Below are 55261 nucleotides of genomic sequence, written 5' to 3'. Positions count from 1 at the left end.
TCAGCGTTGGAACATTTCGTTCCGAGTGAGCCGCTCATCTTACATCATCTTTCCAGTCCGTCAACACCTTCAGCGAAAATCTTTTTGCTTCGGTGTTTTCTGCTGGACCCCTTCGAGGATGAACATCTCGTCGGGGCAGGAGGGAAATAATAGCGTGGCCTCCCGGATCTGGGAAGGGGTCAACACGATTTTTTTTCACATCCGTGACAATTCGGCGCCGCACATCGGCCGCAGGCCGCATGGTTGTCACGATTCGGGCGCATGGCCCCGTGATGATCGACTTCGCCTAGCCGCTCGAACGACCAACGCAGGCGTGTGTCGTCGCGTCATCGCCCATATATATAGCTATGGCGCGAAAGCTCCATCTTTGGATGGGACGCGGGCCCGGCTGCCCGCACCGCTGCGGATTCAGCGTCGCGCCGCGGTTGCCACGAGTGGCTGGCGTATCGGCGTGACAAGGGAAGTGGCGCCAGAGGGTGCTGCAAGCGGCGCACCGGGCATGGCCGCGGCAAGATCGTGGCGGCATGGGACGCCGACGTGATACGGGACGAGCATTTCGGGACGCAGCTGTTCCAGGGCGTCCCAGTCGTCTTCGAACGGAATGAACTGTTGCATGGTGCTGCTCCTGCAGGTCGCAAACCCCGGGGTCGGGCTTGCAGGAGCTATCTAAACAAACGGCCCGGTCCGTACGATGACGGAATCGGGCCGTTTCGAGGCAAGCAGGAGCGGTTCAGTCGATTTCGATCATCTCGAAATCTTCCTTGGTCGCGCCGCAGTCCGGGCAGGTCCAGGTATCGGGGACGTCAGCCCAGCGGGTGCCCGGCTCGATGCCCTCATCGGGCAGGCCTGCCGCTTCGTCATAGATGAAGCCGCAAACGACACACATCCATTTGCGCAGGGTGCCGGTTTCGTTGGAGCTCTGATTCATCGCTGGACTGCTTGATGTGGAAAATAAGAAGTCATTCTCGCAACTCCCCCGCCGATGCGAAAGCGTATGGCGCTCGTTTTCAGGATGGAACCCGATGCATGCACGACTGAAGGGCCGCGGCCTGTACGTAATCACCGATGGCCCGCGCCGCAACCTGCTGGAAGTGGTGGCGCTGGCCCTGGCCGGCGGTGCCAGGCTACTGCAATACCGCGACAAGACCACCGATCATGCCCGCCGCCTGACCGAGGCCCGGGCGATCCGTGCGCTGTGCGTTGCCCGCAAGGTGCCGATGATCGTCAATGACGACGTGGCGCTGGCCATGGCCGCCGGCGCCGATGGCGTACATCTGGGCGAGGAGGATGGCGACATCGCCGCCGCGCGGGCGCAGCTCGGACCCGAGGCCATCATAGGGGTGTCCTGCTACGACTCGGCCGAGCGCGCCTTCCAGCTGGCCGCGGCGGGCGCGGATTACCTGGCGTTCGGGGCGTTCTTCCCCTCCCCCACCAAGCCGCATGCACGCCGTGCATCGTTCGACCTGCTGCGACAGACCGCCGCGCTGGGACTGCCTCGGGTGGCGATCGGTGGCATCACGCCGGACAATGGCGGCCCCCTGATCGATGCCGGCGCCGACTACCTGGCGGTGATCTCCGCCGTCTTCGGCGACCCGGACGTGCGCGGTGCCGCCGCACGTTTCGCCCAACTCTTCCATTCGCACTGAGATTGCCCACGATGACCACCAACCATGAGCTTTTCCAACGCGCACTGCAGCTGATGCCGGGCGGCGTGAATTCGCCGGTGCGCGCTTTCAAGTCGGTGGGCGGCGAGCCGTTCTTCACGGCGCGCGCCGATGGCGCCTATCTGTGGGATGTCGAAGGCAAGCGCTATATCGATTATGTGGGCTCGTGGGGCCCGATGATCGTCGGCCACAACCATCCGCACGTTCGCGAGGCGGTGGAGCGCGCGGTGAAGAACGGCCTCTCCTACGGCACGCCCTGCCCGGCCGAGGTGACCATGGCCGAGATCATCACGCGGCTGATCCCGTCGATCGACATGGTGCGCATGGTCAATTCGGGTACCGAGGCCACCATGTCGGCGATCCGCCTGGCGCGCGGCGCCACCGGTCGCAACCTGATCGTGAAGTTCGAAGGCTGCTACCACGGGCATGGCGACAGTTTCCTGGTAAAGGCCGGTTCGGGCGCGCTGACCTTTGGCGTGCCGACTTCGCCGGGCGTACCCAAGGCGAGTGCCGACCTCACGCTGACCCTGACCTACAACGACCTGGATGCCGCGGTGCAACTGTTCGAGGAGCATGGCCACGACATCGCCGGCCTGATCATCGAGCCGGTGGCCGGCAACATGAACTGCATTCCGCCGAAGGACGGCTACCTGCAGGGCCTGCGCGAGCTGTGCACCCGGCACGGCGCGCTGCTGATCTTCGACGAGGTCATGACCGGTTTCCGCGTGGCCCTCGGCGGTGCGCAAGCCTATTACGGCGTGACGCCGGACCTCACCACCTTCGGCAAGATCATCGGTGGCGGCATGCCGGTGGGCGCCTATGGCGGTCGCCGCGAGCTGATGCAGCAGGTGGCTCCGGCGGGCCCGATCTACCAGGCCGGCACGCTGTCGGGCAATCCGGTGGCCATGGCCGCGGGCCTGGCCATGCTCGAGCTGATCCAGGCGCCGGGCTTCTATGAAGCGCTGGCCGCGCGCACGCGCCTGCTCACCGATGGCCTGCAGGCGATCGCCGATGGCGAAGGCGTGGCGTTCACCACCAACCGCGTGGGCGGCATGTTCGGCCTGTTCTTCACCGGCGGGAAGGTGGACAGCTACGCCCAGGCCACCGCGGCGGACGCAGCGATGTTCAACCGCTTCTTCCACGGCATGCTGGAGCGTGGCGTGTACCTGGCACCGTCTGCCTTCGAGGCGGGCTTCGTCTCCAGCGCGCACAGCGAGGATGACATCGCCCAGACGCTCGACGCCGCACGCGGCGCGCTGCGGGCTGCCCGCGCCGGATGAGCACGGCGTTGCACTGCGTCCTGTTCGACCTGGACGACGTGCTGGCCGATTACGATCGCAGCGTGCGCGTGCGCACGCTGGCCGAAGCCCTGGGTCGCAGCCCGCAAGCGGTGCAGGCGGCGATCTACGAATCGGGCATCGAGGACGCGGGCGACAGCGGCGCGCTGGACGCCGGCGCCTACCTCGCCGCACTGGGTGCGTGGCTCGAATGCAGCATCAGCGAGGAAGCATGGACGGCGGCACGACGTGCCGCCACGCGCATCCGCCCCGAGGTGCTGGCATTGGCCGAGAGGCTCGGCAGGCACCTCACCGTGGCCCTGCTCACCAACAACGGCGTGCTGATGGCACGACAGCTGCCATACATCGCGCCACCGCTGTTTCCCCTGTTCGAAGGGCGCGCGTTCGCGTCCGCGCAGTTCGGGGCGCGCAAGCCCGACGCGCGGGTCTATCTCGACTGTCTGGATGCGCTGGGCATGGCCCCTGCGACGACGCTGTTCGTCGACGACAACATCGCCAATGTGGAAGGCGCGCGGCGAGCCGGCTTGCACGCCCATCATTTCGTCGACCTGGCCGGACTGCACGCAGCACTCCGGCCATTCGGCCTGCCCTGATCGAGGGCAGGTGATGCCATGGCAGGAGCGCAACGCTCCTGCCGGGCCAGGAGGATCAGGCCGCGAGGTAGGCGCGCAGCGCGGCTTCCAGGCGTGCGAGGCCTTCGGCCACGTCCGCGTCTGAAATGTTCAACGGCGGCACGAAACGCAGCACATCGGGGCCTGCCTGCAGCACCAGCAGGCCATGGCCGGCGGCGAAATCGAGGATGCTGCCGGCCTTGCCCTTGTGGGCGTCCTTGAGCACGGCGCCCAGCATCAGGCCACGGCCACGCACTTCTTCGAACAGGTCCAGCTCTTCGTTGATGCGGGCCAGACCATCACGCAGCGCCTGCGACTGGCGTCCTACGTTGGCCAGCGTCTCCGGTGAGGAAAGCTTGCGCAGCGCCACGCGGGCGACGGCGGCAGCCAGCGGATTGCCGCCGAAGGTGGTGCCGTGCGCGCCGAACTGCATGGTTTCGGCGACCTTGGGACCGGCCAGCAGCGCGCCGATCGGGAAGCCGCAACCAAGGGCCTTGGCCAGGGTCACGATGTCCGGACGCACACCGTCCTGCACGTAGGCGAACAGGGTGCCGGTACGGCCCATGCCGCACTGGATCTCGTCCAGCACCAGCAGCGCGTCGTGCTGGTCGCACAATTCGCGCACACGCTTGAGGAAGCCCGGCGCGGCCGGCAGCACGCCGCCCTCGCCCTGCACCGGCTCGAGCATCACCGCGGCCACGTCACCGTGGGCGAACGCGGCTTCGAGTTGGGCGACGTCGTTGAAGTCGAGGTAACGGAAACCACCCGGCAGCGGCTCGTAGCCTTCCTGGTACTTGGGCTGCGCGGTGGCGGTGACCGCCGCCAGCGTGCGGCCGTGGAAGGAGCCGCGGAAGGTGACGATCACGCGCTTGGCGGCATCGCGCCCCTGGGACGCGGCCCACTTGCGCACCAGCTTGATCGCGGCCTCGTTGGCCTCGGTGCCGGAGTTGCACAGAAACACGCGCTCGGCAAAGCCCGAGGCGGCCACCAGTTCCTCCGCCAGCCGCAGCGGCGGCTCGCTGTAGAACACGTTGCTGGTGTGCCACAGCTTGTGCGCCTGCGTGGTCAGCGCGGCGAGCAGGTCCGGGTCCTGGTGGCCCAGCGCGTTCACCGCGATGCCGGCGCCCAGGTCCACGTACTCGCGACCCTGGGTGTCCCACACGCGCGAGCCCTTGCCGTGGTCCAGCACCACGTCGCGCGGTCGATAGACCGGCAGCCAGTAGCGCTTGCCGAGATCGATCAGGGACTGGGCGGAAGGGTCTTGCGCGTGCATGTCGAGACTCCGGGCCTGCCGGGAAAGGCGGCGCCTTGGGGTTATATGGGGTCGAAGTGGGGAAGCGCACCGCCTGACGCGGCGCGTCATGCATCCTAAGCCCTGGGCCCGGCGATTGCACGGCGGGCGCCCGCGGCAGCTGGGGTGTCAACTTCGATGGCGCCGTGTGTCCCACCCGTTACCCCCGCCTCAAAGCGCATAACCACGCCATTTCTCGGGCATTTGCCCGCCCGGCGGGGCCGCCGGCTGTAACGCCGCCAAGACGCCCGCTCGCCCGCCTGACCGACACTGGCAGCCGGCAAACCGCGCCACTGCGCCATTCGTGGCATCTGGCACAGCACTTGCTGCACTGACACCGTACAGGCGGGAAGGGGGAAGGGCCAGCTGCGACAACGCACCGAACACCGTGGCAGGGATATCCACGGCGGCGGACTGGCGATGCCCTTGGATGGTCCAGGGCAAGGTCGGCGCGGACATCGCAGCTGGCAACGGGAACCTTCTTTGGCGCACCCACCATCGCGTGGGCAGGCAGTTCCAGCAGTCTTCCGCCGCGAGGCGGCAACGAGGGCGGTAACCCGGCAACCCCTGTGGCCGGGGCACCAATGGAAGCCCCCGGCCCGACCCCTGCGGGCCGGGGGCCTTCCTTTCCAGCCCGCTGCAAGGCGAGTGCGTGGAACGGAGTGAGTGGCGGGTGCTTGCAGCAACGTGGCTGGGTAGGCGCCCAACCAGCCACAACTGGGCGAGCATCCGCCACTCACTCCGGTCGCGCCGACTCCCCCGCCATAGCAAAACGGCCGCGACCCAACGGCCGCGACCGTCTGCAGGGACTCCCCTTCAACGCAGTTCGTCGAGCGCGAGCTGGTGCTTCTTGCACAGGCGATAGATGGTGACGCGCGAGACCTTCAGGCGCCGCGCGCATTCGCTCACGTTGAAGCGGCTCTCGCGCAGGCATGCGATCACCGCATCACGTTCGGCAGCCACGCGGGTGCTGCCGAGGCTGGAACGTGCGGCCTGGCGGGTGAGCACGTCGGAGAGATCCAGGTCTTCCACGCTGATCAAGGGATCCTCCGCCACCACCGCGGCGCGCTGCACGCGATTGAGCAGTTCGCGCACGTTGCCGGGCCAGGCGAACTCCAGCATCGCGCGGCGCGCGCCGGCACTGAAACCGCGTGCACGGCTGGCGTGCTGTTCGCGGAAGGCGTCGAGGAAGCGCTGCGCGAGCAGCAGCACGTCGTCCTCGCGTTCGCGCAGCGCCGGCATGCGCAGGCGCAGCACGTTGAGGCGGTAATACAGGTCTTCGCGGAAACGGCCCTGCTCGACCGCCTTCTCCAGGTCCACATGGGTGGCCGCCAGCACGCGCACGTCCAGCTTGATCAGCTGGCTGCTGCCCACGCGCTCCAGCGTGCCTTCCTGCAGGAAGCGCAACAGGCTGGTCTGCGCATCCAGCGGCAGGTCGCCCACTTCGTCAAGGAACACGGTGCCGCCGGCGGCGGTTTCGAAATGGCCGATGCGGCGCGCGTTGGCGCCGGTGAAGGCGCCGCGCTCATGGCCGAACAGTTCGGACTGCACCAGGTTCGGTGGCAGTGCGCCGCAGTTGATGGCCGCGAACGGCCGCTCAGCGCGCGCCGAAAGCCCGTGCAGGGCACGCGCGGCCACTTCCTTGCCGGTACCTGTTTCGCCGGTGATCAACACCGGCAGCTCCACCGGCGCGTACTTGCGGATGCTGGCCACCACCAGGCCGATCGCGGCGCTGCGCCCGGTGACGCCGATATCGCCCGGTTCCGGGGTGGCCGGCTGGTTGCCGCCGATGCGCGCCAGCGTTTCGACCAGACGGTCGACATTCACCGGCGTGCTGAAGTATTCGATGCTGGCCTCGAGCACGCGGTCGATCAGCGGCTCGTGCACCGGCATGTCCGGCGCGATCAGCGCCACCCAAGGCAGCCACGGGTGGTCGGCCATCAGCTGGGCCATGGCGTAGGTGGATGCGAGGTCGCCGTGCCTGAGGTCGGCCAGCGCCACCACCGTATCGTTGTTACGCATGCCAACACCGCTCTGGGTACTGGCATCGGCCACGCGGATGATCCAGCCCGCGTTGGACAGCCCGGCCCGCTCTTCCTCGGCGGGCTGTCCGAACCAGACGACGCAGCGTCTGGCTTCCTCCCTCATAACAGCCATGGCTCCCTCCCCTTCCCCTGATAAGGGTCACAGGTTTCGGCCGGTCGCAGCCAACCCATGCTGGCCACCCCCCGGTTACCACGCCCGTCGCGACAACCTACCCCGCGAACGCTGCATAAATGTGATATGCATCACACAATATACAACTCTGCGCGTGACGGTTACCCCACAAATGGGCCAGATCCGTCGAACAGAAGCGGGGGTAGCGGCGGCCGCCTAACACCAATGGCCTAGTGACGGACTCTTGCGAAACCAGGCCACAAGGCGCTGCGGAGTCTCGCAAGATCCATCGCGGCTGCCGGAAATCACCACACGCCGGTGTTGGGCATCGACGCCCAGGGCTCCTGGGGCGGCAGCTGGCCGTCCTGCAGCAGCTCCACCGAGATCAGGTCAGGTGAGCGCACGAAGGCCATGTGGCCGTCCCGGGGCGGCCGGTTGATGGTGTAGCCCATCGCCTGCAGGCGGGCGCAGGTGGCGTAGATGTCATCCACACGGAACGCCAGGTGGCCGAAATTGCGGGCGGTGCCGTAGTCCTCGGTGGAATCCCAGTTGTAGGTCAGCTCGATCTCGGCCTCCGGCGACCCCGCGGCGGCGAGGAAGATCAGGGTGAACTTGCCGCCCGGGTTTTCCATCCGCCGCTTTTCCACGAGACCCAGCCCCTCGCAGTAAAAACGCAGGCTGGCGTCGACATCGCGGATGCGGACCATGGTGTGCAGGTATTTCATGGGGGTACTCCGTGGCGCCGGGGATGCGCCGTCAGGGGGAAAAGACCTCGCGGATGCGCGCGGCCAGTTGCTCCAGCGCGTCGCGCGGGGTGGCTGCCGGCAGGCCGTGCGGGTAGACGCGCAACAGCCCGTCGGCCACGCGCCGTGGCTGCACGTGCAGGTGGAAGTGCCCCACCTCCTGCCCCGCAGCGGCCCCGTTGGATTGCCACAGGTTGATCCCGGGTGGATGCAGCAGCCGGCCCAGCGCCTGGGCCACGCGCACGCCCAGCTGCATCACATCGCCCGCCAGCTCGGGGTCGATGGCGTGGATGTCCGCCACGTGCTGGCGCGGGATCACCAGCACGTGGCCAGGCACGGCCTGGCGCAGGTCGAGAAAGGCCAGCGAGTGCTCGCTCTGCGCGACCACGCTGGCTTCCAGCCGGCCGGCGACGATCTCGCAGAACGGACAGCTCACGGCGCTCAGTCCAGGAACAGGTCGGGCAACAGCGGCTGGGCGGGATCCATCGCGTACGCGGCCAGGTCGGTGATGCCGGCTTCGCGCAGCACGTCCTCGTCGATGAGGAAATGCCCGGCAAAGCCCTTGGCCGGACGCGTCAGCACGGCGTGCGCCGCATCGGCCACGATGGTCGGCTTGCGGCAGCGCTCGATCGCCACGCCCGGAATCATGTTGAGCGCATCGGTGGCGATGATGGTGCGCGGCCACAGCGCGTTCACTGCCACGCCCTTGGGGCCGAACTCGCCAGCCAGGCCCAGCGTCACGAAGCTCATGCCCATCTTGGCCAGCGTGTAGCCGGTGTGCGGCGCCCACCACTTGGGATCGAGCGACGGCGGCGGCGCCAGCGTGAGGATATGCGGGTTGGCCGACTTGAGCAGATGCGGCAGGCAGGCCTGCGCGCAGAGGAAGCTGCCGCGCGCATTGACCTGCTGCATCAGGTCGAAGCGCTTCATCGGCGTGTCCAGCGCGCCGGCCAGCCAGATCGCGCTGGCGTTGTTGACCAGGATGTCGATGCCGCCGAAGCGCTCGACCGTGGCGGCGACCGCGGCCTGCACCTCGTCTTCCTCGCGGATGTCGCACTTGATCGGCAGGGCCTTGCCGCCCGCGGCCTCGATCTCGGCGGCGGCACTGTGGATGGTGCCTGGCAGCCGGGGATTGGGCACGCTGCTCTTGGCGGCGATGGCGATGTTGGCGCCGTCGCGCGCGGCGCGCAGTGCGATCGCCAGGCCGATGCCGCGCGAGGCACCGGTGATGAACAGGGTCTTGCCTGCGAGGCTAGCCATGCGTGGTTCCGCCGTAGTCGGGAAACCCCCAGTGTAGGAGCGCACCCTGTGTGCGAAAAGCCTGCGGCGCGTTACGGCGCCGCCACCGGGTGCGCTGCTGCGCGTGCGGTATCAGGCGCGCTGGAATCGCGGGAGGATGTCGCGCAGTTCGGCCAGGCGGCGCAGCGGATCGGTGAGTTCGAGCATGCGCTGCTGCTCATCCGCATGCAGCGGCAACAGCTCGGCAAGGCGAAAACCCACCCAGCCCGCATCATCGTAGAGATGCCTGGGCGCATGCCGCCACTGCGGCGCCATGTTCTCGACCAGCCGTTCGAGGATGGACGGCAGCAGCGACAACTCCACCGGCACCGTCTGGCCCGGCTCCTCGGCCCACACCTCCACGTCGCCGCGCACCAGTCCGTCCGAACGCACCCGCGTACGTGCCACGCGGAACCGCGCGCCGCCTTCGACCAGGATGCCGAGCAGGCCATCCTCGCGATTGTGGAAATCGATGATGCTCGCCAGCGTGCCCACCGCGGCCGGCGTAGCCGGCTCGCCGGCCTCCTGGCCTTCCAGGATCAGGCACACCCCGAACGGGCTGCCGGTGCGTGCGCATTCGCGCACCATGTCCAGGTAGCGCTGCTCGAAGATGCGCAGCGGCATCTGCCCGCCCGGATAAAGCACGGCGGACAGCGGAAACAGGGGCAGGTCGCGGGTGGGAGATTTGGCTGCCATGCCGCCCAGTCTAGCCTGTCCACCCCGTCCCCTCGTGCAGCGTCACGGTGCGGCGACACGTGCCGTTCGCGCACAGGGTGCGCTCCCGCGGGGGGACGGACGGATCAGGCCTTGAGGGCTGCCGCAAAGCGCCGGGGCGCGCCTTCGAAACCGCCGTTGGACATGAACACCACGTGGTCGCCGGGCTGCACCTGCGAACGCAACGCGGCGATCAACGCATCCACGCTGGGCACGGTGCTGCCGCGGCCTTCGAGCGCGCCGGTGACGCGGCTGGCATCCCACGGCAGTTCAGGGCGATGCAGGAACACCACGGCATCCGCATCGGCCAGCGACGGCGCCAGTGCGTCGGCGTGCGCGCCCAGACGCATGGAATTCGAACGCGGCTCCAGCGCCACCACGATGCGCGCCTTGCCCACCTTGGCGCGCAGGCCCGCCAGCGTGGTGGCAATGGCGGTGGGGTGATGGGCGAAATCGTCGTACACGCGCACGCCCTGGACCTCGCCCACTACTTCCATGCGTCGCTTGACGCTCTGGAAGCCGGCGAAGGCCGGCAGCAAGGCGCGCGGGTCGGCGCCCGCCGCCGTGGCCGCCGCCAGCGCGGCGAGCGCATTCATCACGCTGTGGTTGCCCAGCAGCGACCAGTGGATTTCGCCCAGGCGTTCGCCGGCACGGTGCACCACGAAGGCACTGCCGTCGGCTTCCAGCAATTGCGCCTGCCAGTCGCCCTGGCCGATGCCGAAGGTTTCCACCGGCGTCCAGCACCCCATGGCGAGCACCTTGGCCAGATGGGCGTCGTGCGCGTTGACGATCAGCCGGCCGTTGGCCGGCACCGTGCGCACCAGGTGATGGAACTGCCGCTCGATCGCTTCCACGTCGGGGAAGATGTCCGCGTGGTCGTATTCGAGGTTGTTGAGGATGGCGACGCGCGGGCGGTAGTGCACGAACTTCGAGCGCTTGTCGAAGAACGCGCTGTCGTACTCATCGGCCTCGATCACGAACGGCTTGCCCGAACCCACCCGCGCCGACACGTCGAAGTTGCCCGGCACGCCGCCGATCAGGAAGCCCGGCGCCAGCCCGGCGCTTTCCAGCAGGTGCGCCAGCAGGCTGGTGGTGGTGGTCTTGCCGTGCGTGCCGGCCACCGCCAGCACTTCGCGCCCCGGCAGCAGCGTCTCGCCCAGCCACTGTGGGCCGGAGATGTAGCGCAGCTGCTCGTTGAGCATGTATTCCACCGCGGGGTTGCCGCGCACCATGGCATTGCCCACCACCACCAGGTCCGGCGCCGGCTGCAGGTGCGCGGCCGCATAGCCTTCCATCAGGTGGATGCCGAGCGACTCCAGCTGGGTGCTCATGGGCGGATAGACGTTGGCATCGGAACCTTCCACGGCGAGGCCAAGCTCGCGCGCCAGCGCGGCGACGCCGCCCATGAAGGTGCCGCAGATGCCCAGGATATGCAGACGCATCGGTAACCCGTTCGATGAAGCCAGGGCCGCCACGCAGGGCCAGCCCCCGGAAAACAGCGGGCCGCCTTGCGGCGGCCCGGGGATATCAGCCGTTGGCGGCGGCCGATTCGGCCGAGAGTGCACGCTTGATGCGCGCAGTGACCTCGTTGAGTTCACCCACGCCGTCCACCACCTGCAGCTTGCCGCGGCGGGCGAAGAACTCCGCCACCGGCGCGGTCTGCTCGGCGTAGACCTTCAGGCGGTCGCGCACCACCGCCGGATCGTCGTCCTTGCGGTGCTCGGCGGCAAAGCGGATCTCGCAGCGGGCGATGATCGCCTCGTTGGGCACGTCCAGCTTGACCACGGCGTCCAGCGGCTGGCCGATCTTGGCCAGCAGGTGATCCAGCGCATCGGCCTGGGCCAGGTTGCGCGGGTAGCCGTCGAGGATGAAGCCGCCCTTGACGTCGTCCTGCGAGAGGCGCTCTTCCAGCATCGCCAGCAGGATGTCGTCGGACACCAGCTGGCCGGCATCCATCACCGCCTTCGCCTTCAGGCCGGTGGGCGTACCCGCGGCCACCGCCGCGCGCAGCATGTCGCCGGTGGAAATGTGCGGCACGCCGAGTTCCACCTTCAGGCGCGTGGCCTGGGTGCCTTTGCCCGAACCGGGCGGACCAAGTAGGACGAGTCGCATAGTGCTCCAAGGTGTCCCCGGGTCACCGCACGCTGCGGGCCCGCGGAGTGCAGGAAAATTGGCGTCCAAGTTAGCTTCTGCGGCCCATGACGTCAAACCACGCGACGCTCACGGCGACGCCAAGCCATTGTTGTGAAAAGATTTAGTGATGACACGCGTTTGTCACGCATGCGGCGCGGCGTCGCGGGTTTAAGCTCCAGGGCTTCCCTGGCGGAAGGAATCGACCATGACGGCACCCCGGATCCACATCGTCACCCTCGGCGTGGGCGACCTCGCGCGCTCCCGGCGCTTCTACGAAACCCTGGGCTGGCACGCCTCCTCGGTGAGCAACGAGAACATCATCTTCCTCAAGGGCGGGGGCAGCGTACTGGCGCTGTACGGTCGCGAGGCGCTGGCCGAGGACGCGCTGGCCGAGGACCTGCCCACCGGCTTCGCCGCCGTGACCCTGGCCCGCAATGCGGTCTCCCGCGACGAGGTCGATGCCTGGTTCGCGGCGGCCGTCGCGGCCGGGGCGCGACCGATGAAGACGCCCGAGGAGGCCTTCTGGGGCGGTTACTCCGGCTACATCGCCGACCCGGACGGTCATCTGTGGGAGTTCGCATTCAACCCGTACTTCGTGTTTGATGAGCACGGCTACCTCGCCCTGCCGGATGGAACCCCATGAAGTCGACCTCCAAGCCCAAAGGCCGCCTGCTCTATGCCCAGTCGGGCGGCGTCACCGCCGTGATCAACGCGACCGCGGCAGGCGTGATCGACGCGGCCCGCGCCAAGGGCGTGCCGGTCTATGCCGCGCACAACGGCATCCTCGGTGCACTGCGCGAGGAGTTGATCGATACCACCCGGGAATCGAAGGCCGCCATCGCCGCACTGCGCCACACGCCGGGCGGTGCCTTCGGCTCGTGCCGCTACAAGCTCAAGTCGCTGGAGGCGAACCGCGCCGAATACGAACGCCTGATCGAAGTGTTCCGCGCGCACGACATCCGCTGGTTCCTCTACAACGGCGGCAACGACTCGGCCGATACCGCGCTGAAGATCTCGCAGCTGGGCAAGGCGCTGAACTACGACATCCGCTGCATCGGCGTGCCCAAGACGGTGGACAACGACCTGGCCGTCACCGACTGCTGCCCCGGCTTTGGCTCGGTGGCCAAGTACACCGCCGTCTCCACGCTGGAGGCGAGCCTGGATGTCGCCTCGATGGCCGACACCTCGACCAAGGTGTTCATCCTCGAAGTGATGGGCCGCCATGCTGGCTGGATCGCCGCGGCCTCGGGCCTGGCCGGCGAAGGCGCCGATGCGCCGCCGCACCTCATCCTGTTCCCCGAGCGCGTGTTCGACGAGGCGGCGTTCCTGGCCAAGGTGAAGGCCACGGTGGAACGCGTGGGCTGGTGCACCGTGGTGGCTTCCGAAGGCATCCGCAACGCCGAGGGACAGTTCCTCGCCGAAGCCGGCACGCGCGATGCGTTCGGCCATGCGCAGCTGGGCGGCGTGGCGCCGGTGCTCGCTGCGCTGGTGAAGGAAAAGCTTGGCTACAAGTACCACTGGGCCTTGCCCGATTATCTGCAGCGCTCGGCACGCCATCTCGCTTCGGCCACCGATGCCGCGCAGGCCTACGCCGTGGGCACCGCGGCGGTGGACTACGCCTTGAAGGGCATGAATGCGGTGATGCCGGTGATCGTGCGCAGCAGCGATGCGCCGTACCGCTGGAAGATCGAGCCTGCGCCGCTGTCGAAAATCGCCAACCGCGAAAAGAAGATGCCCGCCGGCTTCCTCACCCGCGATGGCTTCGGCATCACCGCCGCCGCGAGGCGCTACCTGGCCCCGCTGATCCAGGGCGAGGCACCGCTGCCCTACGGCAAGGACGGCCTGCCCCGCTACGTGAACCTCAAGAATACGCTGGTGGCACCGCGACTGGCGCCGTTCGCGCGCTGATCCTCACTGCAGGAAGCGCGACAGGGCTACGCGGTAATCCGCGTAGTCCTGCACGGTGTTGTGCCCCGCATCGGCCACCACCTGCTCCAGCGGTGATTGCGGGAAGGCCTGGATCAGCGCGGCCGTGCGCACCGCGGAAATGATCTCGTCCTGCTCGGCACGGATCACCAGCACCGGGCAGCGGAGGGCCGACGCATAACGCCACGACTCGTAGCGCTCACGCATCAGGGCATTCACCGGCAACCACGGAAAGTACCCCGAGGCCACCCGTACCAGGCTGTCGAACGGCGTCACCAGCACCAGCCGCTCCACCGGACGCCGCGCCGCCAGCTGCACGGCCACACCGCTGCCCAGGCTGCGCCCCAGCACGGCCACGGTGGAGTGGCGTGGCGCCACCCGGTCGAACAGCGCCACCGCATCGTCCACCAGCGCCGCTTCGCTGGGCGTGCCGTCGCTGGCCGCATACCCTCGATAGGCCAGCAGATAGATGGTGCGGTCGGGCAACCAGCGCGAGAGATCGCCGCGCGCGTCCTCCACGCGCTCCCCATTGCCACCGAAGTAAAGCAGCGCCTTGGCATGGCCCGGGTTCACCACCCAGCCCCGCAGGTGGACGCTATTGCGATCCAGCTCGAAGTCCGGCGCCTGCTGCACCCGCCAGGTGGGCTCGGGGTGATACACCTGCTGGCGCTGGCCCAGCACCATGAAGAGGCATATGCCGCCGTAAGCCACCAGCGCCAGCGACAGAAGCACCAGCAAGACCCTCACGGCCATCCCTATCCTCCTTGCTGACTGACCGGTTCACCTGCATGAGCCACGCCTGAAAGCTCGCATGGATGCCGCAGGAAATCACCCTCGACGTTCAGACGCAGATTCCTACGATACCGCTGCCTGACCAACGCCCGGGGCGGCGGCAGTGCCACCGAGGAGACCGCGATGAAGATGCTTTCCAGCGCATGGATTGCCCTGGGTTTGCTGGTTGGTAACAACGCCGCCCTGGCTGACCCATGGCATGACCACGGCCGCAATGATCGCGGCGGCTGGCATGACCGCGACGATGGGCGCCGTGACCGAGACGGTCACGGCCACTGGGAGCATCGTTACTACAGCGATCGCCGTTACGAAGGCCGCCCTCGCTGGGGGCGCGGCAATCGCTATGACGGTCCCTTGCTGATCGTCAACGACTACAGCCATTACCGTCTGGCGCCGCCGCCGTATGGCTACCGTTGGGTGCGCGACGGCGGCAGCTATCTGCTGGTGTCGATGGGCGACAACGTGATCCTGGACATGATCATCCGCTGACGCCGGGGCGCGGGCGGTTGCGACCGCCACCCTTAGAACGCCACGCATGCCCGCTCGCCGGGCACACTGGCTGCCAGCCGCAGGCAATGACGGTTCCGGCGGGCTTCCATGGAGCCCGATTCCAGCGCCGCCCATGCGCTTTGCGCTTCCTGCCATTGCCTGAGCACGTGCGATGGCAACACGGCACCCGCGCGCCAGGCCTGCTCGGCATACAGGCAACCGCGCCGGTGATCGCCCGCACGCAAGCCACTCTCCGCCAGCAACTGCAGCGACAGTGCATCGCTGGAATCGACCACCACCTCCAGGCACCTAGCGTACACCACGCGCTCCTTTTCTTCGCCGAGCGCAAGCAACGCCGCCAGCATGCAGCGCAATGCATCGATGGCCAAGGTGGGAACGGCGGTCAGTGGCCGAGCCAGTTCCACCGCCTGCTGGTAGCAGCGCAACGCGACCTCGGGGGCGGCTTCCTGGGCGCGGGCCAGCGCAATCCGGCACGCCTGCAGGCGCAGTCCTCGATCGCAATCCACCCATGGGGCCAGCACGGCCTCGGTGTCATCCAGCAAGTTCGTCCGCGCCGCATGCCGCTCGCGCATGGCACGGCTCAAGCCAATGCGCGCGAAGGCCCGCGCGTAGGCGCGTTCATCGCCTTGCACATGCAGGCGTTCAAGCACGATGCCCGCCTCCGCATAGCGATCCGCAGCCATTCTGCCGGTGACCGACTCTGCCATGGCACAGAGCACATCGATCCACGGCACCAGCAACGCAACGGACTCCGGCCGCTGTTCGGGCGCCGCCCAAGCGGCATGCAACTCCCGTAGACGAAGACGGCGTTCGCCCACATGCGGGCTGGCATGCTGCGCATACTGCAGTTCCGCTTGCAGGAGTGCGCCCCGCCATGCCGCATGGCCAGGCGAAAACGCCAAGCCCCCTGCCAACAAGTCGCGCGCCTCCAGCAGCCGCGGCACAACGCGCTTCGGCCCCCATCCAGTCGGCACCACCCGGAGCACGCGCTGAAGCTCCCATACGGACTCGGCATCTGGCCGCGCCTCTTCGCTCACGGCGATGCGCAGCGCCGCCTCCGCCTCGGCCAGGAGGTCATCGTCGACATGCGGTCCGATCAGCGCACGCTGATGACAGGCCTCACCCAGTGCCCGCAGGGCTTTTGCGTCCCGCTCCATGGGCGGGATCTCGCGCAAGGCCTGGATACGTTCGTCGAGCACACTCGCCACCACCCATTCATCCGGTTCTGCTTCCGCTTCGAACGGCGGAGCGTGCACGTCAGCGTCCGGCGCGGGGATGTTGTCCATATACGGCCGGCCATCCACCGCGGGCGCTGGGGTAGCGGCGACGGGGTGCGTCCCTGTCATCGCATCACCAGGCGCTTCAAGCGCGGGGCCAGGCGCATCGAGGCTTCCTGCAAGGCTGCCAGGATCAAGCTGCGCTGGGCGTACCCACGTCGAGCCGGCAGGCTGCCCGAACAACTCCCCCTGCACAGCGGCGACCGGCAGGAACGGTGTCCGCGTGAACAGGCCCTGCGCCGAAGCACGCCGAAGAAGGATCTCCTGCGACAGAACGCCCCCCTGCAGCATGGAGTCATGCGAAACGGCCGAGGGCGGCTGCGCCCTCTCGGGCGATGGTGCATTGCCATGCGGCGAGGCGCTCTCGCCAGCATCGTGTCGGTCCGGCCTCATCGAAGCCTCCATGTTTGGTGTCTTGGGGCGCGCATCCGCAAGCCCGTGGCGCATCACCGAGCCATCCCAGGTCAGGGCAAGTACGACAGGCCGTTGCCGGGACGGTGGCGGCAAGGCCCCGGGTATCGCGATGCGTGCATCGCGCCGGCGGCGAAACCTGGCCAGCCATCCGACGCCCCACAGCGACAGGGCAAGCGCGGGAATCCAGCCATAACGCCCCAGCTGCAACCGTGTCATCACGAGGTTATGACTCGACCCGCCCGCGTTGCCGCAACAGGACGCCGGTGCGACCTCCGCCGCGACATCCGCAGGCGAGACAGCCAGCGACGGCGGGGGAATGGGCCCGGCGCCGGTACCCGGATCCGAGGGTGTGTTGTCCGAGATGGCCCAGGCGGCCATCGGTCCCTCCGCCCATGGCCCGGGACGGCGATAAGGAACCGGTTCGTCCAGCGCGGATCGTCGCGCGACGTCCCGCTGGGCAGCCGCGGGTCGTGAACGGGGCGAGATCGAACGGCCACGTGGCGTGACGTGGTCGGCACGCGTTGATCCAGCCAGCGGCGCAAGCGGAGCCGCGACATGCTCCGCATCGCCGCCTCCCGAGGGCCGACTCGCTCGGGAACACGCCACCTGCGCGCCCGTGCTTGCGAACAGCAGCACCCAGGGAAGCAGGGCGCACCTCGCGATGGAACGGACCTTGGCTGCGCGCATCCCTTGCTCGTCTTCCAGGCTCAGAGTTCGAGCAGGTGTGAGAACACCTCGTCAGCCTCCCTGTGCGTGGCAATCACGTTCTGGCTGACCCAGCCCGGGAAGATGTTCGACGTGCTCCCTGCAAAATTCAGCGCGCTGTGCAGGTAAGGCAGATGCGACCAGCAGCGATAGCCAAGGCCCTTGAGTGCCTTGATCTCCTCCATCGCCTGGTCACTATGGGAAAGGCGGAAATAGATGATGGGGTGGTCATGGCGCAGCGTCGCTTCCGCACCCGCCAGCAACGGCAGCAGGCCACCGGCACGATTGACCTTGACCAGATGCAGCTTGCCGAGCCGCAGCGCATCGAGCGTCATCTGCGTACAGGTTTCCGCCGGCTGGTCATCGGCGGCATCGAGGTACACGGTGGCGCCTTGCTTTTCCCCAAGCGCCGCGTGCAGCGGGTAGACATTGCGGACGCCGTTGAGTGCCAGCGTGGAGCACAGCGCAATATGGTCGAGGCGGCGCGGTTCGACGACATGGACCCTTCCGCCCTGGCCGACGAGCTTCGACAGCCACAGGGTTTGCGCACCGTACTCCGCGCCGTACTGAAGCACGGCCTGCCCCTCGTCGAGCAGGGCGCCGATGGTATCGAGCTCCTGTTCGATCCACTCGCCGTACTCCGACAAGGATCGCGTGACTGGCGTCCTGCACGGCTGGGCCAGGATGAGACCACAGCGCGTCTGCCAGAAGGCGGGCTTGGGGCCGGGCGTCTCCTGCAGCACCGGGGCGAGGCTCTCCGGGGTATCAATGACGGGTGCCGCGACGGCCTCGTCGGGATGCGACTCTTCGTTCATGGCGCTCTCTCAGCATGACAGTACGGGGACAAATCCAAGGGTCGGGAGGGATTCGCCCCGACTGTCCTGGTGAATTCGGCGCGCAGGGAAATGACGGGCGCAGTCCCTCACCTTACAGAGAGCCATCCAACACGCACGAAAGCCTGCGCCGAGCAACGCGTCGTCCTGATCGGACGTGGCCGTAAGAACACCGTGTAGCTGCGATGCGGCGGAATGCTCCAGCGCTGCATCGCACAACACTGATCGTCACTGCAATTGCCTATACTCGCCCAGACCGCCCGCAAGGGCGGCCGCCGTGTCGGGGGTCGCCGATGGCGCTCCCGACGTTGTGGTTACCACCCATGGGGAGGCTCCGATGCTGCAGCAGTATGGCTTGTGGATCGTGCTGGCATGTGCGGTCCTGGCGGTTCTCTACGGCGCACTGTCAGTGCGCTGGGTCTTGGCACAATCGCCGGGCAATGCACGCATGCAAGAGATCGCTTCCGCGATCCAGGAAGGTGCGAAGGCGTATCTCAATCGCCAGTACGCCACGATCGGCGGCGTCGGTGTGGTGCTGTTCCTGATCATCGGCTTTGCGCTGGACTGGGCCACCGCGATCGGCTTTGCGATCGGCGCGGTGCTGTCCGGCGCTACCGGATACATCGGCATGAACGTCTCGGTGCGCGCGAACGTGCGCACCGCCGAGGCGGCCCGTGGCGGCCTGGCCGCGGCGCTGAAAGTGGCGTTCCGCGGCGGCGCGATCACCGGCATGCTGGTAGTGGGCCTGGCCCTGCTTGGCGTCACCGGTTACTACGTGGTGCTCAACCGCATGGGCTTCGAGACCATGCATGCGCTGCACGCACTGGTGGGCCTGGCCTTTGGCTCCTCGCTCATCTCGATCTTCGCCCGCCTGGGCGGCGGCATCTTCACCAAGGGCGCCGATGTGGGTGCCGACCTGGTGGGCAAGGTCGAGGCTGGCATTCCCGAGGATGATCCGCGCAACCCGGCCGTGATCGCCGACAACGTGGGCGACAACGTGGGCGACTGCGCCGGCATGGCAGCCGACCTGTTCGAAACCTATGCGGTGACCCTGATCGCCACCATGCTGCTGGGCGGCGTGATGGCCGAGCAGACCGGCAGCAACGGCGTGCTGTTCCCGCTGCTGCTGGGCGGCGCCTCGATCATCGCCTCGGTGATCGGCACCTTCTTCGTGAAGGCGCGCGGGCCCAAGATCATGAATGCGCTGTATGCGGGCGTGGCGGTATCCGGCGTGCTCGCCGCCATCGCGTTCTGGCCCATCACCAGCCAGCTGATGGCCGATTCCGCCTATGGCGTGGGCCACCTGTACGGCTGCGCCCTGATCGGCCTGGTGCTCACCGGCGCGATGGTGGTGATCACCGAGTACTACACCGCCACCGAGTACAAGCCGGTGCAGCACGTGGCCCGCGCCTCCACCACCGGCCATGCCACCAACATCATCGCCGGCATCGGTGTGTCGATGAAGTCCACCGCCATGCCCGTGCTGGCGGTATGCGCCGCCATCTGGGGCGCCTACCAGCTGGCCGGCCTGTATGGCATCGCCATCGCCGCCACCGCCATGCTCAGCATGACCGGCATGATCGTGGCGCTGGACGCCTACGGCCCGATCACCGACAACGCCGGCGGCATCGCCGAGATGGCCGACCTGCCGCCCGAAGTGCGCGGTGTCACCGACCCGCTCGACGCCGTGGGCAACACCACCAAGGCGGTGACCAAGGGCTATGCGATCGGTTCGGCGGGCCTGGCCGCGCTGGTGCTGTTCGCCGACTACACGCACAACCTCACCAAGCACCTGAACATCGACGACTTCCGTTTCGACCTCTCCAACCCTTACGTGATCATCGGCCTGCTGATCGGCGGCCTGATCCCTTACCTGTTCGGCGCCATGGCCATGGAAGCGGTCGGCCGCGCCGCCGGCGCGGTGGTGGAAGAGGTACGCCGCCAGTTCCGCGAGATCAAGGGCATCATGGAAGGCACCACCAAACCGGACTACTCGCGCGCGGTGGACATGCTGACCCGTTCGGCCATCAAGGAAATGCTGATTCCCTCGCTGCTGCCGGTGCTGGTGCCGGTCGCCGTGGTGTTCGGCTTCAAGTGGCTGGGTGGCCCCGAGGCCGGCGCGCAGGCCCTGGGCGGCGTGCTGATCGGCACCATCGTCACCGGCCTGTTCGTGGCCATCTCGATGACCACCGGCGGTGGCGCCTGGGACAACGCCAAGAAGTACATCGAGGACGATCACTTCGGCGGCAAGGGTTCGGAGGCCCACAAGGCGGCCGTGACCGGCGACACCGTGGGTGACCCTTACAAGGACACCGCGGGCCCGGCGGTGAACCCGCTCATCAAGATCATCAACATCGTGGCCCTTTTGCTGATACCTCTGCTGTAAGCATGGCGCGCCCGATTGCCGGAACGGTGATCGGGCGAACCCGCACGGCACGTTTGCCCCCTCTCCCCTCCAGGGGAGAGGGTTGGGGTGAGGGGCCACGCTGGCTCCGGTTCCAGTCTGGAAGCGATCATCCCGCAAGCACCTGCCCCTCACTGCTTCTCCCGGAAGCAGCAAGGGCCTTTCACCCTCAAGGAAGATCCATGAAGTCCAAGTCTCCGCGCTGGCTCGCCCTGGCACTGGCCGTCACACTAGGCGGCATGACCCATGCAAACGACAACCTCGCTCCCGCCGCCAGCGATCCCAACCTTTGGCTGGAAAACATCGACGGTGCCAGGCAGCTGGACTGGGTGAAGACCCAGAACGCCAAGACCGTGGCTGCCTATGCCCAGAGTGCCGAGTTCAAGCAGCTCGATGCACGCCTGCTGGAAGTGCTCGACTCGACCGACCGCATTCCGATGGTAGCCAAGATCGGCGACCTCTACTACAACTTCTGGCGCGACCAGGACCATCCCAAGGGACTGTGGCGCCGCACCACGCTGGCCGAGTACCGCAAGGACAAGCCGGCATGGGAGACCGTGATCGACCTGGACGCGCTGGCCAAGGCGGAGAACGAGAACTGGGTGTGGCACGGCGCGCAATGCCTCAAGCCCGACTACCAGCGTTGCCTGGTAATGCTCTCGCGCGGCGGCGCCGATGCCGACGTGGTGCGTGAGTTCGACCTGTCGGCGAAGCAATTCGTCAAGGGTGGATTCGAACTGCCCGAAGCCAAGAGCAACGTCGGCTGGAAGGACAAGGACCACCTCTATGTGGCCACCGATTTTGGCCCGGGCTCGATGACCACCTCCAGCTATCCGCGCATCGTCAAGGAGTGGCGACGCGGCACGCCGTTGGCCAGCGCCGTCACCGTGTACGAGGTGAAGGCCAACGACATGAGCGTCTCGGCCTTCCGTGACAACACGCCGGGCTTCGAACGCGACTTCGTCACCCGGCAGATCGCCTTCTACGACAGCGAGAGCTTTTTTCGCGGCAAGGATGGCAAGCTGACCAGGATCGACGTTCCCACCGATGCCCAGACCGACGTGCATCGCGAGTGGCTGCTGATCGAGCCGCGCAGCGACTGGACGGTGGGCGGCAAGACCTACAAGTCCGGCTCGCTGCTCGCGACCCGCTTCGACGACTACATGGCCGGCAAGCGCGAGCTCAACGTGCTGTTCGCTCCTACCGCGACCACCGCGCTGGACGGCTATTCGTGGACGCGTCACCAGCTGATCCTCAACGTGATGGACAACGTGGTGAACAAGCTGGAGGTGCTTACCCCCGGCCCTGGCGAATGGAAGCGGCAGAGCCTCGGTGGCGCGCCGGCGCTGTCCCAGATCGCCGCGGTGGGCGTCGATGACGACACCAGCGACGACTACTTCCTTACCGTCAGCGGTTTCCTGCAGCCCACCACGCTGTATTACGGCACCCTTGGCCAGGGCGAGGCGCAGGCGATCAAGCACAGCCCGAGCTTCTTCGACGCCTCGAAATACGTGGTGAGCCAGCACTTCGCCACCTCCAAGGATGGCACCCGCGTGCCCTACTTCGAGATCGCGCCGAAGGACCTCCAGACGAATGGCGTCAACCCCACCCTGCAGTACGGCTACGGCGGCTTTGAAATCGCGCTGCAACCGGCCTACAGCGGCAGCATCGGGCGCGCATGGCTGGACAAGGGCGGCGTGTACGTCATTGCCAATATCCGCGGCGGTGGCGAATACGGCCCGCGCTGGCACCAGGCGGCCATGAAGGCCAATCGCCTGCGGGCCTATGAGGATTTCGCCGCCGTGTCCGAGGACCTGTTCGCCCGCAAGATCACCTCGCCCGCCCACCTGGGCGCCATGGGCGGCAGCAACGGCGGACTGCTGATGGGCAACATGCTCACGCTGTATCCGCAGCTGTACGGCGCCATCGTCAGCCAGGTAGCCCTGCTCGACATGCAGCGCTACACCCATCTCTCGGCGGGCGCATCGTGGATCGCCGAATACGGCGACCCGGACAAGCCGCAGGAGTGGGCATGGATCAAGACCTTCTCGCCGTACACCAACGCCAAGGCCGGCCAGAACTATCCGCCGGTGCTGTTCACCACCTCCACCCGCGACGACCGCGTGGGCCCGGTGCACGCGCGCAAGATGTACGCCAAGCTCGAAGGGCTCGGCTATGACGCCAGCTTCTACGAGAACATCGAGGGCGGCCACGGCGCCGCGGCCGACAACAAGCAGGCGGCATTCATGAGTGCGCTCGGCTACACCTACCTGTGGGATCACGTGAAGTAAGCATCACCGATGCGTAAGATGGGACGCCGGGCTTCCCGGTGTCCCCATCGATCACGCATGAAAGAGCACACGATCCGCCCCGAACTGCGCGAATGGATCCTTTCCACGGTCCGCTCCGGCTACGGCCCGGGCGACGTGCTGCGCCTGATGAAGGACGCCGGCTACAAGGAAGACCAGAGCCGGCATATCCTCGCCCGCGTGCTCAACATGCCGATGACGACCTTGAGCACCAACATCAAGGAGTCCGGCAAGACCTACCGCACGCGCCATCCGGAGGCTCCACGCCAAGTCGTGGACGGCCACACGGTGCGCGTGGGCCTGAGCACGGAACGCCCGGTCATCCGCCTGCTGGAGGACTTGCTCACCGGCGAGGAGTGCGACGCGCTCATCGGCGAGGCCAGCCCGCGCCTGCAGCGCTCGCTTACCGTGGATGTCGACGGCAAGCACCAGACCGACGAGCGACGCACCAGCCAGGGCATGTTCTTCCGCATCGGCGAGACGCCGCTGGTGCAGCGGATCGAGCAGCGCATCGCACATCTGCTCGACATCCCGGTGAGCCATGGCGAAGGGCTGCAGATCCTGCATTACCTGCCCGGCCAGGAATACGAACCGCACTTCGACTGGTTCGATCCTACCCAGCCGGGCTTCGGCGCGGTCACAGCGCGTGGTGGCCAACGCATCGCCAGCGTGGTGATGTATCTCAACACCCCCGAGGCGGGCGGCGGCACCGGGTTCCCGGCGATCGGCCTTACCGTCACCGCCCAGCGCGGTTCGGCCGTCTATTTCGCCTACGACACCGGCGACCAGGCCTCGCTGCATGCCGGCCTGCCCGTAGTGAAGGGCGAAAAGTGGATTGCCACCAAGTGGTTACGCGAGCGGCCGTACCAGGCCTGAGCACGCCCCGGCGCCACATCGGCGGCTGAACTGGCGGCCATCCGGCTGCTGCGATGCACCACCTTTTGCCGTATCCTTCCAAGTCTTTGCTTTTGACTACGCTGAAGGACACGCCCATGGGTCTGCACCTCGTTCCCGCCGGCCGCAAGGTTCCGGACGAAATCAACGTCATCATCGAAATCCCGAAGGACGCCGAGCCCGTCAAGTACGAGGTGGAGAAGGAAAGCGGCGCGATCTTCGTCGACCGCATCCTGTCCACCCCGATGCGCTACCCCTGCAACTACGGCTACGTGCCGGGCACCCTGGGTGGCGACGGCGACCCGCTGGACGCGCTGGTGATCCTGCCGCTGCCGCTGGTGCCGGCTTCGGTGATCCGCTGCGTGCCGGTGGGCATGCTGAAGATGACCGACGAAGCTGGCAGCGACGAGAAGCTGGTGGTGGTGCCGGTGGAAAAGATCTTCGCCGGTTACGCGCACATCAAGGACATCAAGCAGGTGTCCGGCCACTGGCTGGAGCGCATCGGCCACTTCTTCGAGCACTACAAGGACCTGGAGAAGGGCAAGTGGGTGAAGGTCGAGGGTTGGGTCGGCGCGGATGAGGCCAAGGCGGAAATCATCGCCGGCATCGAGCGCTACCAGGCCGACAAGAAGGCCTGAGTCGCCTGACCAGAACGCGCCACCTCCGGGTGGCGCGTTTTTTTGTGTCTTTCGTCAGCCGGCCGGTTCGCTTTGCTGCGCCGTCTGCATGGCCTGCCCGGCCATGCCGCCGCCCTCGTCGGCCTGGCGCACCCACCACCACATCAGCGCGCTGGCCAACAGCACTCCCACGGCCAGCGTAATCAGCACGGCTCGAAGCACCACATGCCCTTCGCGGGCGCGGCTTGGTGTCGGCATGACACGTCTCCCGATCGCTGCACGTCTCCTTGCTAACGCCGAAGGCGCGACGTGGCTGACCGTGCGGTTCAGCTCTTGGACGGTTTCTTCCTTTGCGGGCCCGGCTTCGCCGGTTCGCCCTTCTTGCCGAGGTTGTCCAGCAGGGTCGCAAGATCCTCCGCATGCTCCTCTTCCATCGCGAGGATCTCCTCCATCAGGCGGCGCGTGGTCGGATCGCTGGCCCCGATGTAGTTGACGATCTCGCGATAGCTGTCGATGGCGATGCGCTCGGCCACCAGGTCTTCCTTGATCATGTCGACCAGGTCGTCGCCTTCCACGTAATCGGCATGGCTGCGCGTAAGCAGGCCTTCCGGCGAAAAGTTCGGCGCGCCATCGAGCTGGGTGATGCGCTGCGCGATCAGGTCGGCATGGCCCTGCTCCTCGTTCGCGTGCTCCAGGAACTCGGCCGCCACGCTCTTGGCGTGGATGCCCTTGGCCATGTAGTAGTGGTACTTGTAGCGCAGCACGCAGACGATCTCGGTGGCGAGCGCCTCGTTGAGCAGCTTGATCACCGTCTTGCGGTCGGCACTGTAACCGGCCGTGATCGCGCCCTGGTCGATATGCTCGCGTGCGCGCTTGCGGATGGTCTCGATGTCGGTGACGAACGGTTTCGATGCCATGGCGTGCCTCCACGGGCTGGCTGGGCAATGCCGGGCACCGTAGGGCGTTTGGTGCGAAACGCAGGTGAAAAATCTCCCTCGCGCTGCATCACGCCGGCCATGCGTACCGAACAGCGAGGGCGTGGGAGGGAGACGGCAATCAAGCTCGTGGCCGTGCGAAGCGCTGATCGCGCACAGGGGGCGCTGCTACAGGTGTAGCTTCCAACTGCAGGAGCGCACCCTGTGCGCGACCATCCCACGAAGCACACCGCTTCGACAGGTCAGCCGCGCACGGGGTGCGCCGGCACAGCAATTACGCCTTGTGGTAGACCTCGGAGCCCTGCTGGCGGAACTCGGCGGCCTTCTCGGCCATGCCTTCCTCCAGCGCTTCGATTTCGCCCGTGCCGTGCTCGGCAGCGTAGTCGCGCACGTCCTGCGTGATCTTCATCGAGCAGAACTTGGGGCCGCACATCGAGCAGAAGTGCGCGCTCTTGTGCGCATCCTTCGGCAGCGTCTCGTCGTGGAATTCCTTCGCCTTCTCCGGATCCAGGCCCAGGTTGAACTGGTCTTCCCAGCGGAATTCGAAGCGCGCCTTGCTCAGCGCGTTGTCGCGTACCTGCGCGCCCGGATGGCCCTTGGCCAGGTCCGCCGCATGCGCGGCGATCTTGTACGCGATGATGCCGTCGCGCACGTCCTGCTTGTTGGGCAGGCCCAGGTGCTCCTTCGGCGTCACGTAGCAGAGCATCGCCGTACCGAACCAGCCGATCATCGCCGCACCGATGGCGGAGGTGATGTGGTCGTAGCCCGGCGCGATGTCAGTGGTCAGCGGCCCCAGCGTGTAGAACGGCGCCTCGTGGCACTTCTCCAGCTGGCGGTCCATGTTCTCCTTGATGAGATGCATGGGCACGTGGCCGGGGCCTTCGATCATCACCTGCACGTCGTGCTTCCAGGCGATCTGGGTCAGTTCGCCCAGCGTGTCCAGCTCGCCGAACTGCGCCGCGTCGTTGGCATCGGCGATGCTGCCCGGACGCAGGCCGTCACCGAGGCTGAAGGACACGTCGTACGCCTTCATGATCTCGCAGATCTCTTCGAAGTGCGTGTACAGGAAGTTTTCCTTGTGGTGAGCCAGGCACCACTTGGCCATGATCGAACCGCCGCGCGAGACGATGCCGGTGACGCGCTTGGCGGTCAGCGGCACGAAGCGCAGCAGCACGCCGGCATGGATGGTGAAGTAGTCCACGCCCTGCTCGGCCTGCTCGATCAGCGTGTCGCGGAAGATCTCCCAGTTGAGGTCCTCGGCGACGCCGCCCACCTTCTCCAGCGCCTGGTAGATGGGAACCGTGCCGATCGGCACCGGCGAGTTGCGGATGATCCACTCGCGCGTCTCGTGGATGTGCTTGCCGGTGGAGAGGTCCATCACCGTGTCGCCGCCCCAGCGGATCGACCACACCAGCTTCTCCACTTCCTCGGCGATGCCGGAGCTCACCGCGCTATTACCGATATTCGCGTTGATCTTGGTGAGGAAGTTGCGGCCGATGATCATCGGCTCCGCTTCCGGGTGGTTGATGTTGGCCGGGATGATGGCGCGGCCACGGGCCACTTCGTCACGCACGAATTCGGGCGTGATCAGCTTCGGCAGCGCCGCGCCGAACGACTGGCCCGGGTGCTGGTTGAGCAGCGCGCTGCCCTGCAGCGCTTCGATGCGCTGGTTCTCGCGGATGGCGATGTATTCCATCTCCGGCGTGACGATGCCGCGGCGCGCGTAGTGCATCTGGGTGACGTTGGCGCCAGCCTTGGCGCGACGCGGCGCGCGCGTGGCGGTGAAGCGGAACGCGTCCAGCTTCGGGTCGGCGGCACGCTCGCGGCCAAAGGCCGAGCTCAGGCCGGCCAGCTGCTCGGTGTCGCCGCGCTCGGCGATCCAGGCGGCGCGCAGCGCCGGCAGGCCGGTGACCAGGTCCACCTTGTAGTCGGGGTCGGTGTAGGGGCCGGAGGTGTCGTAGACGGTGACCGGCGGGTTCGATTCGCCCCCGAACAGGGTCGGCGTCTGCGCCTGGCAGATTTCGCGCAGCGGCACCTTCAGGTCAGCCCGGCTGCCCTGCACGTAGATTTTGCGCGAGCCCGGGATCGGGCGCGTCACGGCTTCGGAGAGTTCCTGCGCGGCGCGCGCGAGGTCATTGGGCAGGGCATTCATCGGCTTGTGTCCGTCCGGGGGTCGAAGCGATGTCCCCGAGGGGACGTGCTTTTGTTGGGGAGCCCGCGCACGGGAGCGCGGGGTGTCGCGAATGGATTCGCATACCAGCAACAGAAGCGACGGCGCCTGGCGCACGGACTTGGGGCCGTGCGGCGAAGCTCCCTACAGCGGTACTAGCCGCATCAGGTTCGAAGGGACTCTCTCAGCCGGCTCACGCCGGCACCCCCGCTTCAAGGGGGCTATTTCAGCACGAAGCGGGGTGGACCGCGAGTGACGGGTCGTCAAGCGGCCTTTCTCCGGCCGCCAAGTCAGGGCTTTTCAGCGCGGAAGGTAGGCGCGCAGGAACATCTCGACACCATCGCGAGCGGTCTCTTCCAGCTCGGCGGCATAGGACTGGGCGCACTCCTCGCAGCCGAACATGCGACGCATGAGCATCTCGCCCTTGATCAGCGAAATCAGCTGGCCGGCGGCGCGGCCGACGTTGGGGATGTCCAGCTTGCCGTCGTCAACGGCCTGCTGGAGCAGCCGTTTCATCAGCTCGTGGCCGCGCTCGGGGCCTTCTTCCCACAGCAGCCGGCCGTAGCGGGGGTTGCCCTGGCGGCAGTCGCTGAGGATGGCGCGGAACGTGCCCACGTTCTGCACGTCGCAGTCCAGCCGGACATGGTGCAGGGCGATGCGCTCGAGCGTCTCGCGGATGTGCTCGCCCGGGACGTACTGGTAGGTGTCTTCCGGCAGCAGGTCCTGGATGCGGGCACGGATGACCTCGCGGAACAGGTTGTCCTTGTCGCCGAAGTGGCTGTAGACGGTGAGCTTGGATACGCCAGCCTCCGCGGCCACGGCGTCCATGCTGGTGCCCGCGAAGGCGTTGCGGATGAACAGGGCCTTGGCGGCCTCCAGGATCGCCGCACGCTTTTCCATGTCCTTGGGACGGCCGGGCCCCTGCGGCTTGGTCTGCGGGATCGAACTCATGGCAACACCTTCACAAATGGCTTCACAAATGGGTAACACGCGTTTAGTATACGCGGCGGTTTAGTTATTTTCCACGGCCACGATACACGGCTTGCCCCATGTCCACCACTATCGCAGAACTTTCACTCAGCGAGGCGTACCGCAAGGCCCAGCGAGCGCTGGCGGCCTGGCTCGAGCGCGGCCCCGCCGCTGCCCGCCAGGACGCCTTTGCCGTACGCGCCGCGCTGGCATTGGTGGACGCCACCGAGCGCAGCCGCCTGGCGCGCTGGCTGGCCTGGCTGACGGTCGCCGCCCGCATCCGCGGCGAGGCGTCGCCGGCGCCCCGCATCCAGCGCCTTGACGCATCCTTGCATCAGGCCATGGAAGATGCGATGGCACGGCTGCCAATGGGCCTGCGCGAGACCTCGCCGAGAATTCAACGCCGTAGCGCATAAGTGTCCGCGGACACCGCGTCCTGCATGACTTCCGTCAACCAGGCGCGATGACTTCCGGCACTTCGTGCCTCCGGGGCCAGGCCGCACGCTTTGCACATTGTCGGAAACTGGCTAACCGCTTATCCTTTTTAGCCTTTTTTCCCGATCCGAATAGGACGTTAGCAACATGGCGATGAACTTCGAACAGGCGCGACTGAACATGGTGGAAAACCAGGTGCGCCCCTGGGAGGTGCTGGATGCCCGCGTACTTGACGTGCTGGGCAGCGTGCGCCGCGAGGACTTCGTTGCCGAGGAGCACCGCAAGCTGGCCTTCGCCGACCTGTGCCTGCCGCTCGGTCATGGCGAAGTGATGATGAAGCCGGTAGTCGAGGGCCGCGTGCTGCAGGCGCTGGAACTGACCCCGACCGACCAGGTGCTGGAGATCGGCACCGGCTCGGGCTTCCTTACCGCCTGCATGGCCAAGCTGTCCGCCGGCGTCACCAGCGTGGACATCCATGCCGACTTCACCGCCACGGCGGGGGACCGCCTGGCCAAGGCCGGCATCGCCAACGTCAAGCTGGAAACCGGCGAAGCCGTGGCCGGCTGGCAGCCGACCGGCCTGTTCGATGCGGTGGTGGTCACCGGTGCGGTGTACCAGATCCCGCAGCGCTTCCTGGCCTGGCTGAAGCCGGGCGGTCGCCTGCTGGTGGTGCGTGGCGAGTCGCCGGTGCAGCACGTGCTGCTGATCACCCATGAGGGCAACGGCCGCTACCGCGAAGAATCGCTGTTTGAAACCGACCTTCCGTACCTGAAGCACGCCGAACCGCCGCGCCGCTTCGTTTTCTGATCCATTCCCCAAACATGAGGCAACCCATGCGCTTGAAGCTTCTGACCCTTGCCCTGGCCCTGTCGGCGCTCCCGCTGGCCGGCCACAGCGAGGACTTGCTGGATGCATACCGAGAAGCCCGCGCCAACGATCCGGTGCTGTCGCAGGCGGAAGCTACCCGCCTGGCCACCGGTGAGGGCGTCGTGCAGGCGCGTGCAGTCATGCTGCCGCAACTCAACGGCAGCTTTGGCCTCACCCAGCAGTCCACCGGCAGCGCGCTCAGCAGTGGCGAGGTCAGCGGCTCCGGCCATTCGCGCACCCGCGACCTGTCGGCCTCGCTGACCCAGTCGGTGGTGGACCTCAGCCAGTGGGCCAACCTCTCGGTCGCGCGCTCCACCGCGCGTTCGCAGGACGCCACCTACGAGGCCGCGCTGCAGGACCTGTTCGTGCGCGTCACCACGGCCTACTTCGGCGTGCTGACCAGCCAGGATGCGCTGGTGTTCGCCAAGGCCAACGAGGATGCCTACAAGGAGGCCTATGACCAGGCCGACCAGCGCTTCAAGGTGGGCCTGTCCGCGGTGACCGACGTCTACCAGGCGAAGTCGTACTACGAGCTGGCCAAGGCGCAGACCATCGCGGCGCAGAACACGCTGAACGACTCCAAGGAAGCGCTGACCCAGATCACCGGCAAGCCGGTGGGCGAGCTGAAGAAGCTGCGCGAGGACCTGCCGCTCACCCCGCCCGCGCCGAACGACCCGGACGCCTGGGTGCAGGCCGCGCTGAAGTCCAATGCCACCGTCCAGGCCGGGCAGTACAGCGTCGAGGCCGCCGAGCACGCGATCAACGCAGCGCGCGCCGGCCACCTGCCGACCCTCAACGCCTCGGTGTCGCGCGGCAAGGACACCACCTGGCTTGAGCACGGCAACTACAACGTGCCCGGCAACGGTTCCTACGGCACCACTGTTGGCCTGTCGGTGAGCATCCCGATCTTCTCGGGCGGCGCCACCCAGTCCAAGGTCCGCCAGTCGATCTACCAGCGCGACGAGGCCCAGGACTCGCTGGAAAGCACCCGCCGCCAGGTGGTGCGTGACACGCTGAACTACTACCGTTCGGTGATTGCCGGCATCAGCCAGGTGGAAGCGAACAAGGCCTCGGTGGATTCGGGCCAGAAGGCACTGGATGCCACCCGCGCCGGCTTCGACGTGGGTACCCAGACCATGCTGAACGTGCTCAACGCGATTCAGACGCTGACCCAGGCCGAAAGCAGCTACTCGCAGTCGCGCCACGCCCTGGTGCTGGATCAGCTGCAGCTGAAGGAATCGGCCGGCTCGATCGAACTCAAGGACGTCGAGCTGGTCAACGCGATGCTGCAGTAACAGCGGACCACTTGCGTCGCACACGAAAAGGCCGGGCTAGTCCCGGCCTTTTCGCATGCATGAGGCGGGCGAGGCCTGGACGTCTATTCCTGCAGCAGGTTGTCGATCATGCCCATGACGCGCTTGACCGCGCCGCGCTCGCTGTCGAACACGATGCGCGCCACCATGCCCATGCGCTCGCAACGCGGCTTGTCACGCAACAAGTTGAGTACCGCCGTCCCCAGCTCCTCGGCGCCATCGACCCGCATGGCGCCGCCCTCCTGGATCAAGGTCAGGGTGATCTCCTCGAAATTGAAAGTATGCGGCCCCACCAGCACCGGGGTGGACAGCGCCGCCGGCTCCAGCACGTTGTGGCCACCGATAGGCACCAGGCTGCCGCCCACGAAGGCCAGGTCCGAGGCCGCATAGAACGGCATCAGCTCGCCCATGGCATCGATCACGAAGACCTGGTGTGCCGACGAAGGCACGCGATCGACGCTGCGCGTGCCCACGGTGAAACCCAGGCTGCGTGCGGAGTTTTCCACCAGCTTGAAGCGCTCCGGATGGCGCGGTGCGATCAGCAGCAAGGCATCGGGCCAGCGCGTGAGCACCTCGAGGTGCGCTTCGAGCACCGGCAATTCCTCGCCTTCATGGGTGCTGCCCGCGATCCACGCCGGCCGCAGATGTCCCCACTGCTGGCGCAGCTCCTCGCCCTTGAGCCCTGCGTCGTATGGCACCGGCATGTCGAACTTCATGTTGCCGGTGACCACGATCTTCTCGGCGCTTGCGCCCAGCACGCGATAGCGCGCCGCATCGGTACGCGACTGTGCGGCGATCTGGCTCACGCAACCGAGCGCGCGCGAGACCAGGCTGCCCATGGGCTTGTAGCCACGCAATGAGCGTTCGGACAGGCGGGCGTTGACGATCATCAACGGGATGCCCCGCTTGCGGCAGGCAAAATAGAGGTTGGGCCAGATCTCCGTCTCGACGATCACCGCCAGGCGTGGCCGCACGCGGCGCAGAAAGCGCTTCACCGCGAATGGCAGGTCGTAGGGCAGGTAGACATGGAACACGCTGTCACCGAACAGCTGGCGCACGCGTTCGGAGCCGGTCGGCGTCACCGTGGTGACCACCAACGGTGCGTTCGGATAGTCGCGCTGCAGCGCCTTGATCAGCGGCTCGGCCGCGTTGACCTCGCCCACCGACACGGCATGCACCCACAGGCTGCCATTGACGCCGGGGGCCTGGAAGAAGCCGAAGCGCTCGCGCCAGCGCTTGTGGTAGTCGCGATAGCGTACGCCACGCGCCAGCAGACGCAGCACGATGATCGGCGTCACCAGGTACATGGCGAGGGTATACAGATAGCGCAACGGCAGGCCCTTCGAATCGGTGCGCCAGTATATCGGCTACCTGCCGCGGGCCGGCCACGCGTGACCGGGGCTGCGTCAAGCGTGCGGCTCGCCTCGTTTTGGCTTGTTCCCTACAATGGCATAGATGCCCGGCATGCCTCGTCCCCCGTTCGCTCGCACACTGCTCGCCCCGCAACACTGGCCGGCCTGGCTGGGCGCGGGCGTGATCTGGCTGATTGCGCGCCTGCCCCGCCCCTTGCTGATGGGGCTCGGTCGCCTGCTGGGCCAGCTGGTGCAACGCGTGCCCTCGCCGCGCCGCCACGTGGCCGAAGCGAATATCGCGCTGTGCTTTCCCGAGCTGTCCAAGGCCGAGCAGGCGGCGCTGGTCGACGCTCACCTGCGCGACATCGGCCTGATGATGATGGAGTTCGCGCTGGGCTGGATGGGCAGCGAACGCGCCATCGCCAACGTACCCGTCACCATCGAGGGGCTGGAACACCTCGAGGCCGCGCGGGCACAGGGCAAGGGCGTGCTGCTGGTCGGCGGGCATTTCTCGCACCTGGAACTGTGCGCGCGACTGGTGTCGCAGCGCATCCGCATCTCGGGCATGTACCGCAAGATGGATTCGGCGGTGTTCGAATGGGTCGTGCTGCGAGCGCGCCTCGACTACGCCGAGGCGATGTTCGACAAGGACGACATCCGCGGCACGGTGAAGTACCTGCGCAACGGCGGCACGCTGTGGTACGCACCCGACCAGGACATGCGCAGCAAGGACAATGTGTTCGTGCCGTTCTTCGGCGTGCCGGCGGCCACCATCACCGCCACCCATCACCTGGCGCGCCTGTCCGGTGCGCAGGTGATTCCTTTCCACCACCGCCGCCTGCCGGGCAATGCCGGCTATGCGCTGCGCCTGGGTGCTCCGCTGGCCCCCTTCCCCACCGCCGACGCGCTGGACGACACCGCGCGTGTCAACAGCTGCATCGAACAGATGGTGCGCGCCGCACCCGAGCAATACCTGTGGGTACACAAGCGCTTCAAGACGCGGCCCGAAGGCAGTCCGTCCATCTACTAGTCCATGTGACAGGTCGACGACAGTTAGTTTCGGTAAAACACAGCCTGTATTTTCCCCGACTGCTGTTCCTTCATGTCATTCCGGCTGCTCCTGCGCTCCCTGAGCCAGCGCCGCGACTGGCGAGGCCCCTTGCACAAGCGCCTTGCCGCCGGCCTCAAATACGTCGCCCGCAGTGCCCGCATGGCGCGGCGGCAATCCGCCTGGCTGCGCGAGCTGTACGATTCGCCGCGCCTGAGTGCTTTTCTTGCGCATGATCCACGCTTACACGAGCGCTGGCATCACCACTACATCAACCGGCGCATGGGGCGTTCCCGCCGGCTGGCGGTGATCCGCAGCCACTATCACTTCGCCTTCAGCTGCCTGCCGGCCGCCATGGTCGATGCGATCTACCTGAGCGGCCGCCACGAATTGGGCGCACTCAACCTCAAGGATGGCAGCCAGCTGCTGCTGGAGCTGCGTCGCCCGCTGGGCCGCAGCCGCGAGGGCGAGCTTGCGCTATGCCTGGCCAATTCCCAGGGGCAGGTGCTGTCTTCGCTGATCTTCAGCATCGCCGACGCAGGCCAGACCTTGCTGGTGGGCTGCCTGCAGGGTGCAGCGCCCGAACTCGGCCGCGAGGCCGTGCGGGAACTGACCAAGCAGTGCTACGGACTACGACCGAAGAACCTGCTGTTCTCCCTGCTGCTCGCCTTCGGCTCGTTCACGGGCGCGCGCGAGGTGCGCGGCGTCTCCAATCTTGCGCACCCGTTCGCTGGCGAGGACGACAAGATCAAGGCCGACTACGACGGCTTCTGGGAAGAATGCCAGGGTGAGCTGCAGGCAGACGGCTTCTTCGCGCTACCCATCCGCGAACCGGAACGCGACGAGTCCCAGGTGGAAAGCAAGCATCGCTCCGCCTTCCGTCGCCGTGAACTGCTGCGTCGCGAGGCCTGCGCGCGGCTGCTGGCCGCGCTGCGTGGCCAGCCCGTGGCATGGCCACAGGAGGCCGCCGCCGCGGCCTGACGGCGTCAGCGGCGGGCGCGCCTGGCCTGTTCGTGGGCTTCGTGCAGCTTGGCGTACTTCAGGAAGGCATAGAACGCGCCGGTGACGCTGGCGATGAAGCCTGCCCATCCATTGAGGAAGTAGCGCTTGCCGATGTACTGGCGCAGGAAGAACACCGGCGGATAGAACACCATCCGAAGGCCGGTGAAGCGCTGCTGCTTGCGCAGCTTGTGCGCCACCATGCCGGTGGTATAGCGGTTGATCTTCTCCACCCGCGTGGCGATGTCGCCGTCGCCATCGTTGACGAAGTCGGCGCTCCACAGCGTTTTGACCGGGCCGCGCACTTCCACCGCGGCATGCACCTCGACATCGTTCATGCCGCCGCGGCGCCGATCGAACAGGCGCAGGTGGCCGTTGCGCCAACTGAGGCGGTGCTGCACGGTCCAGAACATGCGCTCGCGCCGCGGCAGGCGGAAGCCTGCATGGCGTGGCTCCACCAGGGCCCGCTCGATGACCGCGCGCGTGCCCGGCGAAAGGATCTCGTCGGCGTCGAGGTTGAGGATCCAGTGGTGGCTGGCCATGTCGTAGGCGCGCTGCTTCTGCGGCCCGTAGTCGTCGAACGGATGCACCGCCACGCGTGCACCGTGCCGCTTGGCGATGGCCACGGTATCGTCACTGGAGCCGGAGTCCAGCACCACGATCTCCTCGGCCCAGTCGACCTGGCTGAGGCAGGCATCCAGGGTGTCGGCATTGTTGTAGGTGATCAGCACCACCGACAGCGGCTCGCGGGTCATGCGCGGCTGGCCTCCTGCGCCGGGTAGACATACAGGGCCGCACACCACAGGCCCAGCAGCCAGGCGAACAGCAAGCCCCACCACGCCGAATAGAACGCCAGATGGGTGTTGAACGGAAACAGCATCACGCCCAGCGCGAGCGTGGCGGGGAAGGCCCGCTGGCGGGCCGCGGCGCCGACGCGACGCCAGGCGCGCACCGCCAGCACGATGGCCGCCAGCCAGCACAACAGGCCCAGCGTGCCGGTCTCGGTGAGCACCTCCAGCACCCACTGGTGCGCATGGCAGGCGCCCTCGCCCACCCCGCAGGCCTCGCCCGACACCACGAAGTGGTCATTCGGTGGCGCATAGGCGGGATAGGCATCGCGGTAGGCGCGCACGCCCACGCCGTTGACGGGATGGGCACGGAACATCGCCACGCTGGTACGCCAGATGTCCAGGCGTCCACTCAGCGCGGTATCCAGCGACTGGTCCGAACCGTGCAGCGCCTGCAAGGTGCGATCCATGCGCAGCTGGAAACGGTCGGAGGTCTTCCAGGCGATGCCGCCGGCCAGCAACAACAGCAATGTGCCCCCGGCGGCGGCGGCCATGAAGCGCATGGGCGAACGCGAGGCATGCCAGGCAAAGCCCAGCGCCACCAGGGCGTAGCACAACCACGAGGCGCGCGAGCCCGACAGCAGCACCGGCCCCAGCAACAGCAGGAAAGACAGCAACAGGCCCTTGGTGCCCCAGCGGCGGCCCGCCGACCACAGCACGAACGGGGACAGCACGGCCAGCGACGGCCCCAGCTTCAGGTTGGTGGCGCCGAAGATGCCGGAAATCCGCTCGGCCTCGGCGCGCCCACCCAGGCTCCAGCCAGTGAGTGCCTGCACCCAGGCATCGACCGCCCAGAACGCCACCACCACGGCAACCGCAAGGTAGAGAGCCTCGAGCTTTTCCTCACGACGAATGGCGAAGCAGGCGTACAAGCCCAGCGGCACATAGCGCAGCAGCGCGGCCACCGTGGACCAGCTCTTGCCCGGCGCCAACGAATCAACTGCCGACAGCAGGGCTGCCGCGATATAGGCACCCAGCAGCCACAACAGCAGGCGCGCGCCGGCATGGTCGCGCAGCGCGCCTGGCTGCCGCACGAACAGCAGCACTACGCCGACCAGGCACAGGAAGGTGCCGAGTTCCGAGCTGCGCCCCAGCGGCAGCAGGGCGATGACCAGCCAGAACGGCAACAGGGGCGAGCGCAGGGCTGCCTTCAGGGAAGAAGCGAATGAGGTCATGCGGACATCGTATGGACGCGGCGCACGCATTGTAGGGGAGCCGGCCATCCGACCGGCGAACGGTGCTCAGACCGCGGCAAGCTCGTCGTACAGGGCCAGCGTGGCCTGCTGCATGTCGCTCAGGCGATAGCTCTGCAGCATCGGGATGGGCGGCGCCACGCGCAGCAGCTCCGCTGCGCGCTCCACCAGTCGCTCACGATCGGCCGGCGGCACGCGGCCGGCCGGATACAGCTCGGCCAACAGCTCACCCACGCCACCGTGCGCATAACCCAACACCGGACGGCACAGCGACAGTGCCTCGATCACGGTGCGGCCGAACGATTCGGGCTTGTTGGACAGCTGCAGTACCAGCGCCGAAATCGCATAGATGTCGCGCACATCGCTGCGCGGCGGGGTCATCACCACCTGCGACTCCAGGCCGCGGGCACGAACCAGGTTACGCAGCTCCTCCACGTAGGCTTCGCGGCCCGGCTCGATCACGCCCAGCAACAGCAGGCGCACGTCGATGCCGCGGCGCTTGAGCTCAGAGACCAGCTCGACCGCGTCGTGATGGCCCTTCAGCCGGGTGCCGCGACCGGGCAGGGTCAGCAGAGGCCCGCCGGCCAGTGCCGGGTACTCGGCGAAAAACGCCTTGCGCCAGGCATCGTCGGGGCGATGGCCATAGGGGAACGCATCCGGGTCGATGCCGCGGGGGATCACCCGCACCCGGCCCGGCTCCAGCCACGGGTAGTGGCTGAGCATGAAATCTCGCAGCGTCTGCGACACCGCGATCACCCGCTCGCCGCGCAGCAGGATGGCGCTGTAGCGACCGGGCGAATTGAGCCCGTGCACGGTGGTGACGAAGTGAGGAACCGGCTTGAGGCCCTTGATAGCCCACCAGCCCAGCCAGGCCGGAAGGCGCGAGCGGGCATGCACGATGTCGGGCTTGAGCTCACGCAGGAGCCGCCGCAGCGCACCCACTTTCATCAACGTGCCCAGGGACTTGCGGCCGATGTCCAGGGTGATGTGGCGGCTGCCTTCGGCCTCCAGCTGGGACACCATGCGGCCGCCGGCGGAGATCACGATGGACTGGTGCCCGGCCTTGACCAGGGCGCGCGCGATCTCCAGCGTGGACCGCTCGGCCCCACCAGAGTGCAGGGCTGGGATCAGCTGGACGACGGTCAACGATCTCACTGGCGTGGCGACTGCTGACATGATTGGTTCAAAAGGTGCCTTCATCCCTAGAGGCAAGCAGCAATCGTGCCTAAAACGGCAGCGCAGGTTGTTTCAGTTGAAACTGATGGGCCGGAACTCAGTCCCGCAGCACGTAATGCGCGCCACAATAAGGACATGTGGACTCGCCGCCGTCCTCGACGACCGGCAGATAGACCTTCGGATGGGAGTTCCACAGCGCCATGCCGGGCATCGGGCAGGACAGCGGAAGGTCCGCCCGCGTCACTTCATAACGATTTTCGGCATTCGCCGGGATCAGCGGGGCAGCCGCAGGGGAACGCGACATGGGGGAGAACTCCATCAGGACACCGGATCGCCCATGTTAGCAGGCGAACCCCTTTTCGAGTTGCGCGATAGCCACGACCTTCGCCGCAGGCGATGGCCTGGACCAGGCTGATCTGGCCATCCGGACGCCTCCGGGCAACCACCGCCGATCAGCTCCGCACGAGGCGGTCGTCGATCGCATGGCTCACCGCACACAAAAAAACCCGCGCCTTGCATGGCGCGGGTTTCTGGCTACCCGAAGGGAGCGACTTACTTGGCGGCGTCGGCCTTCGGCACCGAGGCTTCGGTGGTGATGCGCACCTGGATCTCGTCGCTCACGTTCGGCACGTAGGCGCCCATGCCGAAGTCCGAGCGCTTCAACGTGGCGGTCGCGTCGAAGCCCACCGTCTGCACCTTCATCATCGGGTGCTCGCCGCTCTTGTTGAGGGTGGCGTCCAGCACGACCGGCTTGGTCACGCCGTGCACGGTGAGGTCACCGGTGACCTTGAACTTGTTGCCGCCCACTGCCTGCACGCTGGTGCTCTTGAAGGTGATGGTCGGGTACTTGTCGGCATCGAAGAAGTCCGGCTTCTTCAGGTGCTCGTCCAGCTTCGTCACGTGCGTGTCGAGGTTGGCCAGCGGCAGCGTGACGTTCACCGAGGAAGCGGACGGGTTCTTCTCGTCGAACACGATGGTGCCCTCGCCCAGGCCGAGGTTGGCGGTGGGGTTGGAGAAGCCGAAGTGGTTCCAGCTGAACAGGACGTCGGTGTGGCCCGGGTCCATCTTGTAGGTGACCGGGGCGGCCTGGGCGGTGACGGCGGCGCCGAGCAGGCCGGCGAGAAGCAGGTAACGGAGTGCACGCATGGGAAGTCTCCAGTGGGTGTGGGGCTGCATGGGATCAACGGGGCCCGGAGGGGCTCAGACGATCTTGCAGGCCTCGTCGAAGGCGAGGCGCGGACTGCGCGGGAAGAGGTCACGGCTGGCGTCGCCGTAACCGATGTTGATGAGGAAGTTGGCCTTGATAGTGGTGCCGGCGAAGAACTCGGCGTTCACGCCTTCGGCGTCGAAGCCGGACATCGGGCCGCAATCGAGGCCCAGCGCACGCGCGGCGGCGATCACATAGGCGCCCTGCAGCGAGCCATTGCGGAAGGCGGTGGCGTCGATCAGCGGCTGGTTGCCGACGAACCAGCTGCGCGCATCGGCATGCGGGAACAACTGCGGCAGCTTTTCGTAGAAAGCGTAGTCGGTACCCACGATCACCGTGACCGGCGCCGCCAGGCTCTTGGCGCGATTGCCTTCGGACAGGTGCGGCGCGAGGCGGGCCTTGGCGTCAGCGGACTTCACGAACACCAGGCGGGCCGGCGAGGAATTGGCGCTGGTCGGGCCGAACTTGGCCAGTTCATAGAGCTGGTGCAGCTGCGCCCCGGTCACCTCTTTCGGCAGCCACGCGTTATACGTGCGGGCATGGCGGAACAGTTGGTCGAGGGCGGCCTCGGAAAGCATCTCGCTCATGGGTATCCTTTGGACGTGGGGCGCCACCGGTGGCGCGACAGTGACGCAGTGTAAGCGCGGGCGCGGACAAACTGGACACAGGCGAATGAAACGAACTGTGCTGTTCAAGGAAACAATCCCGCCGGTTATGCCCGAATGCTGAAGCTGCGCGGTGATTGCTGGGTGATTACGGACCAGGCCGCCGGCAACCAACGCCAGGCCCTGGCCCTGGCCGAGCCGTTGGGCCTGCCGATCCACCACATGCAGTTGGAACCCAAGCCGCCCTGGTCCTGGCTCGCGCCGCGCTTCACGGTAGGTGCACAGCTGGCGCTTTCCTCCGCGCAGGAACAGCGATTTGCTCCGCCCTGGCCGGCGGTGGCCGTTGGCTGCGGCAGGCAGTCCGCCTTGTACACACGCATGCTGCGGCAGCTCAGCAATGGGCGCAGCTACACCGTGCAGATTCTCGACCCGCGCATCGATCCAGCGCATTGGGACATGGTGATTGCACCGCGCCACGACCAGCTGAGCGGCCCCAACGTGGTGCAGCCGCTGGGCTCCCTCAATCCGGTGGACGACGACTGGCTGCGCGACGGACGCGAAGCCGACCCCGGGCTCGCCGAACTGCCCCGGCCACTGGTCGGCGTGCTGCTGGGCGGCCCCCGGCGTGGCATCACATTCGACGAAGGCTATATCGAACAACTGGCCAGCCAGCTGTTGCTGCGCCAACTGGCCGAGGGTGGCAGCCTGCTGGTGCTGGCCTCGCGGCGCACGCCACGGTCGCTGGTCGAGCGCATGCGCGAGCGACTGGCCGATGCCTCGGGCCTGGTGTGGGCGGGCCCCGATGATGGCGGCAACCCCTATCCGGGCGTGCTGGGCTGGGCCGACCGCCTGGTGGTGACGCCCGATTCGGTCAACATGCTGTCGGAAGCCTGCGCGGTCGGCTGCCCGGTGCAGACCCTCGTGCTGGGCAACCTGCCGGAGAAGCTAGCGCGCTTCCACCGCGCCCTGGCCGATGCGGGCTACCTCTACCCACTCGATACGATCGCCCCGGCCCCTGCCCGTCCATTGCGCGAAACGGCGGCGATCGCCGCGATGCTGCGCGAACGCATCGCGATCCGGCAAGCCAACCCCTGAGCTGGATCAGAACTGGAAGCCCAGCTCCGCGGTCACTTCCTGCACGTTGCTGCACAGGCGATCGAGCTCGCCGTCGCGTGGCGCGATGCGTGAGCGCAGATCCAGGGTGCAGGCCAGCGCGCGGTGCAGCAGCTCGGCATGGGCCTCGGCGAACAGGCCTGCCTGCCTGCCGGTAAGCAGGCCGGCATTGCGGCACGCCTCGATCAGGCCCGCATTGGCGGTGATCGACAGCAATGCCGGATGTTCCGCGGCATGCGCAAGCACCAGGCCCTGCAAGGCGAACTCAATGTCGAGCAGGCCGCCCAGGCCCTGCTTGAGATCGAGCTGGCTCGCATCGGAACGATCACGCTCCGCACGCCAGCGCTGGCGCATGTTGCTCACCTCCAGCAGCACGGCGGCGCGATCGCGAGGCACCGCCAAAACCTCGCGACGCACGGTCGCCAGTTCCGACTGCAGGGCGGGATCGCCCGCGATGGGGCGCGCGCGCAACAAAGCCTGGTGCTCCCAGGTCCATGCACGACTCTTCTGGTAGCCGGTGAACGACTCCAGGCTGCTCACCAGCAGGCCCTTGGAACCATCGGGGCGCAGGCGGGTGTCCACCTCGTACATTCGACCCGCGCGAGTCAGCACGGTCAGCCAGTTCACCACGCGCTGCACGAGGCGCTGGTACCAGCGCGTGCCTTCCAGCGAACGCTTGCCGTCGCTCATCGCGTGTGCGTACTTGCCGTCGTACACGAACACCAAGTCGAGATCCGAGGCAAAACCCAGCTCTTCTCCACCCAGGCTTCCATAACCCAGCACGGCAAAACCACTGCCTTCTCCCGGCAAGCGTCCGTGCTGTGCCGCGAGATCGCGCTCGGCCAGCGCGGTCACCGCCATCACCATCGATTCGGCCAATACCGCCAGCCGGCGCGCCGTGGCCACGGCGTCGGCGCGTCCATCGCTGAAGGCCAGTCCAAGGCGGAACGCCACGCTGGCCTTGAACTCGTTGAGACGCTCAAGCTCTGCTTCGGGCTCCCGCTCATCCAGCGTGGCGAGCACGCGGGTGATTTCCGCGCTGATGTCGGCGCGCTTGAGCGGCAACTGGTCGATGCGCGGGTCCAGCACGTCGTCCAGCAGCAGGGGCTGGGAGATCACGCGTTCGGCGAGGAAGGCGCTTTCGGCGAACAACTTGGCCAGGCGCAGGCGCGCCGCCGGCTGCTCCTCCAGCAGTGCCAGGTAGGAAGATCGACGCGCCACCGCCTGCACCAGGCGGCACAGGCGCAGCAGGCACGGCACCGGCGCGGCACTCGCGCGCGCCACCGCCAGCAGCTGCGGCATCAGGCGATCCAGCTGTTCGCGCGTACGCTGCGACATGGCACGAACGGAGCCCGCCTGGGCCAGCTTCTGCAGGGCCTCGGCTACTTCACTGCCCGGGGTGAACCCCGAGGCTTCCATCACCCCGGCTCCCAACGACTCCTGGCAGGCCTGCCGCCACAGCGCGACGTCCGCCACCGGCGCACTCGCAGTACGCCCGCCCTGGGGCATCAACACCGCGGCGAATTCCTCGCTGACGTTGGCGCGGTGATGTGCCAGTTCCGCCTCCAGCTCCTCCCACGCGGCGTGGCCCAGCCCCACGGCGATGCGCTCGCGGCTGAGCGCATCCTCGGGAATGTCGTGCGTCTGCGCATCGCGCAGCATCTGCACGCGGTTCTCGACGCGACGCAGGAATACATAGGCCTCGCGCAACGCGCGGGCACGCACCGAACTGATGTGTCCGCGCGCTTCGCAGGCGGTGAGTGCCGGCAGCAGGCCGCGCACGCGCAGGCTGGGCTCCCGGCCGCCGCGGATAAGCTGCACCAGCTGTACCACGAACTCGATTTCGCGGATGCCGCCCGGGCCCAGCTTGAGGTTGTCGGCCAGGTCCTTGCGCGCGACCTCGGCGTCGATGAGCGACTTCATCTCGCGCAAGCCGGCGAACGCGGTGTAGTCGAGGTACTTTCGGTAGACGAACGGGCGCAGCAGTTCCTGCAATTGCTTGCCGGCGTTGCGGTCACCGGCGACCGGGCGCGCCTTGATCCAGGCATAGCGCTCCCAGTCGCGGCCTTCGCTCTGGTAGTACTGCTCCATCGCGGAGAACGGCAGCGCGAGGCGACCGGCGTTGCCGAACGGTCGCAGGCGCAGGTCCACGCGTGCGCAGATACCGTCGACCGTGGGCTCGTTGAGCAGGCGCACCAGCTGGCGCGCCAGGCGCACGAAATACTCACTGTTGTCGAGCGAGCGAGCGCCGTCGCTCTGTCCGCTGTGCGGATAGGCCAGCACCAGGTCGATGTCGGAAGAGAAATTCAGCTCGCTGCCGCCGAGCTTGCCGAAGCCGACCACCACCATGCGTTGCAAGGTGCCGTCGTGGCTGCGGCTATGGCCATAACGCGCGGCCAGTGCCTGTTCGGACCAGCCCAGCGCGGCGCCCAGCAATGCCTCGTAGAGCACGCTGGTGGCCGAAAGCGTTTCGGGAAGCTCGTCCAGCCCATTCACGTCACGAAACACCAGCCGCAGTGCCTCGGCATGGCGGAACTGCCGCAGCTCGGTAAGGCAGGCGGATTCGTCGGCGGACAGGCGCAACGCCTCGATGCGCGCGCTGGCGTCGCTGCCCGAGCGCAGGCGCTCCAATCCCTGCGGCGCCAGCAGCTGCGGCTGCCGGAACCAGGTGTCGAACGCAAAATCGCTGGCCAGCAGCGTGCGCCGGATGCGCTCGGCCACGCCGGCATCGTCATGCAACGGCACGCCCATGATGCGGCAGCGTGCGGCCAATTCACTGTAGCGGTCGTCGATCAGCGCGCGCAGCGCCCTGGATTCCGCGGGCCTGTGGGTAACGGTCATCGGGTCATTGTGCCGCACTGCCGCAGCGCGTGCAGGGCCTCGGTCAGGTGGCTGCTCCGTTCGGATACATGACCACCAGATGACTGGACCCGCCTGCGCCCCAGGGCCGCATGGTGCACGCCGGTTGCCCGTGACGCGTTGCACATGCACACATCCCCGGGCGCAATTCGGCCCGATGTACAACGATTGGTTCATATCCGGCTGGTTACAGTCCGGAGTCCGAGCCATGACAGCCACCGCAGGATGCCATGACCATGTCAGCGACTCTGTCCGCGCTGCGTGCGCGTTCGTGTTCCTTCCGTCTTGGTGTTGTCGCTGTACTGGCGATCGCCTTCACGCTATTGACCGGTGTGGTCGATGGCGGCGTCGGCGTGGGTCCCACCCAGCTCTTCAACCAACCACTCTACCTGCTCGCCAACGCGCTGCCCGGCCTGCTGCTGGCCCTGTTGCTGCTGGTGCTGAGCCGGCGCGTGCTGCTCTCATACGGTCTTGCGTTCCTGGGGCAGACGCTGCTGTACGCCGTGAACGCGCTGAAGGTGCGCAACCTGAGCACGCCGTTGATGCCCGCGGACTTCCGCATGCTGGGCCAGCTTCGACGCGGCGGCTTCAAGCTGCTCGGCAGCTACCTGCCGGCTAGCCCATGGCCATACCTCGCGCTGCTCGCCGCCATCGCGATCATCGCATCCGCCTGGCGGCTCGAGCCGACGCTGTTTGCCCGTCGCACCCGCGGCAAGCGCCTGCTCGCGGGGGTGGCGGTGTTCGGCCTGATCGGCACGCTGATCGCCGGTATGCCCGGCTGGATGAAGCTCTATGGTGGACGCCACCTGTGGCTCGAGCCTTGGTCGGCCAGCGCCACGGCCGAGCACTCGGGCCTGGTCAGCTCGCTGATGATGTTCCACCTGCAACAGAATCACGCGCGCCAGAAGCCCGACCCCGCTGCGGCGCAACAACTGATCGAGCGCGCGAATGCGGCGCTGCGCGAACGCCTGCTGCCGGCCTCCGCCGTCCAGGGCGAGGCGCCGGATATCGTGGTGATACAGAGCGAATCGTTCTTCGATCCGTCGATCATGCGCGGCTACCAGGGCGTGGACCTCACGCCCAACCTGCATCGGCTTGCCGCGCAGGGCGAGAGTGGCCCGCTGCATGTGCCGACCTACGGCGGCGGCACCATCCGCACCGAGTTCGAGGTACTGACCGGCCTGTCGCTGCGTTATTTCAACGACCTGCAGTTTCCGTATCTGCAGATGAACCACAAGGTGGTGCCGAGCCTGGTGCGCACGCTGCGCGCGCACGGCTACGAGACGATCGCGCTGCACGGCAACGACCCGGGCTTCTGGAACCGCAACACCGCATTCCGCGCGATCGGCTTCGACCGTTTCGTTTCCCGATCCGCCTTCCCGGCCAACGCGCCCATGGATGGCCAGTACATGGCTGACCGCGCGATGACCGACGAGATCATGGCGCAGCTCAAGAACGCCGGCCCTCCGCAGTTCGTGTTCGCCATCAGCATCGAGGCCCACGGGCCCTATGACATACCGCCTGCCGATAGCGCCGCACGTGACGCCATTCCCGTGCCCGTCGGCGTCACCGGCAAGAACAAGCTCGAGCTGCAGAATTACCTCTACCACATGCAGCACGCCGACCAGGAACTGGGCCGGCTCGCCGAACTGCTGGCCCATCGCGAGCGCCCCACCCTGCTGCTGTTCTATGGCGACCACCTGCCGGCGCTCACCGACACCTACCTGACCACCGGCTTCGTGGATGGCAAGGACATGCTGAGCCAGGCCGGTACCTGGCTGCTGGTCGATCCACGTAATCCACTCCCGGCCACCCACGAATCGTTGGCCTCCTGGATGCTGCCGGGGCGGCTGCTTGAACTGGCCGGCATCCGCGACGACGGCTACTTCGCGCTCACCCAGGTGATCGCGCCGCAACTGGCCACCCTGACGCGGGCGCCCGGTGCGCCACCAGAGCGCGAGGATGTCGCCGAACGCACCGCCGACGACGACATGGCCAACGTCGCCCTGTTGCGCATGAAGGGCCGGCTCGATGCGTTGCTGCCCCGGGCTGAAACGCAGACCGCCGAGCTGGGCCACGCCCTGCATGCGGTGAACGGCGGCGAAGTCGAGTCGGCCGGCGCCCACCAGTAGCCTTCCCGCCAAATAGACGTCCATACCAATTGAGGCCGGCGGCAGCCCGCGAAGGAAAACAAGAGGGTCCAAGGGCGTCGCGACGCGATCGAATGGCGCGGATTCAGCGAACTGTCTGGCCGCTAAAGGGAGCCGGTTCGGTTCAGCTTCGGTAAGGCAAATGCGATCTAGCTTGGATCCCAGCCGCGAAGCAACGCCTTCGCGGCATCTACCCACTGGAGGTTTGCCTCATGCGTAAGACCCTGCTTGCCGCCCTCATCGTCACCGCCGCTTCCGTGCTGACCGTCCCGGCTTTCGCCCAGGACGCCGGCGCCGCCAAGACCGAAGCCAGCGCGACCAGCGGCGCGGCAGCGAAGGAAACCGCCAAGGCGGGCGACACCACCAAGGCTACCGACACCGCCAAGGCCGGCCACAAGGCCAGCACCACCAAGCAGCACTCGGGCCACAAGGCCAAGACCAGCGGCACGGGTGATGCCACCACCGGCAAGGCCGAGGCGAGCACGCCGGCAAGCGGCCAATAAGCGTCTACGCAATACGCACGAAAGCCCCGGGAGGAAACTCCCGGGGCTTTCGCGTTACAGGCTCAGAACTTCCAGACGAAACCGCCACGGAAACCGCTGTCCACCACGCGATGCGCGGCCTGGCCTTCGTAGGCAAGGTTGAACGACGCACTGGCCGACACCGGCAGTTCCAGTCCGGCATCCACCACCATCACGTCACGCGCCAGCGGGGCGCCGTCCACCGCGAACACGCTGCCACCGGCAAACGCCAGCGGAGCCTGCGGCGAGATGTTGCCGAACGCGTGGCGCCAGCCCAGCATGGCGTGCGCCGCAAACACGTCGCCATTGAGCGCAAAGTGCGTGGAAAGCCGTGCACCCAGCGTGCTGTAGGTGAGCGCGTCGTCACCACCGCGCACCTGCAGGGCCGTCGCACCGCCCTGTTCGGCGAATCCGTCGCCATCCAACCTCACGTAGGCGGCCTGGGCGAACGGCTCGAACGAGGCCGTCTTCCACGACAGGTGGTACGCCGCTTCCGCGTACGCCTGAGTGGTGAAGTAGCGGGCGTGCCCGAGCAAGCGCTCGTCGAGATCGGCGAACGCGACGTCACGGGTGGTATCCAGCGAATGCGAGGTATAGGCGAGGCCCGCACGCAGGCCGAACGCATCCCACTGGGTACCACCGTACACGCCGACATGGGCATCGTCGCTGGAGCCGGAACTGGCGCGCGACGGCAGCTGCAGCGAGGTCTGCGTATAACCGCCCAGCACGCCGACGTGGCTGGTCTCGCCGACCGGCATGTCGGCGCCCAGGACAAAGCCGCCGACCGATTGCGACAGGCCGCCGGCGTTGTCGTCGCTGCCGCGATGACCCCATGAGCCGATGAACTGGCCCCACCATGCGATGCCGTTGGCGGCGGGCGCCGTGGCGGACTGGCCGTTGCCGGGCTCGCCCTCGCCGAGCTGGCGCAGGCGCCCATCCATGGCATCGCGCACGTAGTGGCTGTCGTCCAGGAAGGTGCCACGCGCGCTGCCGTGGATTTCTCCCGACAACGAGTCCGACGCCGCACGTATCGCCTCTGCCGAGGGAAGGTTCGCCACGGCGGTGAACACCGGATTGCTGGCCGGCAGCGATTGCAGGCCTTCGAGCGCGGCCGTTTCGTTGCGGGTTCCGCCGAAGCTGGCGAGGCTGCGCTGCTGCACCACTTCCAGGTACACATGCTGCGCGTCATACGCCGTGGCCAGGCCGAGCACCGCGCTGAGCGAGCCGGTACCGGCGATTCCATAAGTGCCCTCGATGCCTCGCAAGGCGGTCAGCACGGTGTAGCGCGCACCCTTCTGGTAGAGCGTGCCGTCCGCGGCCGGCGCAAGCGCCAGCTCGGCGCCGCTGGACAACAAGGCCTGCCCGCTCGCCTGCACGCTGCTGGACTGGCCGGCCTGCAAGGGATTGGCCTGGACCAGATAGGTCGAGCCCGCAGCCTGAAGGTAATTGCCCTGCACGGTAAAGCCCTGGTAGTCCGGTGCGATCGTGCCGGAAACCGCCAGTGCGCCGCCGATGCTGCCGTGGCCGGTGAGCAGGCCACTGCTGGTGATCGAACCGGCAATGCGTCCCGCATCGCGCAGCCATCCCTGGTTGACCACGGAACCGGCGATGCTGCCCGCATTGGCCAGCACGCCCAGGTTGAGCACGCCACCCGCGATCGACCCGGTGAGATCCAGCTCGCCCTGCGCCGCGATGCCGGTGGCGCCGCTGTAGGTATTGCGCCCGCTGAAGGTTTCACGGCCCGCGTGGATCACCACGCCGCCGCCGGTGGCACCGCTCAGGCCGCCATCGACCAGGGAACCCGCGAATACGCCGTCGGCCTTGGTCAGTTCCAGCACGCCGCCGCCGAGCTCGACCGCGCCGCGCCCCGAGAGCGACACCAGCGTGGTGGTCTGCGCAGCGCGCGAAACATCGAGCACGCCATCGACATGCATGTCCGACGACTGCGCCACACTGCCCGGCCCGGCCAGACCCAGCCAGCCGCCGGACTGCACCACGGTGGCGCCGGTGTAGGTGTTGGTGCCGCTCAGGTTGGCCACGCCACCCTGCGCCACGGTGAAGGCGCCGCTGCCGGAAATCACGCCGGCCAGGCCCAGCGGCCCCATGTCCGGGGTCACCGTGAATCCGGTGGCAAGTGGCGTGTCGGTCACATAGAACGGCGTGTATCCGGTGGCCTGGTTCTGCAGGTCGTACATCACCGCATTGCGGAAGAAGAAGCCGATGCCGTAGATGGCGCTGCTGGGAAACCCGCCATACGGACCGACTGTCACGACATTGGTGTAGTCGCCGCTGCTGTCGTCGCCACTGGTCACCGAACTTGGCTTGGAGCCAGGCGCGACGCCGGTCGCGGTCAGCGTGATGCCCGGTACTTCGTCGCCATAGGCGTTGATGTGGCCTGCGGACGTTTCGCCGCTGAGCAAGCCCACGCCGTTGTCGATCAGCATGATGTTCGGCGTACCGGTGTCGAACAGGGTCGGCAGGGTGGCGCTGCTGGTGTGCTTGCCATCGCTCAGCGCGTACAGGAACTCCGTGTCGAACTGGTTGGCGGATGGCGCTCCGGACAGCGCAAAGCTGCCCTGCGCGCCACCGATCCACGGCACCACGCTGAGGAACTGTGCGCGCAGCGCCGGAGTGAGGCCGAGGATCAGGCAACCCTGCCCACAGGCCCCCGGCACGCCCGGCGCGCCATTGGCCTCGACGATGTAGCCGCTGCTGGTCAGCATGCCGGGCACGCCGTTGCCGAAATCGCCCGCGCCGAGAATGCCGTAGAACACGCCCTCCTCGGGCGCCACGCCATTGGCGAGGTTCTGCTGGAAGCCGGTGTCGATCTTCAGCGTCACGCCGTTGGCCGTGCCTACGGCCTGGCCGGTGGCGGTGGAGGTGACATAGGCGTAGTTGATCGCCACCGGCGCGCCCTTGGCCGTGGCGAAGCTGGCCACGCCGGCGCCCGTCCGCGAGTTATAGAACTGGATGCTCGATACCGTGGTGGCCGATTGCACGTAACCGTAGGTGCCATCGCCATACAGGTAGAACTGCAGTGGACCGGTCGCCGTGCCCGATTGCGTCGGGAACCACGCGGGACCCGAACCATGCAGCGCGGTCAGCCCCACGTCGATGTTGAAGGAGTCTGAGCCGGTGTCGAACAGGTATTCCTCCGGCATGGCGCCATTGACGCCTACGTTGATGCCGAGGCGATAACCGTACTGCCCGCCGCCGTAGTTCTCCTGGATGATGTCAAGCGGAACGTCGCTGCTCTGTGCCCATGCGTGCGATGCAAACACGCACGCCAACGCCGTGGCCAAAGGCCGGAATCGTGTCTTGCTCAATGCTCTCCCCTTCCCTAGTCATTGCTTTCCCGGCTGCTGTCGTTGGACGCATCGTGCTCGGGCCGGTCCGTGCGCGATGTGGTACCCCGACAGCTGATGACGTGCGAGAAGAGACAAACGGAAACGCTGGAAGCGTAGCAAGAAATTGCGTCAACGCGTCATGCTAGAAATCGTAGCTTCCGCTGAGCAGATAACGACGGCGCGTGCTGAACGGCAGGAAGGTCTCGTTGAAATCGGCGGCGTACTGGCGCTTCTCCAGCAGGTTCTGCACGCCAAACGTGAAACGCCAATGGTCGGCGCGATAAGACACGTTGCCGTCGACGCGCGCCTGGCCCGGCACGCGGTAATACGTGGTGTAGTCCAGGCTCTCGCCCAGTGACGAGCTGCGCGCGAGCACGCCACCGGCGACGCTCCAGCGGCGCAGGGCGGGACTCTGGAACTGATAGCTCGCCCACAGGTTGAAGCGCTGGCGCGGCGCGCCTTCGGCCTGGGTGCCGTCGTGGTTGCTGATCTGCGCGTTGGTGTAGCTGCTGCTGATATCCAGCCCAGGCAATATGCGACCAGTGAATTCCACCTCCAGCCCGCGGTTGGTCTGGCCCGGGCCCAGCGTCGCCAGATTGGGCGGCTGCTCGTCGACCAGCAGGTAGCTGTGGTCGAGCATGATGCGATAGAGCGATACGGTCAGCCGCGCGCGCTCGTCGAAGAAGTTGAACTTGGCGCCGGTCTCCAGTTGGCGCGACAACGCCGGCACCAGCGGCCGGCCGTTCTGCCCCAGGTACGACACCGGCTGGAATCCATTGGCCGCGCCTGCATAGAAGGCAACGTCGGGCGTCAGCTTGTACACCACGCCGACGTTCGGCACCCACTTGATGCGACGCGGATACCATGGATTGCCCTCCACATCGGTGGTGGAGATTTCATAGGTGGCGCGGCGCAGCGACATCAGCAGGTTCCAGTGCTGTCCCAGCGCCATCTGGTCCTGAAGGAAGAAACCGCTGTCGATCGACCATGGCGTCGCCGAGATCGGCTCGTCGTCGGCCGCACTGATCACCGACTGCACCTTGGGCAGGCCAGGACTGGTGAACAGGTTGTACACGCCATCATAGGCGTGCAGGTAATCGTCGCTGCGGCTGATGCGCGAGCGGGAGTAATCGAAGCCGAGCGTGACCGTGTGCGTCACCGGCCCCATTCCGAATACGCCGATCAGGTCGTTCTGCAGCGAGTAATAGGCATCGTTGTAGCGGTAGGACTCGGCCCAGGCGCTGACGTTGCCGTTTGCGGACGGGTTGTAGAAGGTCCAGCTCTTCTCGTCGTTGTGTTGCTGCACGTACTGCGCGCGGCTGCGCCAGCTCCAGGTGTCGCCCAGCTGCTGGTCCAGCAGCATGTACAGCCGGTTGGTCTGGTAGCTGGCGTAATCGTACGGATTGCCGGGCAACAGGCCGGCGGGCGATGCCGAGGCAAGACTGCCATCCAGCAGCACCAGATGGTCCGGGATCGGCAGGCGATTGACGATGCGTTGCGCACCGACCACCAGTTGCGTGGTGGCCGTGCGCCAGGCGATCGACGGCGCGAAGTACGCACTGCGCCGGTCACGGTAGCCCTGCGGCGAACGGTGGGCGTATTCCCCCGAAACCACCAGCCGGTAACTGAGGTTGGAGCCTGGCCAAAGGGCTCCGGCGAGGTCCAGGCCCAATTGGCCGTGTCCTTGCTCGCCGATGGTATAGCTCAGCTCGCGTACCGGCGTGCTCTGCGGTTGTTTCACGGTGACGTTGACCAACCCGCCGAAACTGAGCCCGGTGGCATCGCCCAGGATCGATTGCGGCCCCTTGAGAACCTCTACGCGCTGCAGGCCGATCAGTGGCGGATAGTCGCCCGAGCCCGCCACGCTGTTGGGCATGCCATCGGTCAGTCCGTTGCCGCTGGTAAACCCGCGGATCTGGAACATCGGCAGGCCGTCGGAATCCTCCACGTACTGAACGCCGGCCACGTTGCGCAAGGCATCGGCCACGCTGAGCAGTTGCTGGGAATCCATCAGGTCGCGCGTGACCACGCTCACGGACTGCGGCACGTCGATCAGGTCGGCGTCGTTGCGCGAGGCGCTGCTGGTCAACGACGCCAGGAATCCGACATCGTGATCGACCAGGGCATTGGCCTGCACTTCGGTGAGTTCCTTGACTTCGGTGTCCACCGGCGGATGCGCCGCGTCGGTGGGCGAGGCTTTGGACGGCGCGTGCGGCGTGACCACCACCGTGCGCGCATTGGGAAAGTCGAAGACCAGGCCGGTGCCCTGCAGCAGCCGCGTCATCGCCGCCGAAGGGCTGTAGCTGCCATCCAGCCCGGCCGAACGAAAGCCCGCGATGGCGCTGCCCGAAGTGAGCACCTGCACGTTCGCCTGCTTGCCGAAGGCAATCAGCGCAGTGGCCAACGGTTGTGCAGGGATGGAAAACGTGGTGCGCGGTGACGCAGTCGCCTCGCGACCATCCGCGCCGGCATCGCCGGGCAACGCCATACCGATCGACGCTGCGAGGCAGCCTGCCCACAGCAGCCGTACCTGCACCCTCATCCCCTTCGTCTCTCCCCGAGCGAAAGGGGCAAGTGTGACACGCGCCTGCGACGCTGTGGCGAAAAAAAAACCACGATGAACAATGTCTGTCGTGGGCCTTGCCAGGGTGACGCGCGCCGTTCAGCGTCCAGGGCCAGCGGGCCCCGGACCACGACGCGACGCAGCTGCCTGACTCACGCGCCGGCGGGTGCCTTGGCGGCGTCGGACAACAGCAGCTGGCCGCCTTCCTCACTTACGCGCAACGGCAGCACCTTGGGCAAGGCACGCAGCCATTCCTCGATGGCGTCGGTGCGCACGGTACCGGTGAAGGTCATGGGCGCGAGATCGGCATCGACGATGCGCAACGGGCGCTTGCTGTAGCGGTTGATGTTGGCCACCACCACCGACAACGGCTCGTTGTCGAATTCCAGGCGCGAATCGCGCCACGCCGCCACCTCGGCAGGATCGGCGCTCGACACCTTCATGGCCGGTCTCGCCGGATCGTAGGACACGGCCTGTCCGGCCACCGCATCCAGCCCGGCGTCGTCGCCGTTGGCGCCCTGGTAGATGCGCACGCGCCCCTCCGCCATGGTGACGGTCACCAGGTCGCCGGTACGCCGCACGTCGAATGCAGTGCCGATGTCACGAATGGTGAGCTTGCCGGCCTGCACCACGAACGGGCGCTGCGGGTTGTGGGCCACCTCCAGGTAGACCTCGCCTTCGGCCAGCTCCACCTGGCGCAGGCCGCGGCCAAAACGCGTGGTGACGCGGGTGGCGCCACCGAGCGAGATGCGCGAGCCATCGGCCAGCGTGACGTCCTGCGTGCCTGCCACTGCACTGCTGTACTGCTGCGTCTGTACCTGGCCACCGAGCAGCAGCCAACCGGCCACGCCGCCGGCCACCAGCACCACGGCCGCCGCGGCGGCCCATGGCTGCCAACGGAAGCGCGCGGCCTGCGATGGCGCGAACTCGGCCAGCAGGCGCGCGCGCGACACTTCGCCCAAGGCCGCCAGTCGCATGGCCAGCTCGGTAACGCGTTCGAACGCGGTGAGGTGGCTGGGATCCTCGGCGGTCCAGGCCATCCACTGCTCCATGGTCCGTTCGGAAGCAGCAGGATCGCGCAGGCGCACCCACCAATCAGCGGCCACGCGCAGGGTTTCTTTGTTCGGATTGTTGGCCATCATGGCATCTCCGGTTCGTCGACCCGCGCCCGGCAATGGGCCAAGGCGTTGGCGACGTGATAGCGCACCATGCGCTCGCTGATCTTCATGGTCCGTGCGATAACGCCGATGTCACATCCGTCGATGACGTGCATGACGAACGCGCGCCCCGTCTTGGGCGGCAGTTCACGCAACGCCTTGTGCAACTCCTGCAGCTGGCCACTGGCCGCGGCGTGCCGCTCAGGGATAGGCGCCAGGTGCAGGTCTTCGTCCGGTGGCTCGATCGGGTTGTCGGCACGCACCTGGCGCATGCGCAGGCGATCGACCGCCAGGTTCGAGGCCACGCGGAACAGGTAGGCACGCAGCGACTCCACCTGCTCGGGCTTCTCCAGCGTGACCAGGCGCACATAGGCCTCCTGCGCCACTTCCTGCGCGTCGGAGTACGAGTTGAGCCGACACTGCAGGAACGCCACCAAGGCACGGTTATGCTCGCGGAACAGGTCCGCGACGCGCATCGCATGGGCAGGATCCAGGTTCACGCCAGCATGCCCGGAAGGGTTGGCTAACTTGTCCACAGGGCTTCCCCGCGCCCACCGGGCAGCCGGGTGGACGATTCTAGCGCCTCGCCCTGCGCGGGGGCGTCAAACCACCACGGCACCCGGCACAGGGCGTCGCTCAGCAGTTGCACCGCCTGCCAACGCAATTCGGCGCGACGCCGGAACGCCGAGCGGTGATGGCTGGCCACTTCGGCTTCGGAACGGTGATGGATCACTTCAGGCAATTCGTACCAACCGTCGGCGGTTTGCACGCCGCCCTGTTCTTGCCAGAACGCGTCGTAGTCGGCACGGAAACGGCGGCGCCCATGCAGCGGGTGGTCCTGGTTGCTTACGGCGAGGATGCGCTCGATGCCGCACTGGCCGGCAAAAGCGTAGGCCAGCACCAGCATAAGCTGCTTGGGGCGCATGCCATGCATCAGCCGGGTCAGTTCGCGCACGCGCTCGCGGGCGTGGTCGCCGGTGGGGCCCTGGATGCACCCGATGGCCATCGTGGGCTTCTCGTCGATCACCGTCAGCACCAGGCGATAGAGCGGCCTGCCATCGGCCTCCGCCAGTTCGATGGACAGTTCCCCCTCGCAGCCCTTCGCGATCGTCGGGCGCAGGAACAACTGCAGGTGGCTGCCGTCCTTCAACTGCAAGTCGCCGAGCGTAACGCCACCGCGCACATAGACCGCCTCGAACAGCTCCACCGGCCAGTGCTCAAGCAGATAGCGGTAATGGCAATGCACGCTGCGCAGGCGATCAACTCGACGCCAGCGCAGGTGGATGAAGCGGTGCAGGTGGCGCTCCAGCAGGCGAGGATCGCGCCGCACGCAGGCCCGCATCAGCGGGTGGGCGTGCAGGAACTCCAGGTAGCGGTGGTGGCCTGCGGGAAGCGTCGCCGCCCGCACCAGGTATTTCGCCGCCTGCAGCATCCGCTCGCCGGGACTACCCGCCCAGTCCTGGCGCTCGCATAGCGAATGCCACCACAGCATGAATCCGGTGTTGCCATCCATGGCAGCTCTCTCCCGTAGTCCAGCCACTCGCGGGGTCGCCAGGCCCGCCACGCGTAAATCGCGCTCCAGGCAGCGTTGTGCGGCAAAGGCATAGCCGCTGGCCGCGAATACGAGGTCGGCATCCAGAGGTTCCTCCCCCGGCAGAAGATTCCGTTCGTTCAAGGCGCGCGCGACCCGCGTAGTGGCTGTGACAGTAGCCAAGACGTTTGGGCGGGACAGAACGGAAATGGAGGCGCCCATTTTTTTTCGCCCGGCATTGCCAGTCCTGGTCCGGCCGGCTTAAATGGGCCCGGCCGCGACTGGTGGCCGCCCGGAACCCCGACGCCGCAGATCCCGCCGATGCCCCAGACC

The 55261-nt window shown here is 67.0% G+C and carries 48 protein-coding genes and 1 riboswitch; of the genes, 18 read left to right on the top strand and 30 right to left on the bottom strand.

The window, feature by feature from the left end:
- Positions 1 to 408 precede the first annotated feature (408 nt).
- Positions 409 to 615, bottom strand: coding sequence for a hypothetical protein (locus DVU99_RS19030; protein WP_114241808.1), 207 nt, complete (start codon positions 613 to 615; stop codon positions 409 to 411).
- 115 nt (positions 616 to 730) lie between these two features.
- Positions 731 to 928 carry a rubredoxin gene (locus tag DVU99_RS19025; protein ID WP_114241807.1) on the bottom strand — a complete coding sequence of 66 codons (198 nt, stop codon included), beginning with the start codon at positions 926 to 928 and terminating at the stop codon, positions 731 to 733.
- 94 nt (positions 929 to 1022) lie between these two features.
- Here DVU99_RS19025 and thiE point away from each other — a divergent pair, with 94 nt between their 5' ends.
- The 3 genes from thiE to DVU99_RS19010 are packed head-to-tail and all read left to right on the top strand — an operon-like array spanning position 1023 to position 3555.
- Positions 1023 to 1646 carry a thiamine phosphate synthase gene (gene thiE, locus DVU99_RS19020; protein ID WP_114241806.1) on the top strand — a complete coding sequence of 208 codons (624 nt, stop codon included), beginning with the start codon at positions 1023 to 1025 and terminating at the stop codon, positions 1644 to 1646.
- An 11-nt stretch (positions 1647 to 1657) separates the two neighbouring features.
- On the top strand, positions 1658 to 2944 hold the full coding sequence (hemL, locus tag DVU99_RS19015; RefSeq protein ID WP_114241805.1) for a glutamate-1-semialdehyde 2,1-aminomutase: 1287 nt from the start codon (positions 1658 to 1660) through the stop codon (positions 2942 to 2944).
- On the top strand, positions 2941 to 3555 hold the full coding sequence (locus DVU99_RS19010) for an HAD family phosphatase (RefSeq protein WP_114241804.1): 615 nt from the start codon (positions 2941 to 2943) through the stop codon (positions 3553 to 3555). The genes hemL and DVU99_RS19010 overlap by 4 nt, the downstream gene beginning before the upstream one ends.
- A 55-nt stretch (positions 3556 to 3610) precedes the next feature.
- Here the strand turns inward: DVU99_RS19010 and DVU99_RS19005 are convergent, their stop codons facing one another.
- From DVU99_RS19005 to DVU99_RS18970, 8 genes are all read right to left on the bottom strand, one after another.
- Positions 3611 to 4846: an acetylornithine transaminase gene (locus DVU99_RS19005; protein ID WP_114241803.1), complete on the bottom strand. Its 1236-nt coding sequence runs from the start codon at positions 4844 to 4846 to the stop codon at positions 3611 to 3613.
- Positions 4847 to 5680: 834 nt separating this feature from the next.
- Positions 5681 to 7021 (bottom strand): sigma-54 dependent transcriptional regulator, encoded by a 1341-nt coding sequence (locus DVU99_RS19000; RefSeq protein WP_198670390.1) that lies wholly within the window; start codon positions 7019 to 7021, stop codon positions 5681 to 5683.
- Between the two features lie 305 nt (positions 7022 to 7326).
- Positions 7327 to 7746: a VOC family protein gene (locus DVU99_RS18995; protein ID WP_114241801.1), complete on the bottom strand. Its 420-nt coding sequence runs from the start codon at positions 7744 to 7746 to the stop codon at positions 7327 to 7329.
- A gap of 31 nt (positions 7747 to 7777) precedes the next feature.
- The gene (locus DVU99_RS18990; protein ID WP_114241800.1) at positions 7778 to 8200 is read right to left on the bottom strand and encodes an HIT family protein; all 423 of its coding nucleotides are present in this window, start codon (positions 8198 to 8200) and stop codon (positions 7778 to 7780) included.
- A 5-nt stretch (positions 8201 to 8205) separates the two neighbouring features.
- Entirely contained in the window at positions 8206 to 9024 is an 819-nt protein-coding gene (locus DVU99_RS18985) for an NAD(P)-dependent oxidoreductase (protein ID WP_114241799.1), read from the bottom strand.
- 111 nt (positions 9025 to 9135) lie between these two features.
- The gene (locus DVU99_RS18980; protein WP_114241798.1) at positions 9136 to 9738 is read right to left on the bottom strand and encodes an LON peptidase substrate-binding domain-containing protein; all 603 of its coding nucleotides are present in this window, start codon (positions 9736 to 9738) and stop codon (positions 9136 to 9138) included.
- Positions 9739 to 9842: 104 nt separating this feature from the next.
- A complete protein-coding gene (gene mpl, locus DVU99_RS18975; RefSeq protein ID WP_114241797.1) occupies positions 9843 to 11198 on the bottom strand; it encodes a UDP-N-acetylmuramate:L-alanyl-gamma-D-glutamyl-meso-diaminopimelate ligase in 1356 nt (451 codons plus the stop codon).
- An 85-nt stretch (positions 11199 to 11283) separates the two neighbouring features.
- On the bottom strand, positions 11284 to 11868 hold the full coding sequence (locus tag DVU99_RS18970; protein ID WP_114241796.1) for an adenylate kinase: 585 nt from the start codon (positions 11866 to 11868) through the stop codon (positions 11284 to 11286).
- 226 nt (positions 11869 to 12094) lie between these two features.
- On the opposite strand from DVU99_RS18970, the gene DVU99_RS18965 reads away from it, so the two are divergent.
- Complete coding sequence (locus tag DVU99_RS18965; RefSeq protein ID WP_114241795.1) at positions 12095 to 12532, top strand: VOC family protein; 438 nt, start codon at positions 12095 to 12097, stop codon at positions 12530 to 12532.
- Entirely contained in the window at positions 12529 to 13797 is a 1269-nt protein-coding gene (locus DVU99_RS18960) for a 6-phosphofructokinase (RefSeq protein ID WP_114241794.1), read from the top strand. Before DVU99_RS18965 ends, DVU99_RS18960 begins: the two co-directional genes overlap by 4 nt.
- A gap of 3 nt (positions 13798 to 13800) precedes the next feature.
- Here the strand turns inward: DVU99_RS18960 and DVU99_RS18955 are convergent, their stop codons facing one another.
- Positions 13801 to 14568 carry an alpha/beta hydrolase gene (locus DVU99_RS18955; RefSeq protein WP_114241793.1) on the bottom strand — a complete coding sequence of 256 codons (768 nt, stop codon included), beginning with the start codon at positions 14566 to 14568 and terminating at the stop codon, positions 13801 to 13803.
- Positions 14569 to 14730: 162 nt separating this feature from the next.
- Here DVU99_RS18955 and DVU99_RS18950 point away from each other — a divergent pair, with 162 nt between their 5' ends.
- The gene (locus DVU99_RS18950; protein ID WP_114241792.1) at positions 14731 to 15096 is read left to right on the top strand and encodes an RcnB family protein; all 366 of its coding nucleotides are present in this window, start codon (positions 14731 to 14733) and stop codon (positions 15094 to 15096) included.
- 32 nt (positions 15097 to 15128) lie between these two features.
- On the opposite strand, the gene DVU99_RS19850 is transcribed toward DVU99_RS18950, so the two are convergent.
- Positions 15129 to 17186: a hypothetical protein gene (locus tag DVU99_RS19850; RefSeq protein WP_157971488.1), complete on the bottom strand. Its 2058-nt coding sequence runs from the start codon at positions 17184 to 17186 to the stop codon at positions 15129 to 15131.
- A 329-nt stretch (positions 17187 to 17515) separates the two neighbouring features.
- Positions 17516 to 18328, bottom strand: coding sequence for a hypothetical protein (locus DVU99_RS18940; RefSeq protein ID WP_114241790.1), 813 nt, complete (start codon positions 18326 to 18328; stop codon positions 17516 to 17518).
- Positions 18329 to 18683: 355 nt separating this feature from the next.
- On the opposite strand from DVU99_RS18940, the gene DVU99_RS18935 reads away from it, so the two are divergent.
- The 4 genes from DVU99_RS18935 (at position 18684) to ppa (ending at position 24591) form a co-directional block, all read left to right on the top strand.
- Positions 18684 to 20732, top strand: coding sequence for a sodium-translocating pyrophosphatase (locus DVU99_RS18935; protein WP_114241789.1), 2049 nt, complete (start codon positions 18684 to 18686; stop codon positions 20730 to 20732).
- Positions 20733 to 20989: 257 nt separating this feature from the next.
- The gene (locus DVU99_RS18930) at positions 20990 to 23041 is read left to right on the top strand and encodes a prolyl oligopeptidase family protein (RefSeq protein WP_232823665.1); all 2052 of its coding nucleotides are present in this window, start codon (positions 20990 to 20992) and stop codon (positions 23039 to 23041) included.
- Between the two features lie 57 nt (positions 23042 to 23098).
- Positions 23099 to 23935: a 2OG-Fe(II) oxygenase gene (locus tag DVU99_RS18925; RefSeq protein WP_114241787.1), complete on the top strand. Its 837-nt coding sequence runs from the start codon at positions 23099 to 23101 to the stop codon at positions 23933 to 23935.
- Between the two features lie 116 nt (positions 23936 to 24051).
- Positions 24052 to 24591 carry an inorganic diphosphatase gene (ppa, locus tag DVU99_RS18920; protein WP_114241786.1) on the top strand — a complete coding sequence of 180 codons (540 nt, stop codon included), beginning with the start codon at positions 24052 to 24054 and terminating at the stop codon, positions 24589 to 24591.
- Positions 24592 to 24645: 54 nt separating this feature from the next.
- Here ppa and DVU99_RS18915 read toward each other — a convergent pair whose 3' ends face one another.
- The 4 genes from DVU99_RS18915 to DVU99_RS18900 form a co-directional block, all read right to left on the bottom strand.
- Complete coding sequence (locus tag DVU99_RS18915) at positions 24646 to 24828, bottom strand: hypothetical protein (RefSeq protein ID WP_114241785.1); 183 nt, start codon at positions 24826 to 24828, stop codon at positions 24646 to 24648.
- 68 nt (positions 24829 to 24896) lie between these two features.
- The gene (locus tag DVU99_RS18910) at positions 24897 to 25487 is read right to left on the bottom strand and encodes a bacterioferritin (RefSeq protein ID WP_114241784.1); all 591 of its coding nucleotides are present in this window, start codon (positions 25485 to 25487) and stop codon (positions 24897 to 24899) included.
- A 292-nt stretch (positions 25488 to 25779) separates the two neighbouring features.
- On the bottom strand, positions 25780 to 27657 hold the full coding sequence (gene thiC / locus DVU99_RS18905; protein WP_114241783.1) for a phosphomethylpyrimidine synthase ThiC: 1878 nt from the start codon (positions 27655 to 27657) through the stop codon (positions 25780 to 25782).
- A gap of 142 nt (positions 27658 to 27799) precedes the next feature.
- Positions 27800 to 27894, bottom strand: a riboswitch (TPP riboswitch).
- A gap of 81 nt (positions 27895 to 27975) precedes the next feature.
- A complete protein-coding gene (locus tag DVU99_RS18900; protein ID WP_114241782.1) occupies positions 27976 to 28626 on the bottom strand; it encodes a TetR/AcrR family transcriptional regulator in 651 nt (216 codons plus the stop codon).
- A 98-nt stretch (positions 28627 to 28724) separates the two neighbouring features.
- On the opposite strand from DVU99_RS18900, the gene DVU99_RS18895 reads away from it, so the two are divergent.
- The 3 genes from DVU99_RS18895 (at position 28725) to DVU99_RS18885 (ending at position 31241) form a co-directional block, all read left to right on the top strand.
- Positions 28725 to 29060: a hypothetical protein gene (locus tag DVU99_RS18895; RefSeq protein ID WP_114241781.1), complete on the top strand. Its 336-nt coding sequence runs from the start codon at positions 28725 to 28727 to the stop codon at positions 29058 to 29060.
- Positions 29061 to 29226: 166 nt separating this feature from the next.
- Positions 29227 to 29886: a protein-L-isoaspartate O-methyltransferase gene (locus DVU99_RS18890; RefSeq protein WP_114241780.1), complete on the top strand. Its 660-nt coding sequence runs from the start codon at positions 29227 to 29229 to the stop codon at positions 29884 to 29886.
- A gap of 26 nt (positions 29887 to 29912) precedes the next feature.
- Complete coding sequence (locus DVU99_RS18885) at positions 29913 to 31241, top strand: TolC family outer membrane protein (protein WP_114241779.1); 1329 nt, start codon at positions 29913 to 29915, stop codon at positions 31239 to 31241.
- 83 nt (positions 31242 to 31324) lie between these two features.
- Here the strand turns inward: DVU99_RS18885 and waaA are convergent, their stop codons facing one another.
- Positions 31325 to 32590 carry a lipid IV(A) 3-deoxy-D-manno-octulosonic acid transferase gene (gene waaA, locus DVU99_RS18880; protein WP_114241778.1) on the bottom strand — a complete coding sequence of 422 codons (1266 nt, stop codon included), beginning with the start codon at positions 32588 to 32590 and terminating at the stop codon, positions 31325 to 31327.
- Positions 32591 to 32723: 133 nt separating this feature from the next.
- Between waaA and lpxL the strand changes: the two genes are divergently transcribed.
- Together lpxL and DVU99_RS18870 are read left to right on the top strand one after the other, a co-directional pair.
- Positions 32724 to 33641, top strand: a complete 918-nt coding sequence (lpxL, locus tag DVU99_RS18875) for an LpxL/LpxP family Kdo(2)-lipid IV(A) lauroyl/palmitoleoyl acyltransferase (RefSeq protein WP_114241812.1) — start codon at positions 32724 to 32726, stop codon at positions 33639 to 33641.
- A 72-nt stretch (positions 33642 to 33713) separates the two neighbouring features.
- Entirely contained in the window at positions 33714 to 34640 is a 927-nt protein-coding gene (locus DVU99_RS18870) for a DUF535 family protein (protein ID WP_114241777.1), read from the top strand.
- A gap of 5 nt (positions 34641 to 34645) precedes the next feature.
- On the opposite strand, the gene DVU99_RS18865 is transcribed toward DVU99_RS18870, so the two are convergent.
- The 6 genes from DVU99_RS18865 to DVU99_RS18840 all read right to left on the bottom strand — a co-directional run bounded on the left by DVU99_RS18865 (position 34646) and on the right by DVU99_RS18840 (position 39669).
- Entirely contained in the window at positions 34646 to 35413 is a 768-nt protein-coding gene (locus DVU99_RS18865) for a glycosyltransferase family 2 protein (RefSeq protein WP_114241776.1), read from the bottom strand.
- Positions 35410 to 36681: an O-antigen ligase gene (locus DVU99_RS18860; protein ID WP_114241775.1), complete on the bottom strand. Its 1272-nt coding sequence runs from the start codon at positions 36679 to 36681 to the stop codon at positions 35410 to 35412. Before DVU99_RS18860 ends, DVU99_RS18865 begins: the two co-directional genes overlap by 4 nt.
- A gap of 66 nt (positions 36682 to 36747) precedes the next feature.
- Positions 36748 to 37875, bottom strand: a complete 1128-nt coding sequence (locus DVU99_RS18855; RefSeq protein ID WP_114241774.1) for a glycosyltransferase — start codon at positions 37873 to 37875, stop codon at positions 36748 to 36750.
- A 97-nt stretch (positions 37876 to 37972) separates the two neighbouring features.
- Positions 37973 to 38179, bottom strand: a complete 207-nt coding sequence (locus DVU99_RS18850) for a zinc-finger domain-containing protein (protein WP_198670389.1) — start codon at positions 38177 to 38179, stop codon at positions 37973 to 37975.
- A gap of 248 nt (positions 38180 to 38427) precedes the next feature.
- Positions 38428 to 39021: a YceI family protein gene (locus DVU99_RS18845; protein WP_114241772.1), complete on the bottom strand. Its 594-nt coding sequence runs from the start codon at positions 39019 to 39021 to the stop codon at positions 38428 to 38430.
- A gap of 54 nt (positions 39022 to 39075) precedes the next feature.
- On the bottom strand, positions 39076 to 39669 hold the full coding sequence (locus DVU99_RS18840; protein ID WP_114241771.1) for a malonic semialdehyde reductase: 594 nt from the start codon (positions 39667 to 39669) through the stop codon (positions 39076 to 39078).
- 135 nt (positions 39670 to 39804) lie between these two features.
- Between DVU99_RS18840 and DVU99_RS18835 the strand changes: the two genes are divergently transcribed.
- A complete protein-coding gene (locus DVU99_RS18835; RefSeq protein WP_114241770.1) occupies positions 39805 to 40782 on the top strand; it encodes a mitochondrial fission ELM1 family protein in 978 nt (325 codons plus the stop codon).
- Between the two features lie 6 nt (positions 40783 to 40788).
- Here the strand turns inward: DVU99_RS18835 and glnE are convergent, their stop codons facing one another.
- Positions 40789 to 43641 carry a bifunctional [glutamate--ammonia ligase]-adenylyl-L-tyrosine phosphorylase/[glutamate--ammonia-ligase] adenylyltransferase gene (gene glnE / locus DVU99_RS18830; protein WP_114241769.1) on the bottom strand — a complete coding sequence of 951 codons (2853 nt, stop codon included), beginning with the start codon at positions 43639 to 43641 and terminating at the stop codon, positions 40789 to 40791.
- A 254-nt stretch (positions 43642 to 43895) separates the two neighbouring features.
- On the opposite strand from glnE, the gene DVU99_RS18825 reads away from it, so the two are divergent.
- Together DVU99_RS18825 and DVU99_RS18820 are read left to right on the top strand one after the other, a co-directional pair.
- On the top strand, positions 43896 to 45791 hold the full coding sequence (locus DVU99_RS18825; protein ID WP_232823664.1) for an LTA synthase family protein: 1896 nt from the start codon (positions 43896 to 43898) through the stop codon (positions 45789 to 45791).
- 230 nt (positions 45792 to 46021) lie between these two features.
- On the top strand, positions 46022 to 46312 hold the full coding sequence (locus tag DVU99_RS18820) for a hypothetical protein (protein WP_114241767.1): 291 nt from the start codon (positions 46022 to 46024) through the stop codon (positions 46310 to 46312).
- Positions 46313 to 46374: 62 nt separating this feature from the next.
- On the opposite strand, the gene DVU99_RS18815 is transcribed toward DVU99_RS18820, so the two are convergent.
- From DVU99_RS18815 to DVU99_RS18795, 5 genes are all read right to left on the bottom strand, one after another.
- Positions 46375 to 49611: an autotransporter domain-containing protein gene (locus DVU99_RS18815; protein WP_232823663.1), complete on the bottom strand. Its 3237-nt coding sequence runs from the start codon at positions 49609 to 49611 to the stop codon at positions 46375 to 46377.
- A gap of 208 nt (positions 49612 to 49819) precedes the next feature.
- Complete coding sequence (locus DVU99_RS18810; RefSeq protein WP_232823662.1) at positions 49820 to 52219, bottom strand: TonB-dependent receptor; 2400 nt, start codon at positions 52217 to 52219, stop codon at positions 49820 to 49822.
- 173 nt (positions 52220 to 52392) lie between these two features.
- The gene (locus DVU99_RS18805; RefSeq protein ID WP_198670388.1) at positions 52393 to 53382 is read right to left on the bottom strand and encodes a FecR domain-containing protein; all 990 of its coding nucleotides are present in this window, start codon (positions 53380 to 53382) and stop codon (positions 52393 to 52395) included.
- Positions 53379 to 53897: an RNA polymerase sigma factor gene (locus DVU99_RS18800; RefSeq protein WP_232823661.1), complete on the bottom strand. Its 519-nt coding sequence runs from the start codon at positions 53895 to 53897 to the stop codon at positions 53379 to 53381. The genes DVU99_RS18805 and DVU99_RS18800 overlap by 4 nt, the downstream gene beginning before the upstream one ends.
- Before the next feature lie 23 nt (positions 53898 to 53920).
- On the bottom strand, positions 53921 to 54910 hold the full coding sequence (locus DVU99_RS18795; RefSeq protein WP_157971487.1) for a DUF535 family protein: 990 nt from the start codon (positions 54908 to 54910) through the stop codon (positions 53921 to 53923).
- Between the last annotated feature and the right edge of the window lie 351 nt (positions 54911 to 55261).

The organism is Dyella sp. C9 (genome assembly GCF_003332825.1).
GTDB lineage: Bacteria > Pseudomonadota > Gammaproteobacteria > Xanthomonadales > Rhodanobacteraceae > Dyella.
The sequence above is the reverse complement of the archived record's forward strand: the minus strand, read 5'-3'. Positions and strand labels throughout refer to the sequence as shown.

Excerpts from the sequence above, each read along its gene's own strand:
- DVU99_RS19030 (WP_114241808.1), bottom strand. The coding sequence starts at position 615 with ATGCAACAGTTCATTCCGTTCGAAGACGACTGGGACGCCCTGGAACAG.
- DVU99_RS19025 (WP_114241807.1), bottom strand. The coding sequence starts at position 928 with ATGAATCAGAGCTCCAACGAAACCGGCACCCTGCGCAAATGGATGTGT.
- thiE (WP_114241806.1), top strand. The coding sequence starts at position 1,023 with ATGCATGCACGACTGAAGGGCCGCGGCCTGTACGTAATCACCGATGGC.
- hemL (WP_114241805.1), top strand. The coding sequence starts at position 1,658 with ATGACCACCAACCATGAGCTTTTCCAACGCGCACTGCAGCTGATGCCG.
- DVU99_RS19010 (WP_114241804.1), top strand. The coding sequence starts at position 2,941 with ATGAGCACGGCGTTGCACTGCGTCCTGTTCGACCTGGACGACGTGCTG.
- DVU99_RS19005 (WP_114241803.1), bottom strand. The coding sequence starts at position 4,846 with ATGCACGCGCAAGACCCTTCCGCCCAGTCCCTGATCGATCTCGGCAAG.
- DVU99_RS19000 (WP_198670390.1), bottom strand. The coding sequence starts at position 7,021 with ATGGCTGTTATGAGGGAGGAAGCCAGACGCTGCGTCGTCTGGTTCGGA.
- DVU99_RS18995 (WP_114241801.1), bottom strand. The coding sequence starts at position 7,746 with ATGAAATACCTGCACACCATGGTCCGCATCCGCGATGTCGACGCCAGC.
- DVU99_RS18985 (WP_114241799.1), bottom strand. The coding sequence starts at position 9,024 with ATGGCTAGCCTCGCAGGCAAGACCCTGTTCATCACCGGTGCCTCGCGC.
- DVU99_RS18980 (WP_114241798.1), bottom strand. The coding sequence starts at position 9,738 with ATGGCAGCCAAATCTCCCACCCGCGACCTGCCCCTGTTTCCGCTGTCC.
- mpl (WP_114241797.1), bottom strand. The coding sequence starts at position 11,198 with ATGCGTCTGCATATCCTGGGCATCTGCGGCACCTTCATGGGCGGCGTC.
- DVU99_RS18970 (WP_114241796.1), bottom strand. The coding sequence starts at position 11,868 with ATGCGACTCGTCCTACTTGGTCCGCCCGGTTCGGGCAAAGGCACCCAG.
- DVU99_RS18965 (WP_114241795.1), top strand. The coding sequence starts at position 12,095 with ATGACGGCACCCCGGATCCACATCGTCACCCTCGGCGTGGGCGACCTC.
- DVU99_RS18960 (WP_114241794.1), top strand. The coding sequence starts at position 12,529 with ATGAAGTCGACCTCCAAGCCCAAAGGCCGCCTGCTCTATGCCCAGTCG.
- DVU99_RS18955 (WP_114241793.1), bottom strand. The coding sequence starts at position 14,568 with ATGGCCGTGAGGGTCTTGCTGGTGCTTCTGTCGCTGGCGCTGGTGGCT.
- DVU99_RS18950 (WP_114241792.1), top strand. The coding sequence starts at position 14,731 with ATGAAGATGCTTTCCAGCGCATGGATTGCCCTGGGTTTGCTGGTTGGT.
- DVU99_RS19850 (WP_157971488.1), bottom strand. The coding sequence starts at position 17,186 with ATGGCCGCCTGGGCCATCTCGGACAACACACCCTCGGATCCGGGTACC.
- DVU99_RS18940 (WP_114241790.1), bottom strand. The coding sequence starts at position 18,328 with ATGAACGAAGAGTCGCATCCCGACGAGGCCGTCGCGGCACCCGTCATT.
- DVU99_RS18935 (WP_114241789.1), top strand. The coding sequence starts at position 18,684 with ATGCTGCAGCAGTATGGCTTGTGGATCGTGCTGGCATGTGCGGTCCTG.
- DVU99_RS18930 (WP_232823665.1), top strand. The coding sequence starts at position 20,990 with ATGACCCATGCAAACGACAACCTCGCTCCCGCCGCCAGCGATCCCAAC.
- DVU99_RS18925 (WP_114241787.1), top strand. The coding sequence starts at position 23,099 with ATGAAAGAGCACACGATCCGCCCCGAACTGCGCGAATGGATCCTTTCC.
- ppa (WP_114241786.1), top strand. The coding sequence starts at position 24,052 with ATGGGTCTGCACCTCGTTCCCGCCGGCCGCAAGGTTCCGGACGAAATC.
- DVU99_RS18915 (WP_114241785.1), bottom strand. The coding sequence starts at position 24,828 with ATGCCGACACCAAGCCGCGCCCGCGAAGGGCATGTGGTGCTTCGAGCC.
- DVU99_RS18910 (WP_114241784.1), bottom strand. The coding sequence starts at position 25,487 with ATGGCATCGAAACCGTTCGTCACCGACATCGAGACCATCCGCAAGCGC.
- thiC (WP_114241783.1), bottom strand. The coding sequence starts at position 27,657 with ATGAATGCCCTGCCCAATGACCTCGCGCGCGCCGCGCAGGAACTCTCC.
- DVU99_RS18900 (WP_114241782.1), bottom strand. The coding sequence starts at position 28,626 with ATGAGTTCGATCCCGCAGACCAAGCCGCAGGGGCCCGGCCGTCCCAAG.
- DVU99_RS18895 (WP_114241781.1), top strand. The coding sequence starts at position 28,725 with ATGTCCACCACTATCGCAGAACTTTCACTCAGCGAGGCGTACCGCAAG.
- DVU99_RS18890 (WP_114241780.1), top strand. The coding sequence starts at position 29,227 with ATGGCGATGAACTTCGAACAGGCGCGACTGAACATGGTGGAAAACCAG.
- DVU99_RS18885 (WP_114241779.1), top strand. The coding sequence starts at position 29,913 with ATGCGCTTGAAGCTTCTGACCCTTGCCCTGGCCCTGTCGGCGCTCCCG.
- lpxL (WP_114241812.1), top strand. The coding sequence starts at position 32,724 with ATGCCTCGTCCCCCGTTCGCTCGCACACTGCTCGCCCCGCAACACTGG.
- DVU99_RS18870 (WP_114241777.1), top strand. The coding sequence starts at position 33,714 with ATGTCATTCCGGCTGCTCCTGCGCTCCCTGAGCCAGCGCCGCGACTGG.
- DVU99_RS18865 (WP_114241776.1), bottom strand. The coding sequence starts at position 35,413 with ATGACCCGCGAGCCGCTGTCGGTGGTGCTGATCACCTACAACAATGCC.
- DVU99_RS18860 (WP_114241775.1), bottom strand. The coding sequence starts at position 36,681 with ATGACCTCATTCGCTTCTTCCCTGAAGGCAGCCCTGCGCTCGCCCCTG.
- DVU99_RS18855 (WP_114241774.1), bottom strand. The coding sequence starts at position 37,875 with ATGTCAGCAGTCGCCACGCCAGTGAGATCGTTGACCGTCGTCCAGCTG.
- DVU99_RS18850 (WP_198670389.1), bottom strand. The coding sequence starts at position 38,179 with ATGTCGCGTTCCCCTGCGGCTGCCCCGCTGATCCCGGCGAATGCCGAA.
- DVU99_RS18845 (WP_114241772.1), bottom strand. The coding sequence starts at position 39,021 with ATGCGTGCACTCCGTTACCTGCTTCTCGCCGGCCTGCTCGGCGCCGCC.
- DVU99_RS18840 (WP_114241771.1), bottom strand. The coding sequence starts at position 39,669 with ATGAGCGAGATGCTTTCCGAGGCCGCCCTCGACCAACTGTTCCGCCAT.
- DVU99_RS18835 (WP_114241770.1), top strand. The coding sequence starts at position 39,805 with ATGCTGAAGCTGCGCGGTGATTGCTGGGTGATTACGGACCAGGCCGCC.
- glnE (WP_114241769.1), bottom strand. The coding sequence starts at position 43,641 with ATGACCGTTACCCACAGGCCCGCGGAATCCAGGGCGCTGCGCGCGCTG.
- DVU99_RS18825 (WP_232823664.1), top strand. The coding sequence starts at position 43,896 with ATGTCAGCGACTCTGTCCGCGCTGCGTGCGCGTTCGTGTTCCTTCCGT.
- DVU99_RS18820 (WP_114241767.1), top strand. The coding sequence starts at position 46,022 with ATGCGTAAGACCCTGCTTGCCGCCCTCATCGTCACCGCCGCTTCCGTG.
- DVU99_RS18810 (WP_232823662.1), bottom strand. The coding sequence starts at position 52,219 with ATGAGGGTGCAGGTACGGCTGCTGTGGGCAGGCTGCCTCGCAGCGTCG.
- DVU99_RS18805 (WP_198670388.1), bottom strand. The coding sequence starts at position 53,382 with ATGATGGCCAACAATCCGAACAAAGAAACCCTGCGCGTGGCCGCTGAT.
- DVU99_RS18795 (WP_157971487.1), bottom strand. The coding sequence starts at position 54,910 with ATGGATGGCAACACCGGATTCATGCTGTGGTGGCATTCGCTATGCGAG.